The sequence below is a fragment of the Paenibacillus sp. FSL F4-0087 genome, from assembly GCF_038020215.1.
GTDB lineage: Bacteria > Bacillota > Bacilli > Paenibacillales > Paenibacillaceae > Paenibacillus > Paenibacillus taichungensis.
Genome location: NZ_JBBODJ010000001.1, coordinates 2,479,876 through 2,537,546, shown reverse-complemented (window position 1 = coordinate 2,537,546; position 57,671 = coordinate 2,479,876). Strand labels below are relative to the sequence as shown.

The following is a 57,671-nucleotide window of genomic DNA, read 5'->3' as shown; positions in this document are numbered from 1 at the left end:
TGAACCTGATGGGTGTTCAACTGGAACTGGTGCAAGAAGTACATAAGCTGGGGAAACCGGTTATTGTCGTATATATTAACGGACGGCCCATTGCCGAACCCTGGATTGATGAGCATGCATATGCCATTGTGGAAGCGTGGTACCCCGGGCAGGAGGGGGGCAACGCCATTGCAGATATTCTGTTCGGTGATGTGAATCCATCTGGTCGTCTTACCATCTCCATTCCCAAGCATGTAGGTCAGCTTCCGGTCAACTACAATGCCAAACGTACCCGGGGCAAGCGATATTTGGAGACCGATCTGGCACCACAATATCCGTTCGGTTTTGGGCTTAGTTATACAGAATTCAAGTACGAGAATGTAAGAGTTGTGCCGGAAGTGATTGGACCAGACGATGAAGCAGAGGTGCAGGTGGAGGTCACAAATACGGGAGCGGTTGCGGGAAATGAGGTTGTACAGCTGTATATTACGGACGTATCGGCTTCGGTCACCCGTGCCGAAATTTCACTGAAGGGATTTCGTAAAATCCATCTAGAGCCGGGACAGACCCAGACGGTGACGTTCCCTGTGCAAAAAGAACATCTAGAGCTGATCGATTCCCGTCTTCAGCCTGTTGTGGAGCCGGGTGAATTCAGACTGATGGTTGGTAGCAGCTTCAGAGACTGGACTGCTTGTAGTTTACACATCCAGAAGGTGGGGGTGGAGGTATGATTCGAATTCAGAGATTCATTCAGGATCTGACTCAGCAGCAATGGAGGGATACTATTGAACTTCCAGAGTGGCAGATGCAGAAAGCCAAGTATGTCCGGCCAGGGGAATATGAGTATGAACAGAAGAATGCGGCTGTTCAAAGCTTGAATCCACTCCATAGTAACCATGGAACGACTTATTTTCTGAGCAAAACCGTAGAGATTCCGGCCAATTGGGAGGAAGATGTGGTCGGATTGATCTTCGAGGCCAGGGGTGAAGGGCTGCTGAAGGTGAATGGCGTGCCTTATCACGGACTGGACCGCAATCATAGGTATGTACCGTTACCGAAGAGCCGTGTGGGAACTACGCCATTGCTGGAGATTGAGCTATATGATCCCATACCGGAACCACATGACCCCTTGAATCGACAGGCGGTCATCCAGCCGCCAATTCAGGGCATCCGAGCCGCTTTGGTTCGTGTTAATTCGCCTTTACAGAGTCTAATGTATAGCATTACGGTACTTTCAGAATCACTCCGAACATTGCCGGAGAAAGACTTAAAGCGCACCCGTCTTATTCGGGATGTTCATCAGGTGATGGATAAGATGTACAACGAGCCTGAGCGCTGGAGTGAAGCGGCGTGGGTGCAGCATTGGGAAGAATGGCTCGCACAGTCGGTGCAGGAGGAAGACCCGGAAGAGTATCGAGACGGATTCATGCATTTGGTTGGGCAATCCCATATCGACATTGCCTGGCTGTGGCCTGTGCGTGAGACTGTGCGCAAGTCCAGCCGCACCTTCTCCACGATGTGTACTTTGATGGATGAGTATCCGGAGTTCGTGTATTCGCAGAGTCAACCACAGCTGTATGCATTCGTGAAAGAGCACTATCCTGAGCTGTACGAACAAATCAAAAACCGAATTGCCGAAGGCCGCTGGGAACTGGTTGGTGGCATGTGGGTCGAGCCGGATCTAAATATTCCGAGTGGCGAGTCGCTTGTGCGTCAGATCCTGTACGGGCAGAACTTTTATCAGGAGGAGTTCGGCAAGCGTTCAAACATCGAGTGGCTTCCTGACACTTTTGGCTACTGTGCTTCGCTGCCACAACTGCTCAAGCTGGCTGACATTCCTTATTTTATGACCACCAAGCTCAATTGGAATGATACCAACGTTTTCCCGTATGATCTGTTCCATTGGGTAGGTATTGACGGCACCTCGGTGCTTGCGTATCTCAATCACGGAGTGAATGAGCATACCCGGCCCAAGGATGTGGATGAGCACTGGCAATCCTACAAGCAGAAGGATGTACACCCCGAGCAAATGCTGCTATATGGGCATGGCGATGGTGGAGGCGGGGTAACGAACGAAATGGTTGCGTTCGCAGAGCGATCCCATTTCATGGTTGGGCAGCCCATTAGCAATTTCAGTACAGCAGGCGCGTTTTTCAAAGAAATTTCGAACAACAATCCTAAGCTGCCCAAATGGCATGGCGACTTATATCTGGAACTGCATCGTGGAACCTATACAACTCATGCACGCAACAAAAGGAGCAATCGCAAAGCAGAGGTGTTGTATCGGGAAGCTGAAATCTGGGGGCAGTTTGCCGGAGTTGAAGCAGCACAGGCGAAAAGTGATCTGGATGAAGGCTGGAAGCTGATCATGCTGAATCAATTCCATGATATTATCCCGGGCACGTCCATTCCCGAAGTATACGTAACATCAATGGAAGAGTATACGAAAGTATTCGCTCTGGGGACAGCGGCTATGAATGGTACCCTAAGTAGTATTGAGGACCGCATTGCGACAGATGGCTTCGACGGTCTGCCCTATGTTGTATTTAATAGCCTAGGCTGGGAGCGGGGAGAAGTTGTTACGATTACAGGCGACGAGAAACTGAGCGGTTTAGCAGCGTTTGACCATCGGGGTAATCGTCTGCCGAGTGACCTGGAGGCAAATGGAGACGTGCTGACCTTGTCAGTCTATGTCCCATCCATTCCGGCCTTTGGGTATGCCACGATATGGCTACGCCAGGCACCGGATGCCAATCTTCCTGCATTGAAACAGGATGAATCTTTCCCTTCTGTCTGGGAAACGGACTTTTACACGCTTGAATTTAACGATGTAGGAGAGATCATCAGATGGTATGACAAAACCATGCAACGGGAGTGGCTGAAACCGAGCGATAAAGCGAATGAGTTACAGTTTTTCCATGACAGGCCAACATATTGGGATGCTTGGGATATTGATCCGCGGTTTGAATCGCAGCGTGCAGGAGTGGCAGAGCTGATCTCCAGAGAAGTAGTACAGCGTGGAGTAACGCAGGATATCCTTCGGTTTCACTGGAAGTTAAACGAGTCCGAGATTCACCAGGATATCATTCTATATCGTCATCAGCGACGTGTTGATTTCAAGACAAAGGTGAACTGGGCGGAGAGTCATAAGCTGCTCAAAGTGGCTTTTCCCGTTGATTTGGTATCAGCGAAAGCAGCCTATGAAATCCCGTTTGGTGCGCTGGAGCGCCCTACTCATAACAACACCAGCTGGGAGCAAGCCCAGTTTGAAGTGTGTGGTCACCGCTGGGCGGATATCTCCGAGGGCAACAGTGGTGTAAGCCTGCTGAACGATTGTAAATACGGATATGACATCAAGGATCAGATGATCCGTCTTTCCCTGCTCCGTGCTCCTAAATGGCCGGATGAACATGCTGACCAGGGTGAGCATGAATTCATGTATTCCCTGCTGCCGCATCAGGGAGATTGGCGGGAAGCGGGTGTGGTACGACGTGCGATGGAACTGAACCACCCGGTTCGGGTTGTTGCAAGTGACCGACACTCTGGCACATTGCCAGCAGAGCACAGCTGGGTTCATTTCCATAGTGAACATGTCATTCTGGATACAATCAAGGCTTCCGAGGATGGCACGGGAACGGTACTTCGTTTCTATGAGTCATCTGGTGGAAGAGAAACGGTTCAGGTTCACTGGGCTGACGCGCGTATACAGACGTCTGTAGTCAATCTGTTGGAGGATGAAATCATGCCACTAGCTTGTCATGAAGGGAAGTTTGAGCTGACGTTCAAGCCATATGAAATTCAAACCGTGAAGTTGGTCTCAGCAGATTAGTTTCAGGAAACCGGATAAGAAATGATCGGAGAAAAAGGAGTGACCGGGTAGGGGTCGAAAATTGTATAGAGCATTCCGTCCATCATGAAGGCTCACCAGGAATGAAAAATCAAATACCGATTTAACGGGAGGGTATGGCATGAAATTAACAAACAAGATTGGCGTTATCGTGGATAGCTTCGGTGTAGGTGTACGTGAAGGATTAAGCAAAGCGAAGGATGTAGGTGCAGAAGGCGTACAGATCTATGCAGTCCATGGAGAGATGGACCCTGAGAACCTCTCTCCGACAGCTCGCAAGGAGTTAAGAAGTTATATCGATTCTCTTGGTCTTGAAATTTCTGCCCTGGTTGGCGATTTGGGCGGTCACGGGTTCCAGGTCAAGGAAGATAATCCGTGGAAAGTAGAGAAGTCCAAGCGCATCGTGGATCTTGCTCTGGATCTAGGTACAAATATCGTCACAACACATATCGGTATTGTTCCGCACGATCCCTCCTCCGAAGTGTATGCCACACTGCATGCCGCATGTGAGGAACTGGGCCAATATGCCAAAAGCGCAGGAGCCTACTTCGCGATTGAGACGGGACCGGAAACGGCAGCAGACCTGAAAGGGTTTCTGGATACCATGTCGACTAACGGGGTTTCGGTGAATTTTGACCCGGCAAACATGGTGATGGTTACCGGAGATGACCCTGCACGAGGTGTTCATCTGCTCAAGGATTATATTGTGCATACCCATGTGAAAGATGGTGTGCGCCTGAAGGAAGTAGACCCGAGGGACGTATACGGTGCAGTGGGATATGCCCCTATGGATCATGAGAAAATTGCCGAAATGGTCTCTTCCGGAACGTTCTTCCGTGAGGTACCGCTGGGCGAGGGCAGTGTGGATTTTGACGCATACTTTGCAGCCCTTCGGGATATTGGCTATAAAGGTTATCTGACGATTGAACGCGAGGTAGGCGACCAGCCGGAACAGGACATTCGCAAAGCGGTTAAATTTATCCAACAATACCGATAGGGAGCTGAGCAGATGAAAGTGGGCCTGAGTACGTATAGCTTGTTGAACGATCTGAATTCGGGTGAAATGACGGTTTTGGATATCATCGACTGGATTGCTGCAAATGGTGGCGAGCATATGGAGATGGTTCCGTATGGTTACACCGTGGAGGACAATCCTGATCTCGCCGACGCCATTCGGGAGCGCGCTGCTTCTGCGGGTATTGAGCTGTCCAACTATTCGATGCCTGCGAATTTCGTGCAGGAGACGGAAGAAGCTTTTGAAGAAGAGATAGCTCGGGTCAAAAGACATGTCGATGTTGTACACCGGATGGGTGTAAAGCATATGCGTCATGACGTAACGGCGTTTACTTTGCCTAAGGAGAAAATGACCATTGCCTGGTTTGAGGAAAATTTGCCGCTGATGGTGAAGGGAAGCCAGATCATTGCTGATTATGCTGCACAGTTTGGCATTACAACAACCATTGAGAATCACGGCTTCAGTGTGCAGGCCAGTGACCGTGTGCAGCGTGTGCTTCATGCCGTAGATCGTCCCAACTTCAAAACGACACTCGATATCGGCAACTTCATGTGCGTGGATGAGAATCCGATTATCGGGGTCATGAAAAATCTGCCGTACGCTTCTCTGGTTCACTTCAAGGACTTTTATTTCCGCCCTTATGATGAGCATCCGGGTGAAGGGGAATGGTTCACAACCGCTTACGGCAACTTCCTGCGCGGTGCCATTGTGGGGCAAGGGGATATTCCAATCCGCAAAATTGTGAGGCTGATTAAAGACTCCGGTTATGATGGTAACATTACGATTGAGTTTGAGGGCATGGAGGAATGCAAATCTGCTTCCAAAATCGCCATGAGCAACCTGCGCCGCTTCTGGGAAGAGGCTTAGGGCAATCATTTAGTTTTACATTGTGGGGCCACTTTAAGGAAGTGGCTCTTTTTGCACTTCTTATGTTGAAAAATATACTCGTCTTTGTGTTAAATAAGTCATTATTCAGGGATGCCCAGTCCCGTGATTATGATAAAGTATAATAAAGCGAAGCGCTTTCATATTTTCGGATCAAGAAAATTATAAATAATATTAATAGAAATGGAGAATGTAGATGACGAACTTATCGCTCGAAATTCAAAATGTGGACGGTGTGGTGCTCGAAACGCGGACGGACAGTGAACTAGTAAATCTTGTGTACAGACAGGCCTATGGATCAGGGGACAGCATCGTTCTAAGAAGCTCTGATGTAAACGTATATCTGATCATCCAGCTGGAGGATTCCATGAACCCGGCTTTCGTTTATTTTACAGGTGAGGAGTATCGTTATGCCATTCCTTTTGACGAGAAACGAGTGTCCTATTCACCAAAGTCATTTACGGGTGACAAGCATGTTCTACATGCTCGGTTGGCTACACGTGAAGAGATTGAGGCATATAAAAATGTAGCGCTGAATCCTTATGATCAGCATGGAAACGAAAGCTGTTTTCCCCATGCCTCCGCCAACGTGGAAACCCGTGGAGAGTCCGTATTTGCAGCACGTAACGCCATTAATGGCAACAGCGCAAATGATTCACATGGCGAGTGGCCTTACGAATCTTGGGGGATCAACCAGCGGGATGATGCTGCCATTACAGTCAACTTTGGACGTACGGTGTCTATCGACAAAGTAGTCCTGACCTTGCGTGCAGATTTTCCCCACGATAATTTCTGGGAGCGGGTTACTCTTACCTTTTCCGATGGCAGCTCCGAGCAGGCCAGTTTGATCCAAACTCATAAACCACAAACGATCGCAATTCAGTCGAAGGACGTGGAATGGGTAACGTTAAGCGAACTGATCAAGTCGTCAGATCCCTCTCCATTCCCGGCATTAAGTCAGTTCGAGGTGTTTGGTCGCGAAGCCTAAATTCATTAACATTAATTGGTTCTCGATAAGGATTAAGTTACGATCATCACAAGTATGGTATAATAGATCTATTCAGCCTGGAAAATGACTGGCTATGGATAGGGGAGATCACTGATCTATGCAGGTATTCGAGGACTGGAACCAGAAAGTGAAAAAAACGTTTAATGCTACGAATCCCGAGGTTGTATTGACGGTATCTGAAGCAGGGAGTTTGCTCGGTCTGACCAAAGATCAGATGAAACTTTATGTAGACAAGAATAAACTAACTAAGGTCCCGATCATGAGAAGTGTTCACCGATACCTCTTGTTGAAAAGTGAAATAGATAGCATCGTAAAAACGCGCTAACCTCATAGGATCGACCGCAGCCATTTTACCGACAGGATTCGGGAGAGTGGTTTTTTTTTTTGCGAAGACACCGAGGATAAAATAAGGATTACAGGACAATCCTACCAATGGATGAACTTTGGTTCCCAGCACCACTGGGAGTTAAATCAAGAGCGGTCAGGGCCTCTTTGGAGAGGGGGCCTTGTTCTTAGAGATGCTTATGGAAATACCTTCTTGTCAATGGACAACCTATTCGTATATACTCTTGTCGCAAGTGGCAGGAATGGTTCAATTACATGATATCAAGGAGATGAAGCACGAATGGCAATTAGCTTGAATGTGTATCTTGTAACAGATGGTAACGGACGTGAAGCAGTGGAATTTTATAAAAAGGCATTTGGAGCGGAAGTGCTGGCACTCCAGACATTTGGCGATGGTCCTTCCAACCCAGATCACCCCGTACCTCCCGAAGCGAAAGACCGCATCATGCATGCTTCCTTGCAGATTGGAAGTTCTGTATTGATGCTATCCGATACATTCCCTGGTATGCCTTATATTGTGGGTAATCATGTGAATGTCACGGTGAACACAGATACTGCCGATGAAGCCAAAGCAATTTTCAACCAGCTGCAAGACGGTGGCGAAGTGAAAATGCCGATCCAGGAAACATTTTGGAGTCCAGCCTACGGTATGGTTATCGATAAATTTGGCGTTCAGTTCCAGATCAGCTGTGTTGCAGCCAACCATCAGTAAATTGAGAGATAGTGTCTCTGCCATATAGGTAAAGTGAAAAAACCTGCAAGGAATGTGTATACTTTCTAATCTAAAATTAGACTTCTTTCTGAATCTTGGAAGGGTTGTTGATTTTGTAAGGAACAGGATTTCTGGTCAGTTTCTTCTTGATAATCTTTGCTTCAAAAGTAAGCACATCACCAACCTCAAGCTCCTGCTTCTTGATCGTGGCACTGTGACTGGACCAAGCTTCGCCAACGTCGATAACTTCGGGCTCGGTGATCGTAACGGCTTCATAGATAATGACTTCATCATCATTGTCGGAGAAGTGGTTCGGCACGGTCGTAAATTCCTTTACAACAGCGGACATTTTCACTTTACCCTCCGGCAGATCAATCTTGATCGATTTGGCTTTACCTGCGGTTTTTGCCTTTGGTTTAGCAGCGCTGCTTGTGGCCCCGTTTGCGGGTCCAACATACTCTTCCACCAGACCATCAGGGTCGCCTTTTAGTTCGGAGGAGGTATCATCGTCATCCGTGTCCACATCCAGTTCGGAATCAAAGTCACTCATACCGGATGGAATCTTATCCGAATAGGCAGCAACAGGATCTTGTGCAGCATCAGAGCTAGGGATCTCTTCTAAGTTGGTTGTAACGACTGGTTCATTAGATTTGTCTTTTGCCGTGCCTGCTCCAACCGAACTTTTTACATTATAGCTGGACGCCTGCATTTCTTTCAGATAAGAAGGATGAATACAGTGTTTCTGATCATTGTCCAATTGAATGACTGCTGCCATATGATCGACAAAGCCAATGATGGTGCAAGGCATATTCAGCCCATTCCCTTTATAATAGAACGTTTTGACCTTCGTTGCTTTTTCCGAAAGTAAGCCCCATTCCTGGCACTTCTCAATCAACTCGTCTTCGTTCTCCAAAGCGGTATAATACTGCGGTTCGATCATAAAAGCATATGCCATAACGAATTTCCGCCTTTCCCATCAGTTCTTCATGTTCATCGTTGCCAAATTACACTCAGTGTATCACAAAAGTGGACCCTTCGATGAGGAATATAAAAGCGCCTGAATAGGCGCCTATGGTATAATTTTCGGTAGACAACGGGTGGGCATTACCACAATGAAGTCATAAACAAAAACCCACCGTTAAACCAGGTTGAACGCCTGTGGTGGGATTTGCTCTGCATCTGAACAGACGCGCGCCGTGAGAGGATTTTACCTCTCCATATTGTCTATTCTTATGTTACCATAGGCATTTTATACAGGCAAATGAGTGACTGTTCCTACATTAAAAGTTAATATTTTTTTATAAATATCTTCAAGGAGGATGATCTCCATGGGCACAAAAGTGAATCCTCAAACTCTATGGCTTGGGGTAGGTATTGCCATTGGAACGAGTATTGGTGTGGCAACAAACCAGATCGCCCTGGGGGTTGCCTTTGGTGTGGCATTGGGCGTCGTGGTTGGATCTGTCGTTAGCAAACGTGCAGGCTCGGGGCTGGATGATATGCTGAGTGAACATGTCAAGGAATTGTATAAGCAGGAGGAATGGGAAGAGGTACTTGAGCGGTCCCAGGATCATCCGGTGCTACTTCTGAAACACAGTACGACTTGTCCAGTCAGTGCGAGAGCATACAGGGAGTTTATGGCCTTTGTGGGCTCGAATGCATCAGATCCCGCACAAAAGATGGAGTACCGGATCGTCAAAGTCATCGAAAGCCGCTCGCTTTCCCGCCGCATTGCGGAAGATACCGAGGTTCACCATGAATCGCCTCAAGTCCTGCTGCTGGACGGTGGCCAAGTTATTCAACATACGTCACACGGGAAAATTACCCGGAAGAGACTGCTGCAATGGGCCCAGAATCCGTTTGGATAAAGGGCACCCAACATACATAGACCCGTTTCCTTCAGCTGATCGCTGAGGGGAACGGGTCTTTTTTACGCTTTTTTTACACCCTGGCGTGGATTTCTTTACCCCCTTTTTACAGCGTTTCGTATTACGATTTCATATGTAGAAGGTTGCAAGAACGGTAGAGAGAGGGAGGGGAGCACATGGTGAATGATGCAACGATAATTGGGCTGGTTGTGCTGTTGTTTGTGGTGTTCTGGGGATTTGTGAAATTTTGTGAGAAAGCATGAATGTATAGGGCGTGAAAGGGGAGAAGCCGTATGATCGTCATCGGCATGATTGTGCTCGCACTGGTAGTCTATCTTGGTTACGTGCTAGTGAGGCCGGAGAAATTCTGATGGTTGCTTGGGGCACGAAACCAGAAGCACTCGGATCGTCGATTTTAGGGAGGAAATGCGGATATGAGTAGCGGTTTATTACAAGTGGCGGTGACGCTGCTGATCATCATACTACTGGTGAAGCCAGTGGGGAGTTATCTGGTGAAGGTGTTTGACGGCAAACGAACAGGACTGGATCGGATATTTGGTGGGCCTGAGCGATTGCTGTATCGATTGATGGGGGTGAAGGAGAACGAGTCGATGGGTTGGAAAAAGTACCTGTCAGCCGTACTCATCTCAAACTTCGTCATGCTGTTATTGATGTTTCTGGTGCTGCGGATGCAAAAGTATTTGCCGCTCAACCCGGATGGCATTGGCAATATGCCTGCGGCACAGGCCTTTAATACAGCTGCATCGTTCATGACCAACACGAACTGGCAGTCTTACACGGGCGAGAACGCACTGTCGTATCTATCACAGATGCTGGCCGTGACGTTTCCGATGTTCACCTCAGCGGCTACAGGCTTCGCGGTCGCTATTGCATTCATTCGCGGCCTGGTAGGCCGCCGGGATGAACTGGGGAACTTCTACGTCGACGTGGTACGGTCGATTACGAGAATCTTTTTGCCGCTGAGCTTCATTGTGGCGTTGTTCCTCGTATTCCAGGGTGTGCCGCAGACACTGGCGGGAGCGGTGGACGCAACCACACTGGACGGGGCACAGCAGACGATTAGCCGCGGGTTGGTCGCTTCGCTGGAGTCGATCAAACACTTGGGTACCAATGGTGGAGGCTGGTTCGGAACCAATGCCGCGCATCCATTTGAGAACCCCACAGCGTTGTCAAACCTGGTGCATATCGTCTGCATGATGCTGCTTCCTACTGCGCTGGTTTACGCCTTCGGCATCATGGTGAACAACCGGAAGCAGGGCTGGACGCTGTTTGCGGCCATGAGTTTACTTTTCCTCGTAATGCTGACCACGGTATTTGTTTCGGAATATCGCGGTGTGCCGGCGCTGGATGCGGTGGGAATCCAAGGTAATATGGAAGGCAAAGAAGTCAGGTTTGGAGTATCCGAATCGGCGCTTTTCACAGCGGTGACTACAGCAGCCACAACCGGGTCAGTGAACAATATGCATGAGTCGCTCACCCCGCTTGGTGGCATGGTTGCACTGGCTGAGATGATGCTCAACAACGTATTCGGCGGTAAAGGAGTAGGTTTGCTCAACGGATTGCTCTATGTGATTCTGGCTGTGTTTATCTGTGGATTGATGGTTGGGCGAACTCCTGAATTTCTTGGTAAAAAAATTGAGGGTAAGGAAGTGAAGCTCGCATCTATCGCGCTGCTCGTTCATCCTTTGATTATTCTGGCTCCGACCGCGCTGGCGCTTATGCGCCCTGAATCTGTCGCTTCAATTTCGAATTCAGGCATGCATGGTCTGACCGAGGTGTTATATGCCTTTGCATCCGGGGCTGCCAATAATGGATCGGCGTTTGCCGGGCTGAATGCTAACACGGACTTTTACAACATCGCCATTGGTGTGGTAATGCTGCTTGGAAGATACATTTCCATGATCGCGATGATGGCCATTGCCGGATCACTGGCCACCAAACGGGTTGTTCCCGTAACAACGGGTACACTGCGTACACACACGCCTCTTTTTGCAGGCATTCTGGTGATGATGATTGTGGTAGTTGGAGCGTTGACGTTCTTCCCATCACTGGCGCTTGGACCGATTGCAGAACATTTGGCGATGATCCGATGATGGACGGTACGGTGATCGGATATGGGAATAGGAGCAAGGACGTAAAGTACGGAGGTGGATTATCACAATGAATGTTGTAGAACGAAAGAAGGAGCAGACAGTGGAAGGATTAGACAGAGGCATCATCAGAACCCAGGTTAAAGGAACGAGAGGTTCGGGGACGGATCCCGGTACGCCCAAAAGAACTAAAACATTAAGTCGGGACATTCTGCTCCAGGCATCTCTGGATGCCTTCAAGAAGCTGAACCCGGTCGTCATGATCAAAAATCCGGTGATGTTTATCGTCGAGGTCGGCACACTCATCACATTGCTGTTATGTATCAATCCGGATCTCTTTGTTTCATCCGAGGCAGGACGAGGGTACAACATCGCGGTGTTTCTCATCCTGTTGTTCACGTTGCTGTTTGCCAACTTTGCTGAAGCACTGGCAGAGGGACGGGGCAAAGCTCAGGCAGATACGCTGCGCAAGACGAAATCGGACACCACTGCGAAGCTGGTACAGAAAGACGGAACCATCAAGCAAGTGTCTTCGACCCAGTTGAAAAAAGGAGATATCGTCCGTATAGAAGCAGGCGAACTGATTCCCACGGACGGTGAGATTATTGAAGGGCTGGCCTCTATCGACGAGTCCGCCATTACCGGGGAATCGGCTCCCGTAATCAAAGAGGCGGGCGGTGACTTTTCCTCCGTTACAGGAGGCACGCGGGTTACTTCCGACTATATCGTGATGCGTGTGCAGACTGATCCGGGGGAGTCATTCCTCGACCGGATGATCTCACTCGTTGAAGGTGCACAGCGCCAGAAAACGCCGAATGAAATTGCGCTGACCACACTGCTCGCCGTGTTGACGCTGATATTCCTGATCGTCATCATGACCATGGTGCCAATGGCGAATTATTTGGGCATCCGGCTCGATCTGGCTACCCTTATCGCATTGCTTGTCTGTCTGATTCCGACGACGATCGGCGGGCTGTTATCTGCGATCGGTATTGCGGGCATGGACCGTGTAACGCAGTTCAACGTACTCGCCATGTCGGGTAAAGCGGTGGAAGCGGCAGGCGATATTGACACGCTAATCCTGGACAAAACCGGAACAATTACGTACGGCAACCGCATGGCCTCGGAGTTTATTCCCGTTCAGGGCGTATCTGCACAAGAGATGACTCGGGCTGCGCTGCAAGCTTCCGTGGTGGATGAGACACCAGAGGGACGCTCGGTCGTCGAATTGGCTGTTAAGCAGGGGGAGAACTGGGCGGAGACAGAATATGCAGATGCAGAACATGTGAACTTCACCGCAGAGACCCGCATGTCGGGTCTGAATCTAAGCGGTGGGAAGCAGATTCGCAAAGGTGCGGTGGATGCAATCAAACGCCATATTTCCTCCCGTGGAGGACGGATACCCGGCGATTTGGACGATATAGCGAACCGAATTGCAAAGGCTGGGGGTACACCGCTTGCTGTTGCGATTGATGACCAGATTTATGGTGTGATCTATCTGAAAGATACAGTGAAACCAGGGCTGAAAGAGAAGTTTGCGGAGATGCGAGCCATGGGTATCAAGACGATCATGTGTACAGGGGATAATCCCCTGACGGCGGCGACCATTGCGCTGGAAGCGGGCGTGGATGATTTTATTGCCGAGGCCAAGCCGGAAGACAAGATTACCGCGATCAAAAAAGAGCAGCAGGAGGGCAAGCTCGTCGCCATGACCGGCGACGGCACCAACGATGCTCCTGCTCTGGCGCAGGCCGATGTAGGCCTGGCGATGAATTCGGGCACCATGGCGGCCAAGGAAGCGGCCAACATGATCGATCTGGATTCTGACCCGACCAAGCTGTTGTCGGTGGTCTCCATTGGCAAGCAGCTGCTCATTACCCGCGGTGCACTGACGACATTTTCGATATCCAATGATATTGCCAAGTATTTCGCCATCATTCCGGCCATGTTTATTCTAGCCATGCCGCAGCTTCAGGCACTCAATATTATGAATCTCGCTTCACCGCAGTCCGCGATTCTGTCAGCGCTGATCTTCAACGCCATCATTATTCCACTGCTAATCCCAATCGCCATGCGGGGTGTAAAGTATCGGGCCATGTCCGCGGAGCGGCTGCTTGGACGGAATGTGTTCATCTATGGCGTGGGCGGTGTAATCGTTCCTTTTATCGGAATTAAGCTGATTGATCTGGTACTGTCGGGGCTTCACCTGGTATGAGGTATTAACTCTAGATTTGAATAACATTTACACGAAAACGTAGAGGGCAGAACAAAACTGGAGAAGCGTAGCGTTCGCCTTTATCCCCGGATTTTATCCCTTGGGAAAGGGAATCAAAAAAATCTGGGGATAACAGCGATCAAAAGGTTCTTCTGACCGCGAAGTGGTCTAGTGTAGAGTCATTTGTTAAATTTAACTAATAATAAATTCAGGATGTGATTCATATGAAACAGGTACTGCCCGCCATTCGGTTGTCTATCGTGCTTATGCTGATTTGCGGTATTATCTACCCGCTGGCTACAACTGGAGTGGCACAGCTGCTCTTCCCAAATCAGGCGAACGGCAGTCTGATCACACAAGGCGAGAAAACCATCGGTTCGTCGCTGCTGTCGCAGGAAGTAAAATCGCCGGGGCTGTTCCAGCCCCGGGCATCGAATGCCAATTATGATGGAACTGCTTCGGCAGGTTCCAATCGCGCCGTGGCATCGGAGGCGTATATAGTTGAAATGAAGGAAAAGGTTGCTCAGCTCAAGCAAGAGAATCCGGGCTTGCAGCAAATTCCTGCAGATCTCGTGACAGGTTCCGGTTCCGGTCTTGACCCCGATCTGTCACCGGAAGCGGCAAAAGCACAGATTCCCCGGATTAGCCAGGCAACGGGCCTTGGTGAGCAAGAGCTTGCCAAGATCGTCGAGGAACATACACAAGGACGACAGCTGGGCATATTCGGCGAGCCGCGTGTGAATGTGATCGCTCTGAATCAAGCGTTGACGGCTGAGCTAAAATAACAGGCATTTTATTAGCTAATTCCACGGGGAATGTAGCTTTCCTTGGTTGTTCGTATCAGGCCTTCTTCCGAGCTTCGGAAGGGGCTTTCTCCATTTTAAGTAAAGGTTATGTTGGGGGAGTGAACAGGATGGAAGACAGCTTCAAGCGGAAGTCCCCGGAAGACATCTTGAAGATGATCACGAAGCTGCAGCAGGGCACCTTGAAGATATATATCGGTCCGGTCAGCGGTTCGGGCAAAACGTATCATATGCTTAGGGAAGGAAACACATTACGCCATCAGGGGATCGATGTGGTTATCTGCGCTGTTTCGACCATGCAAAGACCGGAGACCGTGGAGCAGCTGGGCGAGTTGGAGCGGATTCCAAGCATTCACTGGTCTCGCTGGAAGGATGGCATGGAAATGAAGGATTTGAATCTGGATGCCTTGCTGGCACGTAATCCGGAGGTTGTGCTCGTTGATGGGCTTGCTCATAGAAACCGAAAAGGGGCGCGTCATGCAACCCGACTGGAAGACATTCAGTATTTGCTGCGACACAACATCAGTGTCATTACAACGGTGAATGTGTATGAGCTGGAGGGATATACGGAGCTTGCACGCCAGCTAACGGGAATTGCAGCAGAGCATACTGTGCCTGCCGATACCCTTGAACTGGCCGATGAAGTGAAGCTGATCGATGTAACTCCTGAAACCGTATTAAGCCGCCTTGCCGAGGGACATCTTCGGGGACATGAAGGTGAAGCGGTGTTCCGGCATGGCAATTTGGGCATTTTGCGTGAACTGGCTCTCCGACTTGTTGCGGAAGGGGTCAACGAATCACTGCGTGAGCACCGGGAAGAGATGGGAATTACGGTTACGACAGGCATCATGGAACGCATTTTGGTATCCACCCAATATCACTGGAACGGGTCCATCTATATTCGGCGGGGACAGCAGATTGCGAAGAGATTAAACGGAGATCTGCATGCCGTGACCTTTCGCAATATGAAGCAGCCACTAACCAAGGAAGCTACTGTTTTTCGTCGCAACATGATCAAACTGGTGGAGAAATTCGGAGGGCAGTTTGAGGAATTGCCTGTGTTACACCGCCGTAACATTCCATCTACACTTGCACGCTACGCAGTCCAGCATCAGATTACCCGCATTGTTATGGGACACTCACGACACAGTCGCTGGCAGGAGCTGTGGAGGGGATCATTTGTTAACTCCTTACTGCGCAGGATGCGGGGTGTCGATCTGTTTCTGCTCGCGGATCGTGCACAGCATGAGGGCGAGCGGGTACTTCCGACCCGATTGCCAGATACAGAGACTCCAACATATCGCAGGTTGAGTGAGCAGGAGATGAAGGCACAGATTGGTCAGATTCGGCGTGGCAAGTTCAAGGTATACATCGGTGCTGCGCCAGGTGTGGGAAAAACGTATATGATGCTCCGGGAAGGCAATGATCTGCTCCGCAAAGGCATCGATGTACGGATTGGTCTGCTGGAGACGCATAATCGGGTGGAGACGGTGGAACAGATCGGCCAATTATCCATCATTCCACGAGAGCAGCGGATGTACCAAGGGGTGCAGCTCGAGGAAATGGACACTGACGCCATTCTTCGTCTATGTCCTGAAGTGGTATTGGTGGATGAGCTCGCGCATACGAATGTCCCGGGAAGCACGCGGCAAAAGCGTTACGAAGATGTGCAGATCCTGTTGGATGCGGGCATCTCTGTCATCACTACCGTGAATGTACAGCATCTGGAAAGTCTGAACGATGCGGTGGAACATATTACGGGAATTAGAGTCCGAGAGACCGTGCCGGATCAGATTTTGCAAACGGCAGATGAGGTCCAGCTTATCGATGTGGCCCCCCAAGCCTTGCGGCAACGCATGCGGGAAGGTAAAATCTATGCAGCAGCCAAGGTGGAACAAGCGCTTGGTCATTTTTTTCGCATTGGTAATCTGATTGCCTTACGGGAACTTGCCCTGCGGGAATTGGCCGATGATGTGGATGAACGCCTTGAATCACAGGAGCGCAAAAGTGCACTTCGCGGTCCCTGGCGCAGACAGGAGGCGGTCTTTGTCTGCGTAAGCAGTGATGAGCATGCGGAGCGGCTGATTCGCCGCGGATTTCGTACAGCCTACCGGTTAAAGGCGGTCTGGCATGTGCACCATGTTCATGTAGGTCAAGTTATGAATAACGAAGTGAAATGCCAGTTGGAGGAGCTGGAGCAGCTGACCGTTCGACTGGGCGGCAAATTTCATATTCATCATAGCCAGAGGCTGCGAGATGTACCTGGTATTTTGGCGGGTAAAGCTTCTGAGGAAAAAGCAACGCAGTTGGTGGTTGGTCAAGCGAAACGGGTCTGGTGGCTGAACGGCTATCGTGGAAAGGGAACGGTGGTCAGCAGGCTGGTGCGGTTATCCAGACATATGGACGTATTGATCGTTGCGGACTACGATTATGATCTGAGCGGGATGTGAGATGTGCTGTGTCTGAACGAAATAAAGGGGAAGACGTCTGGCTGAAGCTGAACCGTGTTCCCAAATATATATGGGTAACCATTGGAATCACATTGCTAACCATTCTGCTACATGCGATAGGGATTAGCGATGACCTGGTTAACGTGGGGTTAATTTATCTTTTTCCGGTATTGGTCAGCGCTGTGTACTGGGGAATGGGGCCGGCTATATATGCAGCAAGTCTTAGCGTCGTTGCCTTTGACTTCTTTTTTGTTCCTCCGTATCTCAGTTTTACGGTTGAAGATTTGCGATATATTTTTTCCTTTATTGTGTATTTGGCAGTGGCGGTATTAACGGCGAGTCTGGCGGGACGCCTGCGGCAGCAGCTGGAGGTGGTAAAACAACGCGAGATTACGACGAATTCGCTATATGCTTTAAGTCGTCAGATGACGGCTGTTACGGATTTGCACACTCTACTCGGCAACATTGCGAGACAAGTGTCACTGACACTTGGAACTCCGGCGGCAATATATCTTCCCAATGTTCAAGGCGAACTTCAGGTTACATCCTCTTCGGAGGATTCGGATTCAATAGCCTGGGGTGAAGGAGAAGCTGAAGTCGCTATTGCCAAATGGGTGTATAAACATGGCGAAATCGCTGGACGAGGCTCCTCCAGCCTGCGGGAATCGTCTGGTCTGTATGTGCCGTTGCGTACAGAAGACCAGATCCATGGGGTGCTCGCTGTGAATCTGGAATCCAGCGATCTTCAGGAGCAGCGGGAAGAGCTGCGTTTGCTGGAGGCGTGTGGCGGGCTGGCAGCAAGTGCCATTGCTCGTGTCAAGCTGGCCGAAGAAGCGAGACTCGCGCAGGTGACGGCTGAATCGGAGCGAATTCGCACCGCTTTGCTAGACTCGGTGTCCCATGAGCTGCGTACACCCCTTACGGCCATCATTGGTTCAGCGACAGGTTTGCTGGAGAATGATTCTCTTTTTACCCGGGAGGATCGAAAAGAGCTGACAGGCAATATCCGAGATGGAGCACTGCGTATGAACAGACTGGTAACCAATTTGCTGGGCATGGTGAAGCTGGAGAGTGGCATGTTGCAGCTGCGCAGAAAATGGTGTGATGTGGGTGACATGATCGGCATTGTGCTAACTCAGGTTCAGCAATTTATCCAGCACCGTCGCATTCGGGTGGAATTGCCGGATCAGCCGCCGTTTGTATCCGGGGATGAGGTTTTGCTGGAGCAGGTTCTGGTTAACGTAATCAGCAATGCCATCAAATATTCACCAGAAGACAGTGAAATCGTCATTACGGTGAAGGTGGATGAGCGGCATGGACGAATGACCATTGTGGTGGCTGATTCGGGTGTCGGGATTCCGGAAGCAGAGCGAGAGCGGGTGTTTGAGAAATTTTATCGATCTGAATCGTCACGGCATGTGACAGGTACGGGACTTGGGCTTGCCATCTGTAGAGGAATCGTCGAAGTTCACGGAGGTACGATTACCGCAGAATCGAATCCGGGAGGCGGCACGCGGGTATGCATTGGTTTGCCCATTGAGGAACCTGAAGCATCATTCCCGTATATGGGACAAGGAGAGGAAGAATGACATGACGGGATCGCAAGGCGCACGCATATTAATTGTGGATGATGAACCACAAATCCGTAAACTGCTGAAGGTTACGCTTCAGGCACACCAATTTGAGATTCACGAATGCGCCGACGGCGAAGAAGCGGTCATTCAGGCGAGCATTGTGCATCCTGATCTGATTGTGCTTGATCTGGGCTTGCCCGGTATGTCCGGAATGGATGTACTTCAGCGGATTCGGGAATGGTCGCAGGTACCAGTCATCGTGCTGACTGCAAAGGATCGTGAAGAGGATAAAATTGCTGCACTTGATGGCGGGGCGGATGATTATGTCACCAAACCGTTTGGCATGGGAGAGTTGGTTGCACGTATTCGGGTTGCCCTCCGCCACGTGGCCAAAACTACGGATGAGCCGGTATTGCGTTTTGGCCCACTCACCATTGATTTGGCCCAGAGACTGGTCGATTTGGACGGGTCATCAGTAAAGTTAACACCAACCGAGTATGAAATGCTGAAAGTGCTCGCAACCCATGCAGGCAAAATTATTACCCAACGCCAGCTGCTGCAACAAGTGTGGGGAGGACATCATCATGAGTCGGACAGTCATTACTTGCGGGTATATATCGGACATCTGCGCAAAAAATTGCAGGAAGATCCCACGCGTCCACGTTTTATTCAGACCGAGCCAGGAATCGGCTATCGTTTTCTGCTTCAGGATTAGGCTGGGAAACAAGATGAAAGCTCAAAAAAGCACCAGCCTCTCCCTGTTGAGGAGGAGACTAGTGCTTTTAGAATTGCAAACAATGGACTTCTTATGACGTGTACTTCGGCAACCAGTCGCCATGAGCTTCGATCAGTTCATCACACATGGAGACGATATCATCAATGGACAGCTCGGCAGCTGTATGCGGGTCAAGCATCGCGGCATGATAGATGTGTTCTCTTTTGCCTGTAATCGCCGCTTCAATGGTCAACAGTTGGGTGTTAATATTCGTACGGTTCAATGCTGCAAGTTGCGGAGGCAGGTCCCCGATATACGTCGGGCTGATACCTGATCCATCAACAAGACAAGGCACCTCAACACAGGCTTCACGAGGCAGGTTGGTGATCAGTCCGTTATTCATGACATTACCGCCGATTTTGTAAGGGCGATCCGTCTCCATGGCCTCCATAATATGTGAAGCGTATTCCCGGCTGCGCGTATGTTCGATATTTTCGCTGGATAACAGCTTCTCACGCATTTCTTTCCAGCCTTCAATCTGGTTCACGCAGCGACGCGGATACTCATCCAGCGGAATATTGAAGCGTTCGATCAGCTCCGGGTAGTTTCGTTTGATAAAATAAGGATGGTACTCGGCATTATGCTCGGAGGACTCGGTTACATAGTATCCAAAGCGCTGCATCAGCTCATAACGCACCATGTCGTCATGCTGCTCTTTCTGCTTTTCTTTCGCCAGACGTTTAATCTCTGGATACAGATCCTGGCCATCCCGAGTTACTTCAAGCAGCCAGGCCATATGGTTGATACCTGCAACTTTCGCGACCACACCCGTCTGATCAATCCCCAATGCATCAAACAGATGCGGCACACACACCTGTACACTGTGACACAGACCTACGGTTTTAATTCCGCCATGCACGTTCATGACATTTGTCAGTACCGCCATCGGGTTGGTATAGTTCAGGAACCACGCATCAGGACACACTTCCTGCATATCCCGTGCAAAATCGAGCATCACCGGAATTGTCCGCAAATTACGGAATATCCCGCCAATCCCGAGCGTATCGGCAATCGTCTGACGCAATCCATATTTCTTCGGAATCTCAAAATCCGTAATGGTACATGGATCATATCCGCCCACCTGAATGGCATTGATCACATATTTGGCCCCGCGCAGTGCTTCCTTGCGGTCAGTATAAGCTTTAATGGCACATTGGCTTCCTAGCGAGCGGGCCATACTAGTAAGCAAACGCTCCGAGTCGTTTAGGCGTTCAGCATCAATATCGAACAACGCCAGCTCAAAATCCTGAAGTGCTTCGGTCATCATGACGTCACCCAATACATTTTTGACAAAAACGGTGCTTCCCGCACCGAGGAACGTAATTTTGTTCATCTCAAGTTCAGCCTCCCTGAATAAATGGTGTACCTCCAATATAGGCGGATCGGACTTATATAACTATGGCTCAACCTCTCTGAAACATGTCATAATCCCATTTTTGGATTCGCTTACAGCTAATAATTGAATGAATTACCTGTTATAATTTTAGTAGAGATAATTACCGTGGTGATGAACAGAGGGAGTGTGGAATGTTGAAATTAATCGAAACAAACGTGGTTCCTATGGATTTGACACAGATGGAGTTGGTACTGTTGTTTTTCGGTTGGCAGGCATGTGATCCATCGCATTATTGGGGTCCGGGTGTTCGGGATGCTTATATTGTTCATTACATTCATGAAGGACGGGGCACGGTGTTTATGGCGGATCAGCAATATGAGCTTACACAGGGTCAGGGCTTTGTCATTCTTCCGGATACGCTGATTCATTATGAAGCGGATGCGAAGCAGCCATGGACCTACTCCTGGTTCGGGTTCAAAGGTGTTCACACCAAATCATTCATGCAGCGGGCTCATATCAGTCCGGAACATCCTGTATTTGAGGCCAGAGATCCAGACATATTCGATCGTCTCTATACGGAGATGGTTCAAGCATCAACACGTACCGGGGGAGATGTGTTCAACCAGAGCCTGCTATACAGGCTGATCGCCGAGCTGATTGCATCTTCTCCCGCAGGAGAGCAGCTGCAACGGCCTCTGTCCACTAAAGAGGAATACATCAGGCAGGCCGTTCAATTTATCGAGAACAGGTATAGTCAGAGAACTTCAATTCTAGATATTGCCCGAGCGGTAGGTTTGGATCGCACATATCTATCAGGGCTTTTTAAGGAGAGGTATGGCAAGTCACTACAGGCTTTCTTTCTTGAATACCGGATGAACCGTGCAGCTGAACTGCTACAGCATTCGGCCCTGTCGGTTAGTGAAGTGGCCCACTCTGTGGGGTACACAGACCCATTACTATTTTCTAAGATGTTTAAGCGAGTGACGGGTGTTTCTCCGAAAGGGTCGAGAAGCATGGAGCAGGGTGAGTAGGCTTCATTATGCTGGGAACCTCGAAAAACGCAAAAAAAGGCCGCGAATCCGAAGATTCATAGCCTAATGCTTTAAGGTGCAAAGACAGGAATAGCGATATGATGAAAATCAGGCAATCGGTGTTCCGTTTGGTAATGTCTGGTCCGGGGTTAACAATACAACGTCACCTTCACCGGGCACGCCGCCAAGCACCAGTACTTCGGATACAAAACCGGCAATTCGGCGCGGCGGAAAGTTGACTACTGCAATAACCTGCTTGCCGATCATCATATCGGGGGTGTAACGTTTCGTAATTTGGGCACTCGAACGTTTAAGGCCAAGTGGGCCAAAATCGATGGTCATTTTAATGGCGGGGATGCGTGCCTTTGGAAAAGGTTCGGCCTCTACCACAGTACCAACGCGGATATCATGCTGTATAAACTCTTCAAAAGTAGCCATGTTATGATGTCTCCTTTCAGCTATGGAGTCCATTATAAAATAGAAATAACCAAAAAATCCAGATTGCGCTAATCGCAACCTGGATTTTAGTGGTGATATGGTATGAGCGATACCCGTTTTTGTCTCACTCAGATAGTGAGCAGAGCAAAACGCCTGATACAGCAACATCATGTTAAAGTTATGCGCCATTCCAATTTTCACCGGTCAGATATTTCTCAGTCAGGATGGATAACATCTGAATGCCGACTTCATTATGTCCACCTTCGGGAATGATGATGTCTGCATACTTTTTGGAAGGCTCGATAAAAGCATCATGCATCGGTTTGACGGTTTCGAGATATTGTTTGTACACGGATTGAATCGTACGGCCGCGTTCTTCCATATCCCGCAGTACTCTGCGCAGAATACGCACATCGGAATCGGTATCAACAAAGACCTTGATATCCAGAAGAGCGCGCAGATGTTCATCAATCAGGACATGCAGTCCTTCCACAATTACGATATGGTTCGGTGCCAGTTCAACCGTTTCATCAGCGGCACGGTTATCTATGGTGAAGTCATATACGGGAGCATATGCCGTTTGTCCTTGTTTTAACAGGGTAAGATGCTCAATTAACAGATCATTATCGAATGCAAACGGATGATCGTAATTGGTGAGTCGACGTTGCTCAGGGGTGAGCTGCGACTGGTCTTTGTAATAGTTGTCTTGGGATATGAAAGTCACTTTGCCTGATCCAAGACGGTCTATGACGGAGCGAGCTACCGTCGTTTTACCGGAGCCGGTTCCTCCGGCGATACCAATAATGAGCATGATTGTTCCATAAACCTCCCTAGAATGGCAGCATGGTCATGGATAAATAATGGATGAATCGGGATAGATTCAAGTCTTTACCCACATGTCTGTCTGTGAATGCACAATTCCTCTATTGTAGCACAGCAAATCACTTTTTTCACCTTAGGGAATTACCACATTTTTCTGTTGAAGCAACCATCAATCTGTATCAATTTAGTCTCAACTTCGTTAGTTTAGGTTGTAGGATCTAGGACCTTCGATATATGATGTCGAAAGATGCCAGTTACTGGCGGGTATCTACATATATAAAAGGAGGTGTACGTTATGAAAAAATCAAGCAAAGTCATTTCTTCCACAGTTATTGCTGCCATCGCAGCTGTATCCGTTGTAACTTCTGCTTCTGCAGCAAGCGTATCTACGATAACTCCGGTGGGGTCTTCTCTCTCAGCTATTGATCTGAGCAGCATGGACATCGAAACAGCTTTGATGATGGTTCAGCAAGAACGCACGAAATTGCTGGATAGCCAATTGCAGGCACAGATTCAACAAGTTCAAAATCGCAATCAAGCGATTGCAGAGCTGAACGAACAATTGCAGGTAGCTAATCAGAATGGGGATACTGCCCAAGCTCAAAAACTGAAAGGCCAAATCGATGCGTTGAGCAACTCACAACAAATGGATATGCTGCGTTTGCAGTCTATGACTAATAAACGCAATGAAGCTTTTGATGTGATGACCAACTTCATCAAGAAAATGCAGGATTCCAGATCGTCCATCATCGGAAACATGCGTTAAGAATGTAAAAAAAGAGCGAAGACGGAATGCATTTCCGACACTTCGCTCTTTTTGTATTCTACTATTTACCAGGTTACATATGTTGCAACAATTTAGTCTGGAGTTAACCCGACCAGTCGCGGCGCCGGGTGAATAGATCCTTCAGCTCATCCGTCGACAGCTCGGTAATCCAGTTTTCAGAGCTGGTGATAATATTGTCGCTGAGCTGCTGTTTGCTTTCCAGCATCTCGTCAATGCGTTCTTCGAGTGTGCCCAGCGAGATAAACTTGTGTACCTGAACATCCTTCGTCTGTCCCATCCGATAGGCGCGGTCTGTAGCCTGATTTTCCACGGCAGGGTTCCACCAGCGGTCAAAGTGGAATACATGATTCGCTGCGGTCAGGTTCAAGCCCACGCCGCCTGCTTTGATGGACAGAATAAAGACCGACGGCTGCTCTGCTGCAGGCAACGTCCGGGACTGGAACTCGTCAATCATGCGATCCCTGGCTGTCTTGGACGTACCCCCATGCAGATACAGCACAGGTTCCTGCAACTCCTGTCTCAATACCTGTTGCAGCATCTGCCCCATGCCGATGTATTGTGTGAAAATCAGGCACCGTTCGCCCTCGTCCCGTAGTTCGCGCACCAGTTCCATCAGTCGTTCCAGCTTCGCGGAGCGGCTGATCAGCATGGCCATGTCCTGCGGACTATATAGGTCATACTCTGTTATAGAGCCTTCCGAGGAGATCGTTTCCGGCAAGGCTTCTTTTGTCAGCAGCAGGGGATGATCACACAACTGCTTGAGCTGGGTTAAGGCAGAGAGAATCGCACCTTTGCGCTTAATGCCTTCCAGCTCTTTCATTTTGTCCATCAGTTCCTGAACGGACTGATCATACAGTGCACTTTGTTCACCCGTAAGGTGAATATACGTTTTCATCTCATTTTTGTCCGGTAGATCGAGTTGAATATTCGGATCTTTTTTCTTGCGGCGCAGCATGAATGGCTTCACTAACTGCTGCAAATCCTGCATGCGTTGCTCGTCCTTATCCTTCTCGATCGCACTGATAAAGCGAGTCTGGAATGCTCGTGCGCTGCCCAGATAGCCTGGATTAATAAAATCATAGATGGACCACAGCTCGGACAGCCGATTTTCAATCGGCGTACCAGTCAGTGCAATACGATGTTTTGCCGGGAAGCTGCGTACCGCCATGGACTGCTTCGTTTGGGCATTTTTAATATTTTGCGCCTCATCCAGACAGATCGATGCCCATGTATATGACTGCAACATCTCCTGATCCAGAGTAGCTGTTGCATATGAGGTAATGATGATATCTACCTGTTCAGTCTGTTCCCGGAACTCTTCTCCGGTCAGTCTTCGTGCTCCGTAGTGCAGACTGACGTTAATTGAAGGCGCGAAGCGACTGATCTCCTTCTGCCAGTTCCCTAATACGGAAGTGGGGCAGACGAGAAGGGCAGGGGCCTGCCCAGGCAAGCGCTGCTCATGCTCATTGAGATGAAGTAAATACGTAATGAACTGTATCGTTTTTCCCAGTCCCATGTCATCCGCAAGACAAGCACCGAGACCGAATCTCCGCAGGAATCCAAGCCATGCGAAACCTTCCTTTTGATAAGAACGCAGCTCAGCATGCAACCCTGCCGGAATAGGCAGGGAAGGAGCGCCGCCTTGCCCACCGCCAAGCTGTGCTATGACCCGGTTCAGGTGTTCGTTCAGTTCCACCTCAAGTCGAATGTTCTCGTTGGACTGTGGCTGTTCTTCGTCCTCTTCCTGTCCTTCCTTGCGTTTCTGGTTGCGATATTCTCGCTGCTCATTATGCAGCAGATGCAGGTGCAGAATATCCTGAAACGACAGTCCTTGCTCCTGATCCACACCGCCCATGGCCCGGCGGATCTGCTCAAGCAAGGCCGGATCAAGGGGAACCCATTCTCCACGGAAGCGGACTAGCCGTTCATTACGGGCCACGAGATCAGCGAATTCTTCCTCGCTGAGATCCGTATCCCCAATTGCAATACGCCAGTCAAAATGAATGATCGAATCCAGTCCAAAGAAAGACTGTCCCCGCTCACTGCCTTCCTCCGGTTTCACCTTGGCACGTAGCTTGGGTTTCTTCTTGCGTGCAGCTTCCCACCAACCCGGAAGCAGCACTTGCCAGCCAGCTTCAAGCAGTCGCCCGCTGTCTTGCGTCAGGAACAGCCAAGCATCCTGATCTCCCAATGGATCACTGAGCACATCCCGACTGCCGCTGATAGCGCGGCGAATTCGGGGCAGATGTGCACGCAGCTGCTCAAGCCATCCTGCCGAACGATCAAGGATGAACGGTGTCCATACGTCTGGCCATTCACCTTCCAGCCGGCCACGTGAATCAAGTCGCACCGGAACCAGAACAGCTGCATCCAGTTTGTTCTGCAATACCAGCCGCAGCCGCCATGCCGGTTCATCTTCTTCCGGCTCCAGCAATTGCAGGAGTGGACGGAATGGGGCTGCGTCTGCTTTCCAGCCGATGGACACGAGCCAGGATTGGGCATCCATTCCGGCTGTTTGTGGAGCTGTTCCGCTTTGTGGAAACAACTGCGGGAACTCGCGCCGCAGATCGGTGGCCGCTTCTTCTGTGCTGTACCAGCGCTGGAATACGGAAGCCGAATAGGCAGCACTCAGTCCTTCGGCGTAGCTCTCATCCGTTTGTTCCACAGCTTTGCCAAGAGCGGTTCGATCCTGCTTTTTCAAGCTGTCCGGGTCCCAGGTCCATTGCAGTTGTCCGGTACGAAATGCGGTGAAGCTAGGGATGTATTTACGATTTTCAATCAATGCTGCAAGTACCGGGGCCAGCCGGATCAAATGCTCAGCCTGCTCGTCCCATTTCCATTCAATGTGCAGAAGGGTGTGCATTTCGCTGAAGAAAGGAATAACTTCTTCCGCAGGCAGGACGACAAGTTCAATCTCTTCGATCTGTCTTGTTTCTAATTCTGTTCCGTAGAAGGAAGGGGCATGCCAAGCAAATAATCGCTGCTTAAGCGATTGTCCCGTTACAAAGTGATGGGTGTTCAGCGCTCCATAGAACAAGGCATCCCCGTATCCTGTCAATGCAACATGGACCTCAATTGTTTCGGTGTAAGGGTGCATTAGGCTCATGAGATCAACTTACCTTTCCGAAGCTCTTCCTGCAGGGCGCGCAGTCGGCTGTTGCGAACAGCCAAAGTGGTGATAAACTGCTCCCAGTGTTCTTCCTGCTTCAATTTTTTATAAATTTTGGACAGACGCTTCAACAGTTTCACTGCTGCTTTGTATCCGTCCCTGTTTTTGTGTCCGATATAACGATCCACTGCTTGATGGTAGAAAGGTAAAAGCAGTTCGGGTGCATCCTTTTCAATCGGCTGTAGCACTGCTACCCGGAATTCAAGCGGCTCCGTCTCTGTGCTCAGTTGAAAATCAATCCACCGTCGCCACTGTCCACGGGAATGCATTGCTTCTTCATAAGCTGGCCGGGAATGAGGCAGCATGCTGACCAGTGTATCCCACATGCGGTGCTCTACATCAGGCAGATGATGAATGGCTGTGTCCCATAACTGCATGTAATCATTCAGAGGGGAGTTCCGTCGGTTCGCCAGCAGTGGTCCGAGCTGCACTAACCACTCGCCCAGCCGTTTCCAGTCGGGAGAATCTGCAAGCACATGAAGAAAATGCAGTAGATGCTCAGGCGGGATGCCGTATGCCGAGCTTCCGCTAATTAATCGCTGCCAAGCCTGTTCATCTTGTCTCAAATGGAAATATATCCAGCTCTGCGCCAATACCAGCGGCAAGGGCAGAGTGACAGACTTAATCGGCGCTCCGCTCCCGTTTTCCGTCAGATTCGCTACACTCAGCACGCTCTCACCAGGTTTGGTGGGTTTGGAAGCAGTAGTCAGGCCATTCTCCATTTCCTGTAGAAACGCCAGCTCTGACTCCAGCGTTTCCAAGTTTTCCTGAAGATTTGGCACGATCCAGTTTAACCAAAGCTGCCGATAAATCGGGGTAAAAAACATCATGCTGGACGTCTCGGATATCATCTGCGTACGCAGGTAAGCCGAGGTTTCCTCAAGCCTATTCCAATGTTGTTCAAGCCTCGTGCCCTTCAGACCAGAGAGTTCCAAAGGACGGCTAAAGATCTGTTCCAGCCCTTTCTGGAGCGCATCCACGGCAAGTTGAGCAGGATAGCTCAGATACACCGGTGTATGTGTGATTGAATTGCGGCCAGGCACACAGAAGCGAATCAGGTATAGCTGAACATGCAGCTCAAATAACTGGTCCATGCCAGCAGAGAGCTTAGGTTTAATGGCATAGAGCTCGTCCGCTGCGGCCTGCACATATGATGTACTTGGCGTACCTATTCCGAGTCGTTGCAGGCATGCCCGAAACAGCTCATGCCATTCCGTGATTTCAAGTTCTGCAAGTTCCGTTGCACGTTCCTTGATCTGGCTATACTGATTATCAGGGATGATGAGATCCTCTTCGTGCGCTGCGTAATCCGAACGTCCTGAAGTCGCTATAACAGCAGGTTTTGGAGCCTGTTTCAGTGCCGTACTGGAGTGGGCGTTCACAATGCCGTGTACGGGTCGGCCCAGTTGCTCCGCATAACTCATTAGAACGGCTATCATATGTTTGCAATGAGAACCAACCGGACAGGTACAGTGACTGGTATTCAACGATTGTAAGCTCAGGGTTACCTCATAATCATCGGAGCCCTGCACTTCAGCCAAAATTCCGTTTTGTTCGGTGTAGGTTAATGGTCCGACGCGTTTCTGTTTATAATATTGGAATCCGCGCATAATCGTCAGGTTGTTAAAATGTTCAGCGACCTGCCTGATCAGCTGTTGCCACTGCGCGTCATCCATGTTCATGTCATTAGGTATGTTCATCATTCCATCTCCTGGGAAATCATAGGTTCAGTAATCACCACGTCTTGACGTAATGGTGTACATTTCATGTATCCATCATATCAGTTATCATGTGCTCCGTGCATCGGTTCTGAGAACTTGGATGAGACTTTTTGATAGGTGAAACCCAAGAGTATCGATCTCTATTTTTTACCATAAACCATGCATAATAGGCTCGTCTTGTGTATGCTTATCGTATGTATTCCTTTCAGGAACAATGCAGGCCGGGATTCGGCTTAATTTCAAACAACAGGAGAGAGCATATGAAAATACTTACGTTAAATACGCACGCTTGGGCAGAAGAAGACCAACTAAACAAGATCAGTCACCTGGCTGATTTTATTAATACACACCAGTTCGATGTGATCTCCATGCAGGAGGTTAATCAATCGATGCAAGAAGCAGCGCTATCTGCGGAGGAACTGAAACATTACTTTGCCACGGAATCGGATGCTGTGATCAAAAAAGATAACTACGCCTACGTTCTGCTTACGCAACTGACCGAGACCTATTACTGGACATGGATTCCGGCCCATGTTGGTTTCCGCAAATACGATGAAGGGCTGGCCATCCTAAGCCGGACGCCGATCATTCAGGCTTTTGGTGAATATGTATCCCACATGCGTGATTACGACAACTACCGGACACGCAAAATTGTAGGTGTTCAGACTGAAGTACAAGGCGAAGCAACCTGGTTTGTGAATGGACACTATAACTGGTGGGATGATGAACAAGAACCTTTCAAGGGGCAGTGGGAACTGACCGAGAGCAAGCTCACTCCATATATGGACCAGCCGCTGTATATTATGGGTGATTTCAATAATGTCGCAGAAGTACGTGGAGAAGGCTACGATTATATGATGAGCAAGGGCTGGAATGACCTGTACACGACGGCTGTGAAAAAGGATGACGGTGCAACCGTGGTCAAAGCCATTGCCGGATGGGCGGATAACAAACGCGATCTGCGTATTGATTATATTTTCTCGAATCGTCCGGTACAAGCGAAGTCTTCAACGGTAGTTCTCAACGGAAAGAACGGCCCTGTGGTCTCTGACCATTACGGCGTAGCTGTGGAGATTTAATAACAGTAAGTCAGTCTAGTACACGATTCTTTATCAAAATAAAACGAAAGCCTCCGATTACTTCCTTATAAGGAAAGTACAGTCAGAGGCTTTTTATTTTCAACCTTTGCCATATTAATGTTAGATAGGCCCGTTTTAAACTATGTACATGTCATTCCTGTTTAACCTATTCCTCAGACCACAAGCTAGCTTTATTCCAGAGCCAGCATCTTTTGCACAAACGTTTTCAGATTCGCACTAGTTTCACTAAGCTGTTCAATACTTTCCATAAACTCGTTTACCAGCCCAGCCTGATCCACCGTTGCTGTGGTGATCTGACCGATCTCCTGTTCCATATGTTTAATGGAGTCTTGAACGCTGCCAAGGGAAGATTCGATATCGGCTGCTGCTTGTTTGGTGTGATCGGACAGCTTGCGAACCTCGCTGGCAACGACACCGAAGCCGCTTCCCAGATCCCCGACACGAGCCGCTTCAATCATGGCATTTAAGCCAAGCAGGTTGGTTTGTTCGGATACTTCACGGATGACGTTCGTCACTTTAGTCACATTGATGGAGTTCTCCGAGGCTTTTTTGGAATTGCGCAAGATCTCTTCCGAAGTCGCGGATAGTTCTTCCGAATGTGCCGCAATCTGCTGAATCCCACCAACTAGTGCATGAATGGTCGCTTCATTTTCGCTAATCAGCGTTTCCAGTGTGATGTGGTTATCCAGTGCGTAGTTCACACCGAGTATGCCCACAACCTGATCGTTTTCCTTAATTGGAATCAGGATGGCATCGAAGGGTCTGCCTTGCAGATCACCGGGCATGCGGGCCACGGTACGTGTGTCCTTGTTAATCAGCATTTTAAAATCCTTATAATCCTCATGTAACTCGTCCCCGACGTTTACACCGATCTCCAGACTTTTGGCTTCGGCAAAATACAATACTTTCTCATGATCATTAATAGATATGGATACATCATCACGAAACATCTGTCTTACAAAAGGCATAGCATTAACTAGAGATTCAAGAATACTCAAGGTACATCGTTCCTTTCTCATACAAAAAGTGGAATTTTCAGCCTACTACCTATATCGGAAACATTTTTCGATTTTTAAACCAATGCTCAACACGTTGTCGAAATAAGGCGATTTGTTCAGAATCGGTTCAGAACCTCTCTATATAATGGAAATATCGTACATGTCCATATTATTTAAGTTGGATTTTGCGTTGGAATGACACGAATATACTTCATATTGGAGGAGCATTCTTTTGAAAAAAAATCATTTCATCAGCTCGATTCTCGCGGCATCCTTGTTGACAACACCTTTGTGGACGACACAGGCTAACGCTGCAGTATCATTTACCGATATCGATAAATCCTACGCCAAGGATGCCATTGTAGAGTTGCAAAACGAAGGGATTGTAACTGGATTCAGTCATGGCCAATTTAATCCGTCCGATATGATCACCAGACAGGATTTTGCCATCCTGATTGCCAGGACGTTGAAGCTGGATGTAACCAATAACGTCCCATCCAATCCGACATTTACAGATATTCCTGTGACCAGCTATGCCTATGCTTCTGTTGAAGCGGTATATCAAGCAGGTATATTTAAAGGTATGGGAAGCGGGGAATTCGGGAGTGGTAAGACATTATCCAGACAGGATATGGTCGTAACCCTAATGAGAGCGATGGGAACAGACATAACGGGCAAAGCTGCTTCGTTAACGTTCAAGGACAGCGCAAGCATCTCGGAGTATGCTAAAGATGCAGTTGGAGCGGCGCTGGAAGCCGGATTCATCATCGGTGATCAAAACAACATGTTCAAACCGGCTTTGCAAGCGGATCGTCAAGCTGCGGCACTGACGGCTTCTCGATTGCTGCAGAAGATAAAAGAAACTACAGGTCCGCAACTCGAACCAGTGCCGACCCCAACACCAACACCAAAACCAGAGGTAACACCAACGCCCGTGCCTACGCCGGTTCCATCTACCAGTTCGAATAATGGCGGGACCTCATCAGGTGGAAGTAGCGATAGCGGGAACATGAATCCATCTGTACCTGTGGATATAACAGCACCGACGGTGGATGTAGGCAAATTTAGCATTATCGATAATTACAGCGGAACCTGGGATCAAGTTCAGGGGGATCCTGGAGCAGTAAGTGAAGAAGGAGCCGTTGTAACTTTCTATAGTTGGACTGATGCAAATACGAATGGAGTCGTGGATGAAGGAGAGTTGGACGAAGGAATTCCCCTTGCCAAAAGCAAATCGGATGGCTCACTTGCGCTTACCAAGTTGGATAATTTGAGTCCAGGAGACTACAAATATGTGATTACCGCCAAGGATTCAGCAGGTAATGAGTCCCCTAAAGATGCGGCGCATGTATTTACTTTTACGCTGGTGAACGGAGAGATGCCAGAAGACGTGCCGACTATAGGTTCCAGTAAGTTTGGATTCGACTCAAGCAACTCCAAAACAAAGTATCTTCAAATTCAATATGGGAATAATCCATTTTCTCTAAACTACGATGTAGGAGAAGAATTTGTGGATGGCACCATCGAGTATTGGACCGATGCGTTCCAGTTTAGCATAGATGATTTTTACCAAATTGATGGTGAGAATTATACGATAGATAGCAGTCAGATCAGTACTGATGGTCATACGCTTAAGCTTAAAGTAAATGTAGAATCCGGCACACCTATTATTTTGCAATTGGGAAATAAGATGAATGAGACAAGAGGCCAATATGATTTGATCATTCGCGTAGATGCTGACGGCGAAGGATTAGCCAAATCTGTATATGAAGAAACAGAGAAGCTATTCGTTAAATATGACATTTTCGGATAAGTGTAATCTACATGATACGGACTACAACGATGTAGTCCGTTGTTTTGTCTTATCGTCAGACGGACAATACAATTATTTGTTTGTAAGCGTAATCAAAAATCTGTAGCCACCGGAAAGCAGGTCAGTTATACTTGGATTATTATTTGGCTATTCCAAAGATAAACGAGGATCATCACCGTTCGGTAAAAGGGATTTTCTCACAAGGATTAAGCGCTATACCTATGTATTCCATCTGGAGAGGAATGTGGGCATTCAATGACAACGTATTTCAGTGAACCGCAGAGCATGTATTATCGATTCGGAGAAGATCAGGATCAGGTGCTGAAGGTGCTGGCAGAGAGATATATAGGTGCCAATGCGCAGGCCGATTTTGTATATCGCGTATTTCAGAAGTCTGGTATTTTGCAAAATGAGAAGGGTCTGTATGATCTGAATTTGAGTAAACGTTTCCCTGATGCACAGAAAGGTCAGATTTCCTATGCCGCAGCGTTGGTATGGGGGGATGAAGATCGAAATCTGGATGTGCTAATCCGCTGTTATGGACCGGTTCGTTTCTATTTTAACGAGCAATTGGTATATCGCTCCACGGTCATGGATGAGATCAACCTGGACGCGACTGTGAAACTGGGAATCGACATTAAGCCGGGATGGAATACGTTGTTGCTGGAGATGAAGTATACACCTGCGGGCTTTGGATGCCAGTTTGGCTCAGACGAGGGGAAAGTGCGCATTCTGAATGTGCTCGCTCCGTTCCAGGAGAGACAAGGACAGGCCGGATGGGTGTATTCCAAACCGATAAGTTCGGAGGAGAATCATCCGGAATGGAATCTGCTCGGGTCAGAAGAGGAACACAAACTGGAGTGGCTGCCTGACGTGCAATGGTCAGAGGAAAAACAGATGCAACCGTCCCTGGAAAGAATATACGGACATCTTCCTGGTCAGCAAGTCTATGCGTGGACACGGTTGGTCAACAGGGATTCAAGCGATTGCCCCATCCGTTTGTCTGGTCAATCTTCCGGGCCACTGATTATATGGCTGAACGGCGTATCGGCGGTGCAATTGAAGGAAGCGGGTCCGTTCGAGGTGAACATAGCCACAGCTTTTGGACGGAATGACCTGTTGATTCGCAGTGAATGTAGCGATACGGCTGAGCCATGGAATTTTGTAATAAATGCAACAGTGAATGAAGAGCAATTGGAACTAGAGCTTCCCCAGCGTGTGCACGGAGCTTCCGGAGAATCATGGTTATTTCTAGGCCCTTTTGAATCGGAGGACGTCGAACCAGATTTGCAGGATCTAATGCGCACTGATCGGGTGTTTAAAGGAAATGTATTGAACGATAACCCAGAGGAAACGGGAAGCCAACAGGTACGTAAGGAACGCATATATTGGCGACTGGACAGACCAGATGCGTGGATACGTCCCTATTATGAAAATGCAATGCTCAGTAACAAATGGACAGTAGGCAGTGTGACCAACTATGGTCGCTGGGATTATCCATTAGGTGTCACCGTATATGGTCTGTTGCAGACCGGACGTTATTTGCAGCGGCCCGACATTTCCCGTTATGCGTCAGAACATGTGCAGTCGTGTACCCGTATGGATGAGTACTCATTATGGGATCGGGAGCAGTATGGTTTCCCAGCGGTTAACCAGCAACTGGTAATGATGAAAATGCTGGATAACTGTGGCTCTTTTGGCTCCGCAATGCTGGAGTCCTACTCCGAATGTCAGGAGCCGACGTTCTTACCGATTGCCGAACGGATTGCAGATTTTATGCTGACTCGGTTAGAACGACAGGAGGACGGTGCATTTTACCGCGAGTGTATCGGTGAATTTGCCGAGAATACGATGTGGGCAGACGACCTTTATATGAGCACTCCGTTTCTTGTGCGGTATGCCCGACTGACGCAAAATAATTCAGCACTGGATGAAGCCGCCAGACAATTTTTATTGTATCGGAAGTATCTGTTCATGCCTGAATTCAAGATCATGTCCCACGTATACGATTTCAAATATGGACAGTCGACACAGATTCCGTGGGGACGGGGGAATGGATGGACGCTCTTTTCACTGTCTGAGGTATTAGAAGCTATGCCAGCAGAGCATTCGGAGCGCCCGGCTTTAATTGCCTTCTTTAATGAATTATGTGAAGGATATGCAGCTCTGCAAGGAGAGGGTGGATTGTGGCATCAGGTATTGAATGATTCGGAAACCTACCAGGAAGCCTCCTGTACAGCGATGTTTGCTTATGGTTTTGCACGGGGAGTACGGTTTGGTTGGTTATATCAACCTGCACGTTACATTGAAGCGGCTGAGCGGGCATGGAACGGATTAACCCGTAAAGCGATTGACCGTCAGGGTAATGTACATGGTGTGTGCAGTGGCTCGAGATATGCCTTTACCGCAGAATATTACAATAAGGACCTGCTCACGGTAACGAATGACAATCACGGTATTGGCATTATGATGCTGGCAGGAACTGAAGTGGCGAAGATGAAGAAACATCTGGCCCAGCCTAAGGTGTCATCAACTGCTGTGACGCAATCCTGAAAGTGTCAGTAAAACTACAGGATACCTTGATCGAAATCTTACATGATATCTACTCTAACGTTTCATTGCAAACGGCTGGATGACCACTGGTGAGATGGAGCGAGGTAGAGTACGCCGCACGAAGAATGCTGTATATATGAATAACCACCGGGAGTATCATTCCTGGTGGTTATTTAATCACTAAGAATATTGAAGACAATTGAATGGACATTTGTCCCAACCCCTTACTTTTTTGACAGGAAAGCTTACTTTTGTTTATGTCATGAGCAGCCATAGGCCGTTACAATAGTTTTTGTAAGCGATTCCATAAAAGCAAAAGGGGAGGAAATTCATTCATGTTGAATACCAAAAAGTGGGTAACCCTGTTCTGCCTATCCCTGTTAATGTTCGCTACAGCCTGTTCCGGAGGATCATCAGTACCTTCTGCCTCATCCAATGAAGGTGAAGAAGGGGACACTTCCGACAAAATTGAACTTCGTATGACCTGGTGGGGATCACAGACTCGCCATGATCTCACGACCAAAGTGATTAAGCTGTTTGAAGAGAAGCACCCTGGCATTACCATCAAGCCGGAATATTCCGGTTGGGACGGATACTTTGACAAGCTGACCACACAGGTAGCCGGTTCAAATGCACCGGATATCATACAGATGGATTACGCTTTTCTAACCGACTTTGCCCGGCGTGGTGCATTGCTTGACCTGACCCCATACGCAGAGAGCAAAGAGCTGCGCACAGAGGACCATGACAAGAGCATGCTCAAAGCCGGATCGATTGACGATAAATTATACGCGATTACATTGGGTGTAAATGCGCCAGGTGTCATCTATGATGCGACCGTATTCCAGGAGCTCGGGATCGAGGAGCCACAGGAAAGCTGGACTTGGAAGGATTTTAGCGACGTAGCGGCCAAGATTGCAGAGGAGAAGGGTGACGGTTTCTACGGTTCTGCGGATGTATCGGGAACGACCAACATGTTTGAGGTATTTATCCGGCAAACAGGCAAGGGACTATTTGATGGCGGGACGTTGACAGCGACCAGCGAGGAGTTTCAGCAATGGTTTGACATGTGGGGGGCGCTTCGTGAGAACGGGGGTGCTACCTCTGCAGAAGTGACGGCATCCACTACGAATGCACTGGAGACACGCCCGATCTCGCTTGGTACAGCCGCCATGGACTTTGCCTGGTCTAACCAATTGCTGACGTTCCAGCAGGTGAACAAAAACCAGGATCATAAGCTTGGGATACAAGTACTTCCGCACGGTGTGGGTGAAAAGCAAATCGGTGAATACCTGAAAGCAGGTCAGTTCCTGTCCGGTTATGCCAAAACGAAACATCCGAAGGAAGTGGCGATGTTTATCGACTTCATGGTCAATGATCCCGAAGCAACCGCCATACTCGGCTCGGAGCGCGGAGTACCCGTCAATGCCAGCATCCGTGAGAAGATGCAGCCTACGCTGCCAGAAGCGGAGCAAGCCATCTTCCAATTTATCGATGTGGTATCGAAAAACTCCAGTGAAATTGATCCGCCATACCCGCAAGGATTTTCCGAAGTGGATACCAGCTTCAAGAGTGCAAGCGAGCAGATCGCCTTTGGTCAAGACAACACACCGGATGTGATTGCCCAGTTCATTGAAGGGGCCAAGGCGACACTTGCATCAAGTCAATAACACTTGAATGGTTCCGGACTTCATATTCCGCGGGGAGGTTGCGAAGATGAGTACAACACAGGTCAGTCAAGCACGAACTGAGCGTGTAACAGCCCGGCGGGTGAAACGGAGATATGCCCATAATGGAGCAGCACTTCTGTTTCTGGCCCCATGGCTGGTTGGTTTATTGTTTCTGACACTTGGGCCGATGCTCGTTTCCTTATACATTTCGTTCACCGACTACAGTATCCTGGCCGCCCCTTCCTGGGTCGGTCTGGATAACTACACCACGATGTTTACATCGGATAAACTGTTTATCCAATCGCTCAAAGTCACATTTACGTATGTCGCCGTATCCGTACCGATCAAGCTAGTTTTTGCCCTGCTGGTGGCGATGTTGTTGAACAAGGGCATTCGTGGGCTTGGCATTTACCGTACGGTGTATTACATCCCAACCCTGCTTGGGGGCAGTGTCGCGATTGCAATGCTGTGGCGCAAAATGCTGGGCGGTGACGGTCTGCTCAATGGGGTGCTTGCCATGGTCGGCATTAAGGCACCCGATTGGGTCGCCAACCCGAAATATGCCCTGTATTCAATCGTACTGTTGTCGGTATGGCAGTTCGGATCGTCGATGATTATTTTCCTGGCAGGATTAAAGCAGATTCCACCTGAGTATGACGAAGCTTCCGCCGTAGATGGAGCAGGCCCACTCCGGAGATTCTTTTATATCACACTGCCGATTCTGTCACCGGTTATCTTTTTCAATCTCGTGATGCAGCTGATTACCTCCTTCCAGTCATTTACTCAGGCTTTTGTCATCAGTAACGGCAGCGGGGGGCCAGTCAATTCAACATTAATGTACTCTCTATACCTGTACAAAAAAGGGTTCTCGTTCTTCCAGATGGGTTATGCATCCGCCATGGCCTGGGTGCTGGTGATCCTGATCGGTGTCTTTACATTGCTGGTATTCCGCAGCAGCAAGCTGTGGGTGCACTATGAGGATGGTGGAAAATCATGATTGGACAACGAAACTCTGCTGCGTGGGTAGTCGCCAAACATATACTTATCTCGGTCATTGCCTTTGTCATGCTGTACCCGGTGCTCTGGATGCTGGGCAGTTCATTCAAACCGGGACATATGATTTTCACCGAAACTTGGTTTTGGCCGCAAGAATGGAACTGGCAAAACTACATCAATGGCTGGACAGGAATTCAGGGCAATCCCTTCTCTCGTTTTCTGACCAACTCGGTCGTCCTGTCGCTGGGCGCTGTGCTTGGCAATGTCATCTCTTGCTCGATGGCGGCGTATGCCTTTGCCAGATTGAATTTTCGGTTCAAAGCGATTTGCTTTGGCTTAATGCTGATGACGATCATGCTGCCACACCATGTGACGCTGATTCCTCAATATATTCTGTTTAACCATTTGGAATGGGTGAATACGTATCTGCCGCTGGTAGTGCCAAAATGGCTGGCGACCGATGCCTTCTTTATTTTCCTGATGGTCCAGTTCTTCCGGGGATTGCCCAAAGAGCTGGATGAAGCGGCGACGATTGATGGATGTGGTCCTTTACGAATTTATACTAAAATTATCATTCCGCTTGCCTTTCCGGCGCTGGTGACGACGATGATCTTTACCTTTTTGTGGACATGGGATGATTTCTTCAGCCAGTTGATTTATCTGAGTGATGTCAGCAAATATACGGTGCCGCTGGGCTTACGTCTATTCCTCGATTCCAGTTCCCAATCCGATTGGGGGCCGATGTTTGCAATGTCAGTGCTGTCACTGGTACCTTGTTTTATCGTATTTATCGTGTGTCAAAAGTATTTCGTGGAAGGAATCGCGACCTCTGGGCTCAAAGGGTAATTCCAAGACGAAACGAGTTGATTCCATGCGGAAACGAAGATTATCGTTATTCCTAAATCATAAGCTGCAACAAAGCAAGCTCTCCACGTTGATGGTGACTTGCTTTATTGCGTTTAACCTGCTGCTTGTCTCGGTTATTGTTTGGCTGGCATACCAGTCGTTCTCTGCCGTCACGTTTACCGAGATCAGCAATGCACGGCTTGCTCTCCTGAACGAGAGCACACGCCGGGGGTTTGATTTTATTACAGGTGTTACAGGGACGGCTTACTCCTTGGCGAGCAACCGTGAGCTGTCGAATCTGCTTGAAACGAAGGGAACGGGAAGGCTGACACAGATCCACCAACGGCGTGAGGTGTCCAAAATACTGGATCATACGGTGGTAGTCAGTGAAGGTATTACCTCGATCGAGCTGTATACGGATGCCTTCAACAGTGTCACAGTCACGATGGCCGACCGCATTTATCCAGTGGATACGATTGCCGGTGCTTCATGGTTTGCTGCACTGGAGCATGCGGATGCGGCTTGGGTACCTCTGCGGGAAAGCGAATCAGGCCAATCGCTAATCGGATACGCCCAACGAATCTTTGACAGCCGGGGTGGTACGGTAGCCTACGTGCTCATCCGCCTGAGTCGCGCCGATATTGTACGTAGATTTGCGGATATGCCGATGGTGCTGGATGGACAGGTACTGTTGGTGGATACCGCAGGCAACGTCGTCATGCAGATGGGCGATGACAATTTAGAGGTGAATCCTGGTGAGGGTTCGAGCTCAATTCATGGAGCCTCGGAAATTTTTCCTTCTATTAATGTATCTACTAATGCAGCTGCTGCTGTGGAAAGCGAACCAGTCGTCGATCGTGCATGGATTCAGGAGCATGTTGAACATGGGGAGGACGGATTTGAAGTGGTTTCCGGCAAGCTTGGTGGAGCGCAGCTGGTTCTGTATTCAAGACCTGCCATGCTTCAGTGGCGATTGGTTCAGACCATCCCTGTTCACACACTATTATCTCCTGTGAGGCAGGCCGGATGGCAGATCCTTGGAATAGCTGTGCTGGGGTTACTATTTTCAGCGGTACTTGCGTATCTGTTCGTTTGGCGGATTGTTCGTCCTTTACGTCAGCTGATCAAGCGGATGAGGCAACTGGAGAAGGGGGATTTCAATACCCGGGTTCAGCTTTCGTTTACCGAGGAATATGCCCATTTGGCGTATGGATTCAACCATATGGCATCACAATTGACGGAGTTGATGGAGCAGGTCAAGGAAGAGAGCCGAGCGAAGCGTGAAGCACAGACCGGTTTACTGGAGGCGCAAATCAAACCGCATTTTCTTTACAACACACTCGACATGATCCACTGGCGTGCTCTCGATTATGAGGCCAAGGACATCAGCCGCATGATTGTACAACTCAGCAAACTGCTGCGTATTGGATTGAGCGGTGGCAGATTATTCATCCGGGTACGGGATGAGTTGGAGCATGCTCGTTGTTACGTCAGCATTCAGTCAGAGCGGCTGCCATTCTCCATTGATTATCAGGAACAGATTGATCCGAGAGTGCGAGGCTGTTACATTCCCAAAATCATTTTGCAGCCCTTTATCGAAAATGCAGTCATGCATGGGCAGCCGAAGGAAGGACAACTTCGCATACAGGTGGATATGCGGGAATCTGAGAGCAACGTTCCACCATCCAAAATCATCATTTGCTTAAAGGATAACGGACAGGGCTTGCCTGAGGGCTGGAAGTTGGAGGAGACGACTGGCATTGGTATACGAAATGTACATCAACGTATTCAACTGTATTGTGGCACTGGGTACGGCGTTGATATATGCGCAGGTGAATTAGGCGGAGTAGAAGTGACCATTACGCTACCACGTATTGAGACGGAAGAACAATTAAACTTATGGCTGGGCGGTGAAAATGAATGAAAACCATTATGCTCGTAGACGATGACCCGCATATTGTAAAAGCATTGACTGACCATATTGATTGGCCATCCATTGGCCTCCGCATTGCAGGAACAGCTTCCAATGGCGTGGACGCACTGGAGCTGTTCCAACAGCTGCGCCCTGATCTTGTGATGACTGACGTCTATTTGCCAGGAATGACAGGACTTGAGGTCACGCAGGCGTTGCGACGGGACTATCCCCATCTGCCGATTATCATTCTTAGCGGATATGACGAATTCGAGAATGCTCGGGCGGCCATGCGCTGGGGCGTGAATCATTTTTTGCTAAAGCCTGCGGAAGTGGAGGAGATTGAGTCTGTTCTGCGTGAAGTGTTACTGGAAGAGGATGTGCGTGAGCGGCGTGAGCAGCTGGAGCAGACGTACAAACAGGAAATTGGGCGGGTGGTTCCCTATCTTCGCAAATTGTTTCTCCACGAGCTGTTAACCACGCGCTATCGGGAAGAGGAATTGCCTGCGGAACGTATGGATTATGTGGGCATTCGCATACCCTCTCAAGTGCGTGCCATCAGTCTGCAGTTGTATCGGCCTGCATTTCTGACAAGGATGAAAGAACGGGACTGGCAACTGTTAAGGTATGGGGCAGCAGATATTATTCAGGAGACCGTCAAAGAGCAGGCTACGCAAATAAACGACTGCCAGGTGGAGATCGTGGATTATTCGGATCAGGTGTTTGTGCTGCTTCTATTTGACGAGAAGGACCCGCTAGAACAATTTGAGTCGATAGTTGAAAGGATGATTGATCAGATTTTTACGTACCTCAAGATCGAAATGAGCGCAGGTATTGGAACGTCCAAAGTTCAATTATGCGAAGTGATGGACTCCTATCTGGAGAGCAGAGAGGCGCTGGAGAAAGCAGAGTTTCAGGGCGGGAGCCGTGTATATCGATATGATTCATCCGATGCTTTAACGCCGAGCGCAACGGATTACTCGCTATTGCTGCGACAATGGAGTGAGTCATGGGCAGATATGAGAACTGATCTGGCAGAGGAGGTATGGGTTCACCTTCGCAATCTGCTGGACGAAGGGGGTGGTATCAGTATTCAGGATGTGCAGGTTGTGGCCGTGAGCCTGTTCGACACGTTAATTCATAGTTGGAACCGACATTATCCCATGCTGGCACCACCGCTCGCGATGAGCCATTTTTTGCGGGAAATTCAATCGAAATATGGGATGCAGGATCTGATATGCTGGATGGATGGTATTATTCGAAACTGGATAGAACAGATACGTAAAGAAATGGGCGAGAAAAAAAGCAATAAACTAGTGGAGCAGGTGAAACAGTACGTTGAAATGCATTATGCTGATGAGATTAGTTTTGAAGCCATTGCCAAGGGACTGTTTGTACACCCCAAATATTTGAGTCAGCTGTTCAAGAGGGTGACTGGAGAGAACTTTGTGAGTTATGTGAACGGGTATCGGATTCAACGTGCGCTGGAACTATTACAGTCAGGACATTACATGGTCTACGAAGTTAGCGAGATGACAGGGTTCCGCAACGCGACGTATTTCAGTCAGGTGTTCAAGATGCTTACGGGCAAGAGTCCGTCTGAGGTGGGGTAGAGCCATGAATAGGATATGCAAAATAAAATAAAATAAAATGGAGGGATTATGGCGTATGATCATCGATCAACAGGAGTTTAATGTAAAAGGATTGATCTATTCGATTAGGTCTGCAATGGAAAAGGATGCTGAAGCATTGTCATCACTTCGTGTACAGATGGATGGAGAAACCGAGTATATGGATCGTGAGCAAGGTGAAGGCTTTATTGATCCAGCGGGGTTTGAACAAATAATCCGGTTGGACTCGGAGAAAGAGAGAAACTTGTTTCTCGTTACTATTGTAAAAGAACAAATCGTTGGGTATTCCAGATGTGAGGGAGTCGATCTAAAGCGATTTTCTCATAAGGTTGAATTTGGTGTTTGCATAACGAAAGAGTTCTGGGGTTACGGGATCGGCAAGAGATTACTCGAACTATCGATAGATTGGGCAGATACGAATGGAATTGAGAAGATGACCTTAAACGTGGTGGGGACGAACGATAAAGCGATGGAGCTTTACAGAAGAATGGGCTTCGAGATAGAGGGAACTTTGAAAAAGGATCGGCGACATGCGGACGGTCGGTATTACGATACAGTTATGATGGGAAGGTTCAGGGGCTGAAGGGAGAAGGGGGTGGTGAGAAGTTGGCTAGCAATATACGCTGATCCCTTTATTGTTTCAATATGTAAATATGAAAGAGTAGATACTAGAGTAACTCCTATCTATTATGGAGAGAGTTAATATCTAGTAGATGTAGGTTTCTTAAAATCTGAATTCATATATTACTATAGAGACTAATGGATATGTGCGGTACAAAACTAAGTATCCCATTAGCTGCTAGTTAGTGTTTCTTCAAGACGAAAAGAATGTCAGTTTACTATGAACAGTAACTATTACCCTCTATCTATACGTTAATGAAGTTTAACATTATCATATCTATATGAGTGTAGCAGATAGGGTTTGATTTCAAGACAATGATTCATTATAGATAGAAGGGGAATAAAATGGTTCTATTGTTCTCATCAAACGGAGATAGATAAATATTAAATAAGGGTTGCAATTTATTTTTGTACATGGTATATTCTAATTCCGGCCAAGAAAACACGAGAAACACGGTGCGGCAAGCGAAACAAATAAGCTTCGAAAGAAACTTAAAAAAAGAGCTTGCAAAGTTGGTTCGGATGTGATAAGATATAAAAGTTGCTGAGGTGAACAACACACGGCAATGAAACAAGTTTGATCTTTGAAAACTGAACAACGAGTGAGTAAACATTCTGCTTGCAGAATGAACGCGAAAGTTTGAGACAAGCCTTGGCTTGGATCGACTGGAGCATAAAATGAGATTTTTAATCTCGTCAGTTTCAAAATGAGCTTATCGCTCTTTTCAATACTTTATTGGAGAGTTTGATCCTGGCTCAGGACGAACGCTGGCGGCATGCCTAATACATGCAAGTCGAGCGGACTTGATGAGAAGCTTGCTTCTCTGATGGTTAGCGGCGGACGGGTGAGTAACACGTAGGCAACCTGCCCTCAAGCTTGGGACAACTACCGGAAACGGTAGCTAATACCGAATAGTTGTTTTCTTCTCCTGAAGAGAACTGGAAAGACGGAGCAATCTGTCACTTGGGGATGGGCCTGCGGCGCATTAGCTAGTTGGTGGGGTAACGGCTCACCAAGGCGACGATGCGTAGCCGACCTGAGAGGGTGATCGGCCACACTGGGACTGAGACACGGCCCAGACTCCTACGGGAGGCAGCAGTAGGGAATCTTCCGCAATGGGCGAAAGCCTGACGGAGCAATGCCGCGTGAGTGATGAAGGTTTTCGGATCGTAAAGCTCTGTTGCCAGGGAAGAACGCTTGGGAGAGTAACTGCTCTCAAGGTGACGGTACCTGAGAAGAAAGCCCCGGCTAACTACGTGCCAGCAGCCGCGGTAATACGTAGGGGGCAAGCGTTGTCCGGAATTATTGGGCGTAAAGCGCGCGCAGGCGGTCATTTAAGTCTGGTGTTTAATCCCGGGGCTCAACCCCGGATCGCACTGGAAACTGGGTGACTTGAGTGCAGAAGAGGAGAGTGGAATTCCACGTGTAGCGGTGAAATGCGTAGATATGTGGAGGAACACCAGTGGCGAAGGCGACTCTCTGGGCTGTAACTGACGCTGAGGCGCGAAAGCGTGGGGAGCAAACAGGATTAGATACCCTGGTAGTCCACGCCGTAAACGATGAGTGCTAGGTGTTAGGGGTTTCGATACCCTTGGTGCCGAAGTTAACACATTAAGCACTCCGCCTGGGGAGTACGGTCGCAAGACTGAAACTCAAAGGAATTGACGGGGACCCGCACAAGCAGTGGAGTATGTGGTTTAATTCGAAGCAACGCGAAGAACCTTACCAGGTCTTGACATCCCTCTGACCGGTACAGAGATGTATCTTTCCTTCGGGACAGAGGAGACAGGTGGTGCATGGTTGTCGTCAGCTCGTGTCGTGAGATGTTGGGTTAAGTCCCGCAACGAGCGCAACCCTTGATCTTAGTTGCCAGCATTTCGGATGGGCACTCTAAGGTGACTGCCGGTGACAAACCGGAGGAAGGTGGGGATGACGTCAAATCATCATGCCCCTTATGACCTGGGCTACACACGTACTACAATGGCCGGTACAACGGGCTGTGAAGCCGCGAGGTGGAACGAATCCTAAAAAGCCGGTCTCAGTTCGGATTGCAGGCTGCAACTCGCCTGCATGAAGTCGGAATTGCTAGTAATCGCGGATCAGCATGCCGCGGTGAATACGTTCCCGGGTCTTGTACACACCGCCCGTCACACCACGAGAGTTTATAACACCCGAAGTCGGTGGGGTAACCGCAAGGAGCCAGCCGCCGAAGGTGGGATAGATGATTGGGGTGAAGTCGTAACAAGGTAGCCGTATCGGAAGGTGCGGCTGGATCACCTCCTTTCTATGGAGAATCGTTTCCCGCGTGGAAACATTCAAATATGCAGCTTAGCTGCAAAACTACTCACTCGTTGCTCAGTTTTGAGAGCTCAAACTCTCAAACAGCTTGCTTTTGCATGGAGCTTGTTCTTTGAAAACTAGATATCGAAACGAAAATTGCGAATTAGAACATTCCTTTTTAAGCTGAACTTGTGTAAACAAGTTTCAATAAAAACGGTAGATTGCATTTGCTCATCTGAGCAATTGGTTAAGCTACTAAGAGCACACGGAGGATGCCTAGGCGCTAGGAGCCGATGAAGGACGTGGCGAACAACGAAACTGCCTCGGGGAGCTGTAAGCAAGCTTTGATCCGGGGGTGTCCGAATGGGGAAACCCAGCTGGGGTAATTTCCAGTTACTCATAACTGAATACATAGGTTATGTAGAGGCATACCAGGGGAACTGAAACATCTAAGTACCTTGAGGAAGAGAAAACAATAGTGATTCCGTCAGTAGCGGCGAGCGAACGCGGAGAAGCCCAAACCAGAGAGCTTGCTCTTTGGGGTTGTGGGACATCTCACATGGAGTTACAAAGGAACCGGTTAAACGAAGAGGTCTGGAAAGGCCCGCCAAAGAAGGTAAAAGCCCTGTACTTGAAAGTCTGTTCTCTCCGAGATGTATCCCGAGTAGTGCGGGGCACGTGAAACCCCGTATGAATCCGGCAGGACCATCTGCCAAGGCTAAATACTTCCTAGCGACCGATAGTGAAGCAGTACCGTGAGGGAAAGGTGAAAAGCACCCCGGAAGGGGAGTGAAATAGAACCTGAAACCGTGTGCTTACAAAAAGTCAGAGCCCGTTTTAGGGGTGATGGCGTGCCTTTTGTAGAATGAACCGGCGAGTTACGTTCCCGTGCAAGGTTAAGGTGAAGAGCCGGAGCCGCAGCGAAAGCGAGTCTGAATAGGGCGACATAGTACGTGGACGTAGACCCGAAACCGGGTGATCTACCCCTGTCCAGGGTGAAGGTGCGGTAACACGCACTGGAGGCCCGAACCCACGCACGTTGAAAAGTGCGGGGATGAGGTGGGGGTAGCGGAGAAATTCCAATCGAACTCGGAGATAGCTGGTTCTCCCCGAAATAGCTTTAGGGCTAGCCTCGGAAAACAGAGTCGTGGAGGTAGAGCACTGATTGGGTGCGGGGCCCGCAAGGGTTACCAAGCTCAGTCAAACTCCGAATGCCATAGACTTACTTCCGGGAGTCAGACAGTGAGTGCTAAGATCCATTGTCAAAAGGGAAACAGCCCAGACCATCAGCTAAGGTCCCCAAGTGTGTGTTAAGTGGGAAAGGATGTGGAGTTGCACAGACAACCAGGATGTTGGCTTAGAAGCAGCCACCATTGAAAGAGTGCGTAATAGCTCACTGGTCGAGTGACTCTGCGCCGAAAATGTAACGGGGCTAAACACACCACCGAAGCTATGGCTTGATGCTTTGCATCAGGGGTAGGGGAGCGTTGTATAAGGGTTGAAGGTGTACCGTAAGGAGCGCTGGACATTATACAAGTGAGAATGCCGGTATGAGTAACGAAAAGATCAGTGAGAATCTGATCCGCCGAAAGCCTAAGGGTTCCTGAGGAAGGCTCGTCCGCTCAGGGTAAGTCGGGACCTAAGGCGAGGCCGAAAGGCGTAGTCGAAGGACAACAGGTCGAAATTCCTGTACCACCGTAAGCCGTTATGAGCAATGGGGGGACGCAGCAGGGTAGTGACGCGGACTGATGGATGTCCGTCTAAGCAGTGAGGCTGATGTGTAGGCAAATCCGCACATCGTAAGGCTGGGCTGTGATGGGGAGCGAAAATTATAGTAGCGAAGGTCATGATCTCACACTGCCAAGAAAAGCCTCTAGCCAGGTGATGGTGCCCGTACCGCAAACCGACACAGGTAGGCGAGAAGAGAATTCTAAGGCGCGCGGAAGAACTCTCGTTAAGGAACTCGGCAAAATGACCCCGTAACTTCGGGAGAAGGGGTGCCCCGGTAGTGTGAATAGCACGAGGGGGCCGCAGTGAAAAGGCCCAAGCGACTGTTTAGCAAAAACACAGGTCTGTGCGAAGCCGTAAGGCGAAGTATACGGGCTGACGCCTGCCCGGTGCTGGAAGGTTAAGGGGAGCGGTTAGGAGCAATCCGAAGCTGTGAACCGAAGCCCCAGTAAACGGCGGCCGTAACTATAACGGTCCTAAGGTAGCGAAATTCCTTGTCAGGTAAATTCTGACCCGCACGAATGGCGTAACGACTTGGGCGCTGTCTCAACGAGAGATCCGGTGAAATTTTAATACCTGTGAAGATGCAGGTTACCCGCGACAAGACGGAAAGACCCCATGGAGCTTTACTGCAGCTTGATATTGAATTTGGGTACGATCTGTACAGGATAGGTGGGAGCCTTTGAAGCAGGAGCGCAAGCTTCTGTGGAGGCACCGTTGGGATACCACCCTGATCGTATCTAGGTTCTAACCTGGTACCGTAATCCGGTGCGGGGACAGTGTCAGGTGGGCAGTTTGACTGGGGCGGTCGCCTCCTAAAGAGTAACGGAGGCGCCCAAAGGTTCCCTCAGAATGGTTGGAAATCATTCGAAGAGTGCAAAGGCATAAGGGAGCTTGACTGCGAGACCTACAAGTCGAGCAGGGACGAAAGTCGGGCTTAGTGATCCGGTGGTACCGCATGGAAGGGCCATCGCTCAACGGATAAAAGCTACCCTGGGGATAACAGGCTTATCTCCCCCAAGAGTCCACATCGACGGGGAGGTTTGGCACCTCGATGTCGGCTCATCGCATCCTGGGGCTGAAGTAGGTCCCAAGGGTTGGGCTGTTCGCCCATTAAAGCGGTACGCGAGCTGGGTTCAGAACGTCGTGAGACAGTTCGGTCCCTATCTGTCGTGGGCGTAGGAAATTTGAGAGGAGCTGTCCTTAGTACGAGAGGACCGGGATGGACGTACCGCTGGTGTACCAGTTGTTCCGCCAGGAGCACCGCTGGGTAGCTATGTACGGAAGGGATAAGCGCTGAAAGCATCTAAGCGTGAAGCCCCCCTCAAGATGAGATTTCCCAGTATGTAAGACCCCTTGAAGACGACGAGGTAGATAGGCTGGGGGTGGAAGTGCAGCAATGCATGGAGCTGACCAGTACTAATCGGTCGAGGGCTTATCCAATATGCAAGTTGTAAATCGCACATTTCGTTTCGGATCTAGTTTTCAGAGAATGATCTCTGAAATGTAAGCTAAGCTATGCGTTTGGTGGCGATGGCGGAGGGGTTCCACACGTACCCATCCCGAACACGACCGTTAAGCCCTCTAGCGCCGATGGTACTTGGACCGCAGGGTCCTGGGAGAGTAGGACGCCGCCAAGCGAAACCCCATTGGGGTATTTTTTTTCGATTTTTCATACGGGCCCTTAGCTCAGTTGGTTAGAGCGCACCTCTGATAAGGGTGAGGCCGGTGGTTCGAGTCCACCAGGGCCCATAGTAATACCAGATAGACTAAAGTGTATGGGGCCATAGCTCAGCTGGGAGAGCGCCTGCCTTGCAAGCAGGAGGTCAGCGGTTCGATCCCGCTTGGCTCCACCATTCCCTGATAGCTCAGTTGGTAGAGCACTCGACTGTTAATCGAGTTGTCACAGGTTCGAGTCCTGTTCGGGGAGCCATTAAGGCCCGTTGGTCAAGGGGTTAAGACACCTCCCTTTCACGGAGGTAACAGGGGTTCGAATCCCCTACGGGTCATTGCTATGTTTATTAGCTTGAAAGAGGATGAAAATCCCAAAGGTTCGTCGCAGGATAAGCTTCGTTAGTAATGGCTTCGCAGTCTCGAACGAAATGAGAGTATCCCCTACGGGTCATATATATGGAGGCTTAGCTCAGCTGGGAGAGCATCTGCCTTACAAGCAGAGGGTCGGGGGTTCGATCCCCTCAGCCTCCACCATATAACTTTTAAATAACGACGCGGGGTGGAGCAGCCCGGTAGCTCGTCGGGCTCATAACCCGAAGGCCGCAGGTTCAAATCCTGCCCCCGCAATTATACTTTCTCTCAAGAAAGTGATCTGGAACCGTGGTGTAGTTGGCCTAACATGCCTGCCTGTCACGCAGGAGATCGCGGGTTCGAATCCCGTCGGTTCCGCCATTTTAATCTTTATATGAGGAATTTGTTCACACTTAATCTGCTATATGGCACCGAACGCCCTAGATAAAGTGTAACGTTCCAAGGTTAAACTTCATTAAGGCTCGGTAGCTCAGTCGGTAGAGCAGAGGACTGAAAATCCTCGTGTCGGCGGTTCGATTCCGTCCCGAGCCACCATTTATCACAACTTAATATGCCGGTGTAGCTCAACTGGTAGAGCAACTGACTTGTAATCAGTAGGTTGGGGGTTCAAGTCCTCTCGCCGGCACCATGTAATCCTGGAGGATTAGCGAAGCGGCCAAACGCATCAGACTGTAAATCTGCTCCCGTACGGGTTCGGTGGTTCGAATCCATCATCCTCCACCAGTTTTTCGAGTCATTAGCTCAGTTGGTAGAGCACCTGACTTTTAATCAGGGTGTCGAAGGTTCGAGCCCTTCATGACTCACCATTATATGCGCGTGTGGCGGAATTGGCAGACGCACTAGACTTAGGATCTAGCGTCTTTGACGTGGGGGTTCAAGTCCCTCCACGCGCATCCCTTATATGCGGAAGTGGCTCAGCGGTAGAGCATCGCCTTGCCAAGGCGAGGGTCGCGGGTTCGATTCCCGTCTTCCGCTCCAATATTTTGCGCCCTTAGCTCAGCTGGATAGAGCGTTTGACTACGAATCAAAAGGCCGGGAGTTCGAATCTCTCAGGGCGCGCCATTTATAACTTCATATGCCGGCGTGGCGGAATGGCAGACGCGCTCGACTCAAAATCGAGTGGGAAACCGTGGAGGTTCGAGTCCTCTCGCCGGTATAGATAACGGGATGTAGCTCAGCTTGGTAGAGCACCTGGTTTGGGACCAGGGGGTCGCATGTTCAAATCGTGTCATCCCGATTTTTACATGCGGGTGTAGTTCAATGGTAGAACTTTAGCCTTCCAAGCTAATAGCGTGGGTTCGATTCCCATCACCCGCTTTATAGAAATGCAAAAAAGAGATGGTTTCTGCCATCTCTTTTTTGCATTTTTTACGTTTCCATTAGATTTCGAACACATAGTTCAATGTTAGTAACTTATCGGATCATAGCTTATGAACAGTGGGAGAATACACAACACCCACAGTGATAAAGCTATGTTTATTTGCCATTTTGTAAAACGCTTACAAAAATATCTTGCCTAATCCTTCAGCCTGTAATACTATATCAATTAAGCGCTTAACCTATAGGGGTAAGGCGCTTAAACTTAACGTAGATTAAGCGCTTAACCCGTAAAGGGAAGGGAGATGATCATTCCATGACAACCATTAGGCTGACGATGGCTCAGGCACTGCTCCGATATCTGGATCAGCAATATATTTCCGTTGATGGGGTGGAAACCAAGTTTGTGAAAGGCGTTATCGGCATTTTCGGTCACGGCAACGTAACTGGTATTGGAGAGGCACTGGAACATAGTTCTGGAAGTTTGACGTATATGCAGGGTAAAAATGAACAAGGCATGGTACATACGGCAGCAGCCTATGCCAAGCAGAAGAACCGTAGACAGATTTATGCCTGCACAACATCCATCGGACCAGGAGCACTGAACATGATTACCGCAGCGGCAACGGCAACAGTCAATCGTATTCCCGTTTTACTGCTTCCGGGTGATAACTTTGCCACGCGTGAACCAGATCCCGTGCTGCAACAACTGGAGGTAAGCGGCGATTATACGATTTCAGCCACTGATCCGTTCAAAGCGGTCAGCAAATACTGGGATCGCATCGTGCGTCCCGAACAGTTGATGATTGCTGCCACACAGGCGATGCGCGTGCTGATGGACCCAGCGGAAACGGGCGCGGTAACGCTGGCACTGCCGCAGGATGTGCAGGCAGAGGCGTACGATTACCCTGAATCGTTCTTTGCCCGCAAGGTGCATTACCTGGACCGTCGTCCCCCGGTCCAGGCGGCAATTGAACGGGCAGCGCAGCAGATTGCCCGTGGCAGGAAGCCGCTGATCGTAGCAGGCGGCGGCGTGTTGTATGCCGAGGCATCCACACAGCTGGCTGAATTCGCCGAGGCATTTGGCATTCCGGTTGCCGAGACGCAGGCTGGCAAGAGTGCCTTGGCATGGGACCACCCACTTAATGTGGGAGCCATCGGTGTTACCGGCTCGCTGGCTGCCAACAGGCTTGCCAGAGAAGCGGATGTGGTAATCGGCGTCGGCACCCGTTTCTCGGATTTTACGACGGCGTCTCGGTCTGCTTTTCAGCATCCCGAAGCGGCTTTCATCAATATTAACCTGAACGGCATGGATGCCGCCAAATTGGGTGGGGAAGCGATTCTAGCTGATGCAAGGGAAGGCCTGCAAGCTCTGCAAACGGCTTTACAGGGACGGCAGTATCACAGTGGTTACGGAACATCTGAAATCGCCGACCTTCGGGATGAGTGGAACGCCGAGGTAGATCGACTCTACGGACTGCTACATGAGGCAGGACTCGCGCAGACGAGTGCGGTCGGTGTTATTAATCGGACCATTGATCCTTCTTCCGTCATTGTGTGTGCGGCGGGAAGTTTGCCTGGAGACTTGCACCGTCTGTGGCGCGCGTCTGCACCGAAAACATACCACATGGAGTACGGCTTCTCCTGTATGGGCTATGAGGTGAGCGGGGCATTCGGGGCAGCTCTTGCCGAACCGGATCGTGAAGTGTATGCCATGGTGGGTGACGGTAGTTACCTAATGCTGCATTCTGAACTGGTGACGAGCTTGCAGGAACAGAAGAAGATGACCATTTTACTATTCAACAACAACGGATTTCAGTGTATTCATAATTTGCAACGGGAGCATGGAAGTGACGGTTTCGGCAACGAGTTCCGCTATCGGGAATCGGAGAGCGGACGACTGACCGGGGATTACATGCCTATGGATTTTGCAGCCCATGCCCGCAGCCTTGGAGCCAAAGCCTATAAGGCAGAGACGACGGAACAATTGGAGCAGGCGATCAGAGATGCCCGGAATGAGACCGTGACTACACTGATCGAAATTCCAGTCGTGCCCGGAACCAATGCAGGCGGATATGAGTCCTGGTGGAATGTGGGCGTACCAGAAGTATCCAACGAGGAAAAGGTGGTAACGGCTCACCACGCGATGCAGGCAAACCGTGCCAGAGCTAGACTCATTTAATTGAGCATATCATCAATCCAAAGAGTAACTTTCAATCAGCATGATATATAGGAATGCGCGCGTTAAATCGAATGATGCAAAAATGTTGAACCACAAAAGGAGACGTGGAGCCATGAACAAGCTGCCATTTCAGCTCGGGATTCATCCGATCAACTGGGTCGGAGAGGATGTAAAGGAGCATGGTGATGCAACAACATGTGAACAGATTCTGGATGACATTCAGCGACTTGGCCTGACAGGTACGGAAATGGGACGCAAATATCCCACGGATCCAGACACATTGCGGGAGGAGCTGGGCAAGCGCAATATCCGCCTCGTCTCCCAGTGGAAATCGGTATTGTTCTCCGACCTGGCGTATCGTCAGTCTGAGCTGGACAGCTATCGCAGACACGCGGAGTTTCTGCAATCGATGGGCAGCACGGTGATTAGCACGGCGGAAGTAGGTGGCTCCCTGCATTTTGATCCAAGGCGGACACCGCATGAAAAAGAAGTACTGAGACTCCGTGAATCGGAATGGCACATCCTTGCTGAGGGGCTGAACGAAGCAGGTGCCATCGCCCGTGAGCACGGGTTGAAGCTGACGTACCATCACCATGGAGGTACCGTTGTTGAGCAACCGGATGAGATTGATAAATTGATGGAACTGACAGACCCATCTCTTGTTTATTTGCTCTATGACACAGGTCATGCTTACTACGGCGGAGCTGACCCGTTAGCTCTCCTACGCAAGCATTATGACAGGATTGCCTATATTCATCTAAAGGATATTCGTCCTCAAGTGCTGGAGGAAGCACGGGCGGAACAGTCTGATTTTGTGGGCTGTATTCGTAAAGGGGTATTTACGGTTCCCGGAGATGGATGTATTGATTTTGCACCGATTCTGCAGGAGTTGGTCACACGGGGGTATGATGGCTGGGCGATGCTTGAAGGGGAACAGGACCCTGCGATTCATAATCCGTATGAGTATGCGCGGCGATCGTTGCAATATATGGAGTCCTTATACCAGCACAGCTGATAAAGTCATGGCCATCAGGAGAGAGCCGTACCATGAGGTAAACCAGATTATAAGTGTGAGTTTGATAAATGTATCATTCAAAATCCCATCACAGAAAGGGGTTCAAATACAATGACTTACGTATCCTTTCCTGATTCCAGGAAGATGGATTTCACCGCGATTGGCCGTCTGTGCATCGACTTGAATGCCAATGAGATCAATCGCCCGATGGAAGAGACGATGACCTTTACGAAGTATGTGGGCGGATCTCCGGCTAATATCACGATTGGCATGTCCAGGCTCGGTATGGAAACGGCATTTATCGGCAAAATCGCGAATGACCAGATGGGCAGGTTCATCAACAATTATCTGGAGCGGAACGGGATCGATACGTCAAATGTGGTAACGGACGATACCGGAGCGGTGACAGGACTTGCTTTTACCGAGATCAAAAGTCCAACCGATTGCAGCATTCTAATGTACCGTGACCACGTGGCTGATCTGCTATTGCAGTCGAGAGAGGTGCAGGAACAGCTGATTGCCGACTCCAAAGTTTTGCTCATTTCAGGCACAGCCCTCGCCCAGAGTCCATCTCGTGAAGCGGTATTCCAGGCGCTGGCGTATGCGAAAAAGCATGGCACAATCATTGTGTTTGATCTGGACTATCGTCCTTACACATGGACATCAGCCGAAGAGACGGCGGTCTATTATAACCTCGCTGCCGAGAAATGCGATATCATCCTGGGCACACGTGAAGAGTTCGACATGATGGAGACGTTTGACCATAATCCAGACCATAGCGATCAGGTGACCGCGCAAAAATGGTTTGATTTCTCAGCTAAAATTGTCGTCATCAAACATGGCAAGGAAGGCTCCATTGCCTATACAGGTGAAGGGCTATCTCATCAAGTGGACAGCTACCCTGCGCGTGTGGTGAAGACGTTTGGAGCAGGTGATTCCTACGCGGCGGGATTCCTGTATGGGTTGATGCAGGGATGGACGATTGAACGCAGCATGGCGTTTGGCAGTGCGGCAGCATGTATCGTTATCTCCAGCCACAGCTGCTCGGATGCGATGCCAACGGTGGAACAAGTGAATGACTATATCGAACGCTGCAATCGGGGCGAAATTACGGTGTCTTGAAGCATGTTGAAGTACTTGGAGTGGATGGCGTAATTGACGCAAGCACATATAAGCGAAGGGAGACAGGGCTATGGGAAAAGGGATTTCGGAAGCGTCAGTAACAGCGACAATGGTTCAAAACTGGATCGGGGGTGCCTGGGTGGCCCCGGCGGCAACCCGTACGGAGCCGGTCGTAAATCCGGCTACGGAAGAGGTCATTGCACACGTACCGCTGTCTGAGCAGGCGGATGTGGATTTGGCCGTCCAGACGGCACGGGAGGCGTTCCCGTCCTGGAGTGGCACACCGGTTCCCCGCCGTGCACGGATTCTGTTCCGCTACCAGCAGCTGCTGGTGGAGCACTGGGAAGAACTTGCCCGGCTGGTTACGCTGGAGAACGGTAAAAGCTACGCGGAAGCCTACGGCGAAGTGCAGCGTGGCATCGAATGCGTCGAATTCGCAGCAGGCGCCCCGAACCTGATGATGGGCAAACAGCTGCCCGACATCGCCACTGGGCTGGAGTCAGGCATGTATCGGTATCCGATCGGTGTAATTGGGGGAATAACCCCCTTCAACTTCCCGATGATGGTACCGTGCTGGATGTTCCCGCTGGCGATTGCGTGCGGCAACACCTTTGTCCTGAAACCGTCCGAGCGCACACCGCTGCTGGCAGGCCGTCTGGCTGAGCTGTTCAAGGAAGCAGGGCTTCCGGACGGCGTGCTCAATATCGTTCACGGTGCACATGACGTCGTGAATGGACTGCTTGAACACAAGGATGTTCAAGCCATCTCTTTTGTCGGATCACAGCCTGTGGCTGAATATGTTTACACTACCGCATCCGCACATGGCAAACGGGTACAGGCGCTTGCTGGTGCCAAAAATCACTCAATCGTTATGCCGGACGCCGATCTCGACCTGACAGTGAAAGAAATCACCAGTGCAGCCTTCGGCTCAGCCGGAGAACGCTGTATGGCCTGCTCGGTTGTTGTCGCCGTCGGCGATGTTGCAGACACGCTGGTGCAAAAGCTGGTGGAAGCAGCAGATCGTATCACGATTGGTAACGGCATGGATGATGGGGTATTCCTGGGTCCTGTCATTCGTGGCCCGCATAAGGAACGTACACTTAGCTACATTGAATCCGGAGAACAGGAAGGCGCTGCTCTGATCCGGGATGGTCGTAAAGATGAAGCGACAGGCAAGTCCGGTTATTTCGTTGGTCCGACGGTATTTGATGAGGTGCAGAGCACTATGAAGATCTGGAAGGACGAGATTTTTGCACCGGTGCTCTCGGTAGCGAGGGTAGCTACGCTGGAGGAAGCAGTGGAATTGGCCAACCGTTCCGACTTTGCCAATGGAGCTTGCCTGTTCACCCGCAGTGGAGCAAGCATGCGCCAATTCCGTGAAACGATTGATGCAGGCATGCTGGGCATTAACCTGGGCGTACCTGCGCCAATGGCATTCTTCCCTTTTTCCGGCTGGAAGAAATCCTTCTACGGTGATCTGCATGCCAACGGTACAGACGGCGTTGAATTTTATACTCGCAAAAAGATGGTTACTGCACGCTGGTAGTCACTCAGGGCATACCAGCCAATGGAAGAACGTTGAGTCCACATGGACACATACAGGGAGGATAACGGAATGGGCAAGGATAAAGTGAGAATTGGCATTATCGGCGCTGGTCGTATCGGTAAAATTCATGCGGACAATCTCCTGCGCAACCCGCATGCCGAGATTGTTGGCATCAGTGATTTGTTTGCAGGACCCGAGCTGGAGGAGTGGGCTTCCAGCCGTGGCATCCCGGTGGTAACGACAGATAGCAGCCAGCTGATCGCCATGCCAAATGTGGATGCAGTGCTGATCTGTTCCTCAACAGATACGCATGTACCACTGATTGAACAGGCAGCCCAGGCGGGCAAACACATTTTTTGCGAGAAGCCGGTCAGTATGGATCTTCATCAGACTCAGGCAGCTGTTGCAGCCGTGCAGAAGGCTGGGGTAAAGCTGCAAATCGGATTCAATCGTCGCTTCGATCATAACTTCAAACGGGTACGTGCACATGTGCAGGAGGGAACGATTGGTGATCCGCATATTATCAAAATCACTTCTCGTGACCCGAGTCCGCCGCCAGCAGAGTACATTCGGGTGTCTGGCGGAATCTTCATGGATATGATGATCCATGATTTCGACATGGCCCGGTATTTGTCCGGGAGTGAGGTGGAGGAAGTCTATGCCCAGGGCAATGTGCTAATTCATCCTGTTTTTGCGGAACACGGCGATGTGGATACGGCCATTGTGACGTTGAGTTTTGAAAATGGAGCAATCGGCGTCATAGATAACAGCCGCCAAGCGGTATATGGATACGATCAGCGAGTCGAGGTATTTGGCTCATTGGGCAGCGCAACAGCTGCGAACGATCATCCGAATACGGCAGAAATTAGTACAGCAAATGGATTGATGCGCGACAAGCCGCTGCACTTTTTCCTGGAGAGATACAACGAAGCGTACGTGCAGGAGACAGCTCTTTTCATCGACGCGATTCGGAACGATACACCTGTCATCGTAAACGGGAATGATGCCGTTCAGGCAGAACGCATCGCACTCGCCGCACGCATGTCCATGGAACAAGGCAGACCTGTGAAGCTGGGTGAAGTCCCGGGGATATCGGTGGAATCCCAGACGGTTACCCCGTAAGACCATTGTCATAACAAGTTCATTTCATCTAATAGACAGCCATCAGGATTAAGGATGAAATACCGGAAGGAGTGGAAGAAAGCATGTCAGAACGTATAGTAAAACCTGTGTTGAACCCGAAAGCAGACGGAACGTTGTTGACGGTCACACCAGAGTCTGCGGGATGGCAATACGTTGGGTTTCAGGTGGTGCAGCTTGCGGAGGGACAGACCCTAACTCGTGAGAGTGGGGATCAGGAACTCTGCCTTGTGCTTCTTAGCGGCTTGGCTAATGTAAGTAC

Annotated in this window: 39 protein-coding genes, 17 tRNA genes and 3 rRNA genes (2 of these 59 only partly in view); 52 read left to right on the top strand and 7 right to left on the bottom strand. The window is 49.5% G+C overall.

The window, feature by feature from the left end:
• From MHB84_RS11910 to MHB84_RS11880, 7 genes are all read left to right on the top strand, one after another.
• Nucleotides 1–710: the end of a glycoside hydrolase family 3 N-terminal domain-containing protein gene (locus tag MHB84_RS11910; protein ID WP_076291954.1), read on the top strand. Its footprint begins 1,603 nt before the window's first position; only the last 710 of its 2,313 coding nucleotides appear in the window; its start codon lies beyond the left edge, outside the window; the stop codon is at nucleotides 708–710.
• Complete coding sequence (locus MHB84_RS11905; RefSeq protein ID WP_076291953.1) at nucleotides 707–3,808, top strand: alpha-mannosidase; 3,102 nt, start codon at nucleotides 707–709, stop codon at nucleotides 3,806–3,808. Before MHB84_RS11910 ends, MHB84_RS11905 begins: the two co-directional genes overlap by 4 nt.
• Nucleotides 3,809–3,947: 139 nt before the next feature.
• Entirely contained in the window at nucleotides 3,948–4,823 is an 876-nt protein-coding gene (locus MHB84_RS11900; RefSeq protein WP_076291952.1) for a sugar phosphate isomerase/epimerase family protein, read from the top strand.
• 12 nt (nucleotides 4,824–4,835) lie between these two features.
• Nucleotides 4,836–5,708: a sugar phosphate isomerase/epimerase family protein gene (locus tag MHB84_RS11895; protein WP_063566455.1), complete on the top strand. Its 873-nt coding sequence runs from the start codon at nucleotides 4,836–4,838 to the stop codon at nucleotides 5,706–5,708.
• Nucleotides 5,709–5,922: 214 nt separating this feature from the next.
• Complete coding sequence (locus MHB84_RS11890; protein WP_076291951.1) at nucleotides 5,923–6,714, top strand: carbohydrate-binding protein; 792 nt, start codon at nucleotides 5,923–5,925, stop codon at nucleotides 6,712–6,714.
• A 118-nt stretch (nucleotides 6,715–6,832) separates the two neighbouring features.
• Nucleotides 6,833–7,060 carry a hypothetical protein gene (locus tag MHB84_RS11885; RefSeq protein WP_053782996.1) on the top strand — a complete coding sequence of 76 codons (228 nt, stop codon included), beginning with the start codon at nucleotides 6,833–6,835 and terminating at the stop codon, nucleotides 7,058–7,060.
• A 300-nt stretch (nucleotides 7,061–7,360) separates the two neighbouring features.
• Nucleotides 7,361–7,792 carry a VOC family protein gene (locus tag MHB84_RS11880; RefSeq protein ID WP_076291950.1) on the top strand — a complete coding sequence of 144 codons (432 nt, stop codon included), beginning with the start codon at nucleotides 7,361–7,363 and terminating at the stop codon, nucleotides 7,790–7,792.
• Nucleotides 7,793–7,868: 76 nt separating this feature from the next.
• Here MHB84_RS11880 and MHB84_RS11875 read toward each other — a convergent pair whose 3' ends face one another.
• On the bottom strand, nucleotides 7,869–8,747 hold the full coding sequence (locus tag MHB84_RS11875; protein ID WP_076291949.1) for a hypothetical protein: 879 nt from the start codon (nucleotides 8,745–8,747) through the stop codon (nucleotides 7,869–7,871).
• A 373-nt stretch (nucleotides 8,748–9,120) separates the two neighbouring features.
• On the opposite strand from MHB84_RS11875, the gene ytxJ reads away from it, so the two are divergent.
• From ytxJ to MHB84_RS11840, 8 genes are all read left to right on the top strand, one after another.
• Nucleotides 9,121–9,660 carry a bacillithiol system redox-active protein YtxJ gene (gene ytxJ, locus MHB84_RS11870; protein ID WP_175380905.1) on the top strand — a complete coding sequence of 180 codons (540 nt, stop codon included), beginning with the start codon at nucleotides 9,121–9,123 and terminating at the stop codon, nucleotides 9,658–9,660.
• Between the two features lie 293 nt (nucleotides 9,661–9,953).
• Entirely contained in the window at nucleotides 9,954–10,031 is a 78-nt protein-coding gene (locus tag MHB84_RS31385) for a potassium-transporting ATPase subunit F (RefSeq protein ID WP_072735816.1), read from the top strand.
• Nucleotides 10,032–10,094: 63 nt separating this feature from the next.
• Nucleotides 10,095–11,774 (top strand): potassium-transporting ATPase subunit KdpA, encoded by a 1,680-nt coding sequence (gene kdpA / locus MHB84_RS11865; RefSeq protein ID WP_076291948.1) that lies wholly within the window; start codon nucleotides 10,095–10,097, stop codon nucleotides 11,772–11,774.
• A 67-nt stretch (nucleotides 11,775–11,841) separates the two neighbouring features.
• A complete protein-coding gene (gene kdpB / locus MHB84_RS11860) occupies nucleotides 11,842–13,986 on the top strand; it encodes a potassium-transporting ATPase subunit KdpB (protein WP_256716942.1) in 2,145 nt (714 codons plus the stop codon).
• Between the two features lie 224 nt (nucleotides 13,987–14,210).
• Nucleotides 14,211–14,771 (top strand): potassium-transporting ATPase subunit KdpC, encoded by a 561-nt coding sequence (kdpC, locus tag MHB84_RS11855; protein WP_076291947.1) that lies wholly within the window; start codon nucleotides 14,211–14,213, stop codon nucleotides 14,769–14,771.
• Nucleotides 14,772–14,899: 128 nt separating this feature from the next.
• On the top strand, nucleotides 14,900–17,239 hold the full coding sequence (locus MHB84_RS11850; protein ID WP_076291946.1) for a histidine kinase: 2,340 nt from the start codon (nucleotides 14,900–14,902) through the stop codon (nucleotides 17,237–17,239).
• 8 nt (nucleotides 17,240–17,247) lie between these two features.
• Complete coding sequence (locus MHB84_RS11845; RefSeq protein WP_143764843.1) at nucleotides 17,248–18,828, top strand: ATP-binding protein; 1,581 nt, start codon at nucleotides 17,248–17,250, stop codon at nucleotides 18,826–18,828.
• Nucleotide 18,829: 1 nt separating this feature from the next.
• The gene (locus MHB84_RS11840; protein WP_076291945.1) at nucleotides 18,830–19,528 is read left to right on the top strand and encodes a response regulator; all 699 of its coding nucleotides are present in this window, start codon (nucleotides 18,830–18,832) and stop codon (nucleotides 19,526–19,528) included.
• 91 nt (nucleotides 19,529–19,619) lie between these two features.
• Here MHB84_RS11840 and MHB84_RS11835 read toward each other — a convergent pair whose 3' ends face one another.
• A complete protein-coding gene (locus tag MHB84_RS11835) occupies nucleotides 19,620–20,921 on the bottom strand; it encodes an alpha-glucosidase/alpha-galactosidase (protein WP_076291944.1) in 1,302 nt (433 codons plus the stop codon).
• A 197-nt stretch (nucleotides 20,922–21,118) separates the two neighbouring features.
• Here MHB84_RS11835 and MHB84_RS11830 point away from each other — a divergent pair, with 197 nt between their 5' ends.
• The gene (locus tag MHB84_RS11830; RefSeq protein ID WP_143764842.1) at nucleotides 21,119–21,955 is read left to right on the top strand and encodes an AraC family ligand binding domain-containing protein; all 837 of its coding nucleotides are present in this window, start codon (nucleotides 21,119–21,121) and stop codon (nucleotides 21,953–21,955) included.
• Nucleotides 21,956–22,063: 108 nt separating this feature from the next.
• Here MHB84_RS11830 and csaA read toward each other — a convergent pair whose 3' ends face one another.
• Together csaA and udk are read right to left on the bottom strand one after the other, a co-directional pair.
• Nucleotides 22,064–22,393, bottom strand: coding sequence for a chaperone CsaA (gene csaA / locus MHB84_RS11825; RefSeq protein WP_076291943.1), 330 nt, complete (start codon nucleotides 22,391–22,393; stop codon nucleotides 22,064–22,066).
• A gap of 178 nt (nucleotides 22,394–22,571) precedes the next feature.
• Entirely contained in the window at nucleotides 22,572–23,204 is a 633-nt protein-coding gene (gene udk, locus MHB84_RS11820) for a uridine kinase (protein WP_076291942.1), read from the bottom strand.
• Nucleotides 23,205–23,510: 306 nt separating this feature from the next.
• Here udk and MHB84_RS11815 point away from each other — a divergent pair, with 306 nt between their 5' ends.
• On the top strand, nucleotides 23,511–23,981 hold the full coding sequence (locus MHB84_RS11815) for a hypothetical protein (RefSeq protein WP_076291941.1): 471 nt from the start codon (nucleotides 23,511–23,513) through the stop codon (nucleotides 23,979–23,981).
• Nucleotides 23,982–24,084: 103 nt separating this feature from the next.
• On the opposite strand, the gene MHB84_RS11810 is transcribed toward MHB84_RS11815, so the two are convergent.
• Nucleotides 24,085–27,099 carry a DEAD/DEAH box helicase gene (locus tag MHB84_RS11810; RefSeq protein WP_076291940.1) on the bottom strand — a complete coding sequence of 1,005 codons (3,015 nt, stop codon included), beginning with the start codon at nucleotides 27,097–27,099 and terminating at the stop codon, nucleotides 24,085–24,087.
• Between the two features lie 5 nt (nucleotides 27,100–27,104).
• Nucleotides 27,105–28,871, bottom strand: coding sequence for an SWIM zinc finger family protein (locus MHB84_RS11805; protein WP_076291939.1), 1,767 nt, complete (start codon nucleotides 28,869–28,871; stop codon nucleotides 27,105–27,107).
• Between the two features lie 281 nt (nucleotides 28,872–29,152).
• Between MHB84_RS11805 and MHB84_RS11800 the strand changes: the two genes are divergently transcribed.
• Nucleotides 29,153–29,971 (top strand): endonuclease/exonuclease/phosphatase family protein, encoded by an 819-nt coding sequence (locus MHB84_RS11800; protein WP_076291938.1) that lies wholly within the window; start codon nucleotides 29,153–29,155, stop codon nucleotides 29,969–29,971.
• A 191-nt stretch (nucleotides 29,972–30,162) separates the two neighbouring features.
• Here MHB84_RS11800 and MHB84_RS11795 read toward each other — a convergent pair whose 3' ends face one another.
• Nucleotides 30,163–30,990 (bottom strand): methyl-accepting chemotaxis protein, encoded by an 828-nt coding sequence (locus MHB84_RS11795; RefSeq protein ID WP_083679131.1) that lies wholly within the window; start codon nucleotides 30,988–30,990, stop codon nucleotides 30,163–30,165.
• Nucleotides 30,991–31,222: 232 nt separating this feature from the next.
• Here MHB84_RS11795 and MHB84_RS11790 point away from each other — a divergent pair, with 232 nt between their 5' ends.
• The 34 genes from MHB84_RS11790 to iolB all read left to right on the top strand — a co-directional run.
• Nucleotides 31,223–32,803: an S-layer homology domain-containing protein gene (locus tag MHB84_RS11790; RefSeq protein WP_076291936.1), complete on the top strand. Its 1,581-nt coding sequence runs from the start codon at nucleotides 31,223–31,225 to the stop codon at nucleotides 32,801–32,803.
• 255 nt (nucleotides 32,804–33,058) lie between these two features.
• Nucleotides 33,059–35,356 carry a glycoside hydrolase family 88/105 protein gene (locus MHB84_RS11785; RefSeq protein ID WP_076291935.1) on the top strand — a complete coding sequence of 766 codons (2,298 nt, stop codon included), beginning with the start codon at nucleotides 33,059–33,061 and terminating at the stop codon, nucleotides 35,354–35,356.
• Between the two features lie 335 nt (nucleotides 35,357–35,691).
• Nucleotides 35,692–37,026 carry an ABC transporter substrate-binding protein gene (locus MHB84_RS11780; protein ID WP_076291934.1) on the top strand — a complete coding sequence of 445 codons (1,335 nt, stop codon included), beginning with the start codon at nucleotides 35,692–35,694 and terminating at the stop codon, nucleotides 37,024–37,026.
• A 46-nt stretch (nucleotides 37,027–37,072) separates the two neighbouring features.
• Nucleotides 37,073–38,023 carry an ABC transporter permease subunit gene (locus tag MHB84_RS11775; RefSeq protein WP_083679130.1) on the top strand — a complete coding sequence of 317 codons (951 nt, stop codon included), beginning with the start codon at nucleotides 37,073–37,075 and terminating at the stop codon, nucleotides 38,021–38,023.
• The gene (locus MHB84_RS11770; protein WP_076291933.1) at nucleotides 38,020–38,868 is read left to right on the top strand and encodes a carbohydrate ABC transporter permease; all 849 of its coding nucleotides are present in this window, start codon (nucleotides 38,020–38,022) and stop codon (nucleotides 38,866–38,868) included. Before MHB84_RS11775 ends, MHB84_RS11770 begins: the two co-directional genes overlap by 4 nt.
• Nucleotides 38,869–38,893: 25 nt before the next feature.
• A complete protein-coding gene (locus tag MHB84_RS11765; RefSeq protein ID WP_076291932.1) occupies nucleotides 38,894–40,792 on the top strand; it encodes a sensor histidine kinase in 1,899 nt (632 codons plus the stop codon).
• Nucleotides 40,789–42,393 (top strand): response regulator, encoded by a 1,605-nt coding sequence (locus MHB84_RS11760; protein ID WP_076291931.1) that lies wholly within the window; start codon nucleotides 40,789–40,791, stop codon nucleotides 42,391–42,393. Before MHB84_RS11765 ends, MHB84_RS11760 begins: the two co-directional genes overlap by 4 nt.
• Before the next feature lie 55 nt (nucleotides 42,394–42,448).
• Nucleotides 42,449–42,994: a GNAT family N-acetyltransferase gene (locus tag MHB84_RS11755; protein ID WP_076291930.1), complete on the top strand. Its 546-nt coding sequence runs from the start codon at nucleotides 42,449–42,451 to the stop codon at nucleotides 42,992–42,994.
• Nucleotides 42,995–43,765: 771 nt separating this feature from the next.
• Nucleotides 43,766–45,317: ribosomal RNA gene (locus MHB84_RS11750) — 16S ribosomal RNA — on the top strand.
• A gap of 241 nt (nucleotides 45,318–45,558) precedes the next feature.
• Nucleotides 45,559–48,484, top strand: a 23S ribosomal RNA gene (locus MHB84_RS11745).
• A gap of 80 nt (nucleotides 48,485–48,564) precedes the next feature.
• Nucleotides 48,565–48,681 (top strand): 5S ribosomal RNA (gene rrf, locus MHB84_RS11740).
• Together the 16S, 23S and 5S rRNA genes with 17 tRNA genes alongside form the textbook arrangement of a ribosomal RNA operon.
• A 38-nt stretch (nucleotides 48,682–48,719) precedes the next feature.
• Nucleotides 48,720–48,793: transfer RNA gene (locus tag MHB84_RS11735), tRNA-Ile, on the top strand.
• 28 nt (nucleotides 48,794–48,821) lie between these two features.
• Nucleotides 48,822–48,897: transfer RNA gene (locus tag MHB84_RS11730), tRNA-Ala, on the top strand.
• A 1-nt stretch (nucleotide 48,898) separates the two neighbouring features.
• Nucleotides 48,899–48,974: transfer RNA gene (locus MHB84_RS11725), tRNA-Asn, on the top strand.
• 4 nt (nucleotides 48,975–48,978) lie between these two features.
• Nucleotides 48,979–49,050: transfer RNA gene (locus MHB84_RS11720), tRNA-Glu, on the top strand.
• 123 nt (nucleotides 49,051–49,173) lie between these two features.
• Nucleotides 49,174–49,249 (top strand) — tRNA-Val (locus MHB84_RS11715).
• Between the two features lie 19 nt (nucleotides 49,250–49,268).
• A tRNA-Met gene (locus MHB84_RS11710) sits at nucleotides 49,269–49,342 on the top strand.
• 27 nt (nucleotides 49,343–49,369) lie between these two features.
• Nucleotides 49,370–49,447, top strand: a tRNA-Asp gene (locus tag MHB84_RS11705).
• A 98-nt stretch (nucleotides 49,448–49,545) separates the two neighbouring features.
• Nucleotides 49,546–49,621: transfer RNA gene (locus MHB84_RS11700), tRNA-Phe, on the top strand.
• 18 nt (nucleotides 49,622–49,639) lie between these two features.
• Nucleotides 49,640–49,715: transfer RNA gene (locus MHB84_RS11695), tRNA-Thr, on the top strand.
• 9 nt (nucleotides 49,716–49,724) lie between these two features.
• Nucleotides 49,725–49,810: transfer RNA gene (locus tag MHB84_RS11690), tRNA-Tyr, on the top strand.
• A 7-nt stretch (nucleotides 49,811–49,817) separates the two neighbouring features.
• Nucleotides 49,818–49,893: transfer RNA gene (locus tag MHB84_RS11685), tRNA-Lys, on the top strand.
• A gap of 6 nt (nucleotides 49,894–49,899) precedes the next feature.
• Nucleotides 49,900–49,980: transfer RNA gene (locus tag MHB84_RS11680), tRNA-Leu, on the top strand.
• 10 nt (nucleotides 49,981–49,990) lie between these two features.
• Nucleotides 49,991–50,065 (top strand) — tRNA-Gly (locus MHB84_RS11675).
• A gap of 7 nt (nucleotides 50,066–50,072) precedes the next feature.
• A tRNA-Arg gene (locus MHB84_RS11670) sits at nucleotides 50,073–50,149 on the top strand.
• Between the two features lie 15 nt (nucleotides 50,150–50,164).
• Nucleotides 50,165–50,243: transfer RNA gene (locus MHB84_RS11665), tRNA-Leu, on the top strand.
• Nucleotides 50,244–50,250: 7 nt separating this feature from the next.
• A tRNA-Pro gene (locus MHB84_RS11660) sits at nucleotides 50,251–50,324 on the top strand.
• 9 nt (nucleotides 50,325–50,333) lie between these two features.
• Nucleotides 50,334–50,404 (top strand) — tRNA-Gly (locus MHB84_RS11655).
• Between the two features lie 316 nt (nucleotides 50,405–50,720).
• Nucleotides 50,721–52,586, top strand: a complete 1,866-nt coding sequence (iolD, locus tag MHB84_RS11650) for a 3D-(3,5/4)-trihydroxycyclohexane-1,2-dione acylhydrolase (decyclizing) (RefSeq protein ID WP_076292240.1) — start codon at nucleotides 50,721–50,723, stop codon at nucleotides 52,584–52,586.
• 112 nt (nucleotides 52,587–52,698) lie between these two features.
• The gene (gene iolE, locus MHB84_RS11645; protein ID WP_076292241.1) at nucleotides 52,699–53,601 is read left to right on the top strand and encodes a myo-inosose-2 dehydratase; all 903 of its coding nucleotides are present in this window, start codon (nucleotides 52,699–52,701) and stop codon (nucleotides 53,599–53,601) included.
• Nucleotides 53,602–53,712: 111 nt separating this feature from the next.
• Complete coding sequence (gene iolC / locus MHB84_RS11640; RefSeq protein ID WP_076292242.1) at nucleotides 53,713–54,723, top strand: 5-dehydro-2-deoxygluconokinase; 1,011 nt, start codon at nucleotides 53,713–53,715, stop codon at nucleotides 54,721–54,723.
• A 70-nt stretch (nucleotides 54,724–54,793) separates the two neighbouring features.
• Nucleotides 54,794–56,269 (top strand): CoA-acylating methylmalonate-semialdehyde dehydrogenase, encoded by a 1,476-nt coding sequence (locus tag MHB84_RS11635; protein ID WP_318261689.1) that lies wholly within the window; start codon nucleotides 54,794–54,796, stop codon nucleotides 56,267–56,269.
• 69 nt (nucleotides 56,270–56,338) lie between these two features.
• Nucleotides 56,339–57,391: an inositol 2-dehydrogenase gene (iolG, locus tag MHB84_RS11630; RefSeq protein ID WP_076292243.1), complete on the top strand. Its 1,053-nt coding sequence runs from the start codon at nucleotides 56,339–56,341 to the stop codon at nucleotides 57,389–57,391.
• 83 nt (nucleotides 57,392–57,474) lie between these two features.
• Nucleotides 57,475–57,671, top strand: the 5' end (the start) of a protein-coding gene (gene iolB / locus MHB84_RS11625; protein WP_076292244.1) for a 5-deoxy-glucuronate isomerase. 613 nt of this gene lie beyond the right edge of the window; only the first 197 of its 810 coding nucleotides appear in the window; it begins with the start codon at nucleotides 57,475–57,477; its stop codon lies off the right edge, out of view.

Bases quoted from the DNA above. Each gene is read 5' to 3' on its own strand.
- MHB84_RS11905 (WP_076291953.1), top strand. From the start codon at position 707: ATGATTCGAATTCAGAGATTCATTCAGGATCTGACTCAGCAGCAATGG.
- MHB84_RS11900 (WP_076291952.1), top strand. From the start codon at position 3,948: ATGAAATTAACAAACAAGATTGGCGTTATCGTGGATAGCTTCGGTGTA.
- MHB84_RS11895 (WP_063566455.1), top strand. From the start codon at position 4,836: ATGAAAGTGGGCCTGAGTACGTATAGCTTGTTGAACGATCTGAATTCG.
- MHB84_RS11890 (WP_076291951.1), top strand. From the start codon at position 5,923: ATGACGAACTTATCGCTCGAAATTCAAAATGTGGACGGTGTGGTGCTC.
- MHB84_RS11885 (WP_053782996.1), top strand. From the start codon at position 6,833: ATGCAGGTATTCGAGGACTGGAACCAGAAAGTGAAAAAAACGTTTAAT.
- MHB84_RS11880 (WP_076291950.1), top strand. From the start codon at position 7,361: ATGGCAATTAGCTTGAATGTGTATCTTGTAACAGATGGTAACGGACGT.
- MHB84_RS11875 (WP_076291949.1), bottom strand. From the start codon at position 8,747: ATGGCATATGCTTTTATGATCGAACCGCAGTATTATACCGCTTTGGAG.
- ytxJ (WP_175380905.1), top strand. From the start codon at position 9,121: ATGGGCACAAAAGTGAATCCTCAAACTCTATGGCTTGGGGTAGGTATT.
- MHB84_RS31385 (WP_072735816.1), top strand. From the start codon at position 9,954: ATGATCGTCATCGGCATGATTGTGCTCGCACTGGTAGTCTATCTTGGT.
- kdpA (WP_076291948.1), top strand. From the start codon at position 10,095: ATGAGTAGCGGTTTATTACAAGTGGCGGTGACGCTGCTGATCATCATA.
- kdpB (WP_256716942.1), top strand. From the start codon at position 11,842: ATGAATGTTGTAGAACGAAAGAAGGAGCAGACAGTGGAAGGATTAGAC.
- kdpC (WP_076291947.1), top strand. From the start codon at position 14,211: ATGAAACAGGTACTGCCCGCCATTCGGTTGTCTATCGTGCTTATGCTG.
- MHB84_RS11850 (WP_076291946.1), top strand. From the start codon at position 14,900: ATGGAAGACAGCTTCAAGCGGAAGTCCCCGGAAGACATCTTGAAGATG.
- MHB84_RS11840 (WP_076291945.1), top strand. From the start codon at position 18,830: ATGACGGGATCGCAAGGCGCACGCATATTAATTGTGGATGATGAACCA.
- MHB84_RS11835 (WP_076291944.1), bottom strand. From the start codon at position 20,921: ATGAACAAAATTACGTTCCTCGGTGCGGGAAGCACCGTTTTTGTCAAA.
- csaA (WP_076291943.1), bottom strand. From the start codon at position 22,393: ATGGCTACTTTTGAAGAGTTTATACAGCATGATATCCGCGTTGGTACT.
- udk (WP_076291942.1), bottom strand. From the start codon at position 23,204: ATGCTCATTATTGGTATCGCCGGAGGAACCGGCTCCGGTAAAACGACG.
- MHB84_RS11815 (WP_076291941.1), top strand. From the start codon at position 23,511: ATGAAAAAATCAAGCAAAGTCATTTCTTCCACAGTTATTGCTGCCATC.
- MHB84_RS11810 (WP_076291940.1), bottom strand. From the start codon at position 27,099: ATGCACCCTTACACCGAAACAATTGAGGTCCATGTTGCATTGACAGGA.
- MHB84_RS11805 (WP_076291939.1), bottom strand. From the start codon at position 28,871: ATGAACATACCTAATGACATGAACATGGATGACGCGCAGTGGCAACAG.
- MHB84_RS11800 (WP_076291938.1), top strand. From the start codon at position 29,153: ATGAAAATACTTACGTTAAATACGCACGCTTGGGCAGAAGAAGACCAA.
- MHB84_RS11785 (WP_076291935.1), top strand. From the start codon at position 33,059: ATGACAACGTATTTCAGTGAACCGCAGAGCATGTATTATCGATTCGGA.
- MHB84_RS11780 (WP_076291934.1), top strand. From the start codon at position 35,692: ATGTTGAATACCAAAAAGTGGGTAACCCTGTTCTGCCTATCCCTGTTA.
- MHB84_RS11775 (WP_083679130.1), top strand. From the start codon at position 37,073: ATGAGTACAACACAGGTCAGTCAAGCACGAACTGAGCGTGTAACAGCC.
- MHB84_RS11770 (WP_076291933.1), top strand. From the start codon at position 38,020: ATGATTGGACAACGAAACTCTGCTGCGTGGGTAGTCGCCAAACATATA.
- MHB84_RS11765 (WP_076291932.1), top strand. From the start codon at position 38,894: ATGCGGAAACGAAGATTATCGTTATTCCTAAATCATAAGCTGCAACAA.
- MHB84_RS11760 (WP_076291931.1), top strand. From the start codon at position 40,789: ATGAAAACCATTATGCTCGTAGACGATGACCCGCATATTGTAAAAGCA.
- MHB84_RS11755 (WP_076291930.1), top strand. From the start codon at position 42,449: ATGATCATCGATCAACAGGAGTTTAATGTAAAAGGATTGATCTATTCG.
- iolD (WP_076292240.1), top strand. From the start codon at position 50,721: ATGACAACCATTAGGCTGACGATGGCTCAGGCACTGCTCCGATATCTG.
- iolE (WP_076292241.1), top strand. From the start codon at position 52,699: ATGAACAAGCTGCCATTTCAGCTCGGGATTCATCCGATCAACTGGGTC.
- iolC (WP_076292242.1), top strand. From the start codon at position 53,713: ATGACTTACGTATCCTTTCCTGATTCCAGGAAGATGGATTTCACCGCG.
- MHB84_RS11635 (WP_318261689.1), top strand. From the start codon at position 54,794: ATGGGAAAAGGGATTTCGGAAGCGTCAGTAACAGCGACAATGGTTCAA.
- iolG (WP_076292243.1), top strand. From the start codon at position 56,339: ATGGGCAAGGATAAAGTGAGAATTGGCATTATCGGCGCTGGTCGTATC.